We start from the raw sequence: 55,449 nt of genomic DNA, 5'->3' as shown, positions 1-55,449 counted from the left end.
AGGCGATCTTCAAGGGTGTTAATGAGGCGATTTAGGCGTTTGGCCCAAGTTTCTGGCGAGGAAGGGTGGCGTGTTTTGGGCATCCACGCTCGCCCCAACTTCGCCACATAGTCTCCAAGATTGTTCCCATGAGCCGGAACGATATGTATGGAACCGGCCGTGGGCAGGTCGCTTGTGGCATACGCGTCGTCAATCAAAGAATCTCCGTTGTCGACGAGGTCTTCAACCAGCCAATCGGTGATGCCATACTTTGGTTGCCTAGTTGGGGAAAGAAGCGCGCTGGATAACCCAGGTGATTCAAGATCCAAGTCCAAGACCAAGACCTTTTTACCTTGCCGTGCCAGTGTCCAAGCGCTAGCGGCCAAAGCTGTTGAACGCCCAACGCCTCCTTTGATCGAAAAGTACACTATACGAGGTGAGTTAGGGGATACCTCCGCGATTGTCTCCCATCGGCTTTCGGTGGCAAGCCGATCTACGACCCAAATATTGGGGAAATTTCCGAGCAAAAAAGAAGACGCGCCTTGGCAAGCGGTCTCTTTATCTTCTTCATAAAGTATTCCTCTTTCTAACGGATATGCATGGGACATTAACCGGTCAGCTAGAGATTGGTAAAGCTCTTCAATTGCCTTCCGGCCTTCCTCGTTTGACAAAACGCTCTCTGGAGCGATCAGCCGCACCCGCCCATTGAGATCCCGGTTTAAAATTATCCATTCAAGTTTTTTTATATATTCCGTGGGGTTGCCAAATATATCTTTCGCAAGAGGTAGAATCTCATCAAATGTTGTCATATCAAGCCCTCCCTTTGTGCCTTTTTTATTAAGTCGCAAACTGCTTTGGCACCTGCTTGGTGGGACTGTGCTCTTGCTTGGTCGAAATTAGATTGATTTGCATAACGTTGTGAAACGTCCCAGTCTATAAATGGGTCCGAAAGAGACAAAACATACCCAGTTCCATGGAGATGGCCGCTGCGATAGCTTTCAAAGCGAAGCCAAAGGCCGTTCGCGTGCTTACGGTCTTCCTTTTTTGTGGGACTGCCATCGGAGCCGAGGGCCATCCCGAATGCATGCATCAGTCGCTTCAAACCACACTCTGTAGTCACGCCATATAAATGGTCGGCATTCGCCCATCGGCCCATTTGAAAAAGCTGTTCTGCATCGCTCCAATGGCGCTGGTGAGAATCGAGAAAATCGGCTTGCATGCTTAAACGCTTATGCTCCCATACCGCGCTAGCGAGGTGTGTTAGTTTGATTTTCATGTCGCACGTTTCGGTCTGAAAGACAGCGGCTATGAACCAGTTTACGTGCCATAAACTCTTATTCTGGTGTTATAATCCTCGTCTGAGGTGCTTGGTCAAGGGTAGCTTCATGGTTTGGGCGAAATAGGATTTCGCGCTGTCAAAAGCGGCCTCAAAAATCGCTCCATAGTCCAGAACATGTCGGTGCCTCCGTGCCTACCATGCCTCACGAACGCCCATACCCCAGTTTTTCGCGGTGGCGCAGCTACGCGGACGCGCGACTACCCCGCATCAGCCCCTCCCCCTCCCTGGGCGACACCGACTCGGTGTACCACATGCGTCGTCACTGCCGGCACGGCGTCACCTCCGTGACGGCAGTGACGCTGGTGACGGCAGGTTAGCTTTCGCCGCAGCGGCGCTAGTAGGAGGGGTAGGGGTATGAAACATGCAGATAGGCCCGCTCATCTAAAAGCAATTTCTGCCGAAGGGTATTGGACAAGGATCGAGATGGTATTCGGTTCTCTCGCCATCCTTTTGGACATCAAATTCGAGACAGTGGATGAGGCTGTTGGCAAAGAAGTCCCCGGCAAGACTGGTAAGAACCAATGGGTTCCGACCACGCCTCGATGGGGCGGGGAACGCGCTTGGCTGATCTTGCCATACATTGATGCGTTGGATCAGAAGCGGCTACAGGAGCAGTTTGAGATAGCTATGGAATTGGCTCCGCTCATACGCGAACATATCGCGAGGCGCGATCTCTCTCCTGATTTTCTGGACCGTTGGGGCCGTTTCCGCGCCGCTTGCGGCCTGCTTGAGTTTCTTTATCACTCTGAGACCTCCGTTGGTCATCGGCGCTCGGCCCGTGCTGGCGGACAGGCGAAGACGCAAATAAGCGAAGAGCATCAGCGCTGGTTTGCGCACTATTTTCTGAGAAATTACCGACGAGGTAAACGTCCAGAAGCCGAGCAGGTCGTGACGAAGCTTATCAACGGGATTGTCGACGGAAACCTCGATGTGGGCCCACATCACGATGTGAAATGGTTTGAACATTTTCTCAACATAGATGATGCCCAGGCGGACAATTATCTGACTCTCAGAGAAGCCTACAAGGAAGACGGTTTGCCTGTAAAACGCATGAAAGAACTCGTCGCTCAGGGCGCGGACGGGCTTCCGTCAGTAACTTTGGAATTTCCGGACCCTTAGGTCCGGGGGAAGATTTTCATATCGCTGCCAGCCAGTATTCCCTGGTCGGTGGCCACCGATGTTTCACCCCAAAATCCCACTCAATCTAGGGAAAACATCGTTATGAAAACGAACCTCAACAATCTGAGCGATCAGGTCGATATCGAACCCATGCTTACCATCCAGAAGGCTGCCGAAATCCTCGGTGTCCATGTGTGGGCTCTGCGCCGTGCCATCAAAGCCGGCACTATCCCCGCCTATGCGCCCTTTAATCGGCGTAAGCTTGTTCGCCTCTCCGAAGTTGCTGCTGCAATCGATGCAGCGAAGATTGGGGGTTGAACATGGCTGAAGACATCTTTGGAATTGAAGCTCCCAAATTGTGGGAGCGCAATCTTCCTTTGGTCCCCGTTGATGGCAAAGCGCCCATTCCGACCGGATGGACGGGTTTGCTCGGCGGCACGCCCAGCGAGTTGAAACGTGTCGAATGGATCGAGAAGTACCGGATCAAGAACATCGGTCTGTTGCTCGGCATGGGATTGACCGCCAGCGAGGTCCTCGATGCTCTCGATATTGATGACGATCGCCTAGAGAGGTTGGTACTTCATCTCCTCGGTTTGAACCGTGCAGACCGTCGTGCTTTGCTTTCCGGTAAACGTGGAAAGAAGGGCGCAACGATCTTTGTGCGTGCTCCAAAGGCGCTGAAATCTACGGTAATCAGAGGGAGTGGCGGTCTCGGCAACATCGACTTCCTCGCGGCTGGAAAGATGACGGTCATGCCGCCGTCGATCCACCCGGAGACTGGGAGGCCGTATGAGGTTGTTGGTAAGCCGCTTCTTGAGGTGGATTTCAAACAGCTGCCGGAGATTTCCGAGCATCAAATCACGCTGCTGAAGGTCACGCTCGGTTCCGAACATGCCATCACCCTAATTCTGGGGGAGAGCACCCATGATGCTGGTGTTGCCCTCGTAGCGGTACTGGTTCGCGCTGGAGCAACTGACGAGGAGATCATCGATATCTTTGTTGGCCTTCTGCCGGAAGGCTACAAGGGCAACTCGCTCGACGAGCTTCCGGGTTGGATCGCATCCGCACGAGCAAAAGGCTTCGGCGACGCAAGCGATGAGGATTCGCCTTCGCTCGCCCACGCGCTCGTGTCGCTGGCGCTTAATGCGGGCATCGAGCTGTTCAACGACGGCGATGGGACCGCGTTCGCGACGTTGCCCCACACCGGTTCGGCAATCGTGTATCGCGTTAAATCGGACACGTTCAAGTATTGGCTGCGCTACCGAGCTTATGCCGTGATGGGAAAGGTTGCCACTTCAAACCCACTCATGGAAGCTGTCGCGACTCTTGAGACGAAAGCACTCTTTGATGGCGTAGAGTATCCGGTGTTCGCCAGAGTGGCTGGTGATGGCAAGAATGTCATCATCGACATTGGCGCAGCGGACGGTCGTATTGTCAAAGTAGACAATGCGGATTGGTCTGTCGAAGCGGGTAGCGGCCTAAAGTTCGTGCGTGGTGCGGGCTTTGACGCCTTGCCCATTCCGGAGAAAGGCGGCAGCCTCGCCAAACTGAAGGATTTCCTCGGCTTGGACGAGCACAACTTCCGCCTCTTGGTCGCTTTCCTGATCAACGCGCTGAAGCCGGACGGCCCCTATTTCATCCTTCTGGTGGAAGGCGAACAGGGCTCTGGCAAAAGCGTGTTCTGCGAGATCGTGAAGCGCATCATTGATCCCAATAAGGCGATGCGTCTTCGTTTGCCCGACAAGCCGCAGGACCTTATGATCCAGGCGAAGGAATATCGATTGCCGTCCTTCGACAACGCCTCCGGCATGAAGGCAGAGATGTCGGATGTTCTCTGCACACTGGCAACGGGTGGTGGTATCGCGGTTCGTAAGCTCTACAGCGATGGGGAGCTTCATGTGATGAGCTACACGCGCCCGTTCATCATCAACGGCATCTCTGGTTACGCCAATCGCCCGGACCTCATGGAACGGGCGATTCCGATCCGCCTCACGCCGATGCCCGAAGGTGGCAGGAAGACGGAAGCGGAACTGCTTACCGAGTTTGAGGGGCTGCTTCCTGGCATCCTTGGTGCCCTCTATGACTCGGTAGCCATGGCCTTGGCGAATTTCGATACGGTGGAGCCGCCGCGCCACCTTCGAATGGCTGACGCCGCAAAATGGATCAAGGCGGCCGAACCGGCGCTCAAACTGGAGGGTGATAGCCTCATCGACGCGATCGGAAAGGCGCAGGACGACTTCGTGATTGAGAAGGTCAACGAAGATCCGCTGGTGACGATGCTTCGCCTCGTCTGCCGCACTGGTCCGTTCGAGGGCTACGTCATGCAGCTTTTCTCCGCGTTCAAAGAGCATCGGGAGGCGGTTCCCGAACATGCTCTTCCAAAGACGCCGCCGCATCTGTCCAATCAGCTCAAGCGAATGCGGCCGGCTATGGCGAAGGCTGGCGTCTACGTTGAATTTCTCGGCAAGGATAACAAGGGCAGAAAGGTCAAGGTATCGCTCGATGGCGGCTACCTGCCGGCTTTCTAAGTGATGCCGTGACGGCGGTGACGATCGCTTGATTGCCTCGTTGGCCGGACACTGAGTGGGGAAGGGGACTCCTTCTCTCTCCTGCCCCGGCGGCCTAGGCCGCCGGGGCGCCGTCACCAGCGCCACACCGTCACTGTTTGAATGCGATTTCAACCCGGATGACCGTGGAATCCGCACCATTCTGAAGCCCCGTCTCGTCGGGGCTTCGCCTCCCCAACGCATGGCAAGGTTACGGCTCCGGTAACACGTTCGGGCCGCAGGCGGGCTTCTCGGCACAATTGACGATTCATTGTGCGGGTTACAGCCGCCGTGTTTTCCTCGCCATTTTTTCATTTAGCAGCGAGAACACCATGAAGGACAGTTTCAACGTCTCCATCACCTCCACCACCCGTCGCCGCAAGCTGAGCAACGGCACGGTGGCCTCCTATCCGCAGTACTACTGCGAGTATCGCGACCCCAAGTCCGGCAAACGACGCCGCCGCGCCTTCAACAAGAAGAAGGACGCCGAGGCTTTCCGGAACGCCTTGCTCGTGCAGGTCGCCGAGGGCAGTTACGTGGACGAGCTGACGGCCCCGACCGTTGGGAAGGCCACCGACCATTGGCTCGCCAACAAGGAAGGGCAGGTCAAGGTTTCCACGTTGAAGGGCTACAAGGTCGTGGCGAACGGCGCGATCCGTGGGCCGCTGCTGATCGGCACGCGGCAGGAACGTGCCGACTACACCGAGAGCGGCGTTGCGCCGAAGGGCGCAAGCTTCCTCAAGCTCCTGGGCGACATCAAGCTCACCGACCTCACCACGGCGGGCATTCGCGTCTGGCACCGAACCATCGTCGAGCAATGCGGCAACTACACCGCCAACCGGGCAAAGTCGCACCTCAAGTCCATCCTGGCTCTCGCCGAAGAGGACTTCGGCATCCGCGCGCCGTCGATGCCGACCGGCCTCACGCGGGCTCGTCACAAGCCGAAGAAAGCCATCCTTACCCCGGAGGATATCGCCAAGCTCATTACCGCCGCTAAGATGGACGCCGAACACGGCATCTACTACGCCTTCCCCTTCCTCGCGGGCACGCGCCCGTCAGAACAGCTTGGCCTGCTTTGGAGCGAGGTGGACTTCGACCAGAACATCATCCGTATCCACCGCATCCAGGAGCGGGACGGCTCGCTCACAGAAATGACCAAAACCGAGGCCGGCACGCGCGATATCCCCATGGGCACGACGCTGCGCGAGATGCTGCTGGAATGGCGTCTTCGCTGCCCGCGAAAGGGTAAGGAGCTTCACCGTGTCTTCCCCGGCCCCGGTCGCCTTCAGGAATGGCCGAAGCTTCGGATCGGCGGCGGCGGGCCGCTGCTCTACCAGAACTACCGCAAGCGTTATTGGGCACCGGCGTTCAAAGAGCTCCGCCTTCCCTATTGCACCCCCCATTCCGCCCGGCATTCATTTATCTCGACGCTCCAGGCCCAGGGCATCGAGGTCGGCTTGGTCGCGCAGATCGCCGGCCATGCCAATCCGACGGTAACGCTCGGGCACTACACGCAGGCCGTACGCGGCGGCGCTGCTGCCGTGGCCGCCCTGGAGCGGGCCTACGTGCCGCAGGGGGCCGTACGCTAGCGGCGTAGCGCCGCCTGCCCACCTACCGCCTAGCTGGCACCACTACGCCCCCGGTGGCACCGCCCCCGGGGGCGCTTCGTATCTTACTGAAATTAATACGATAAATTGTGCCGAGAATTTCGGCATGTTTCAATTTTTCGAAAGCGGGAGACTGTGCATGGACTACCTTCTGGTTATCGACAACGCGACAGGTGAAAGCCGCATTATGACGTTGGCTGAAGCGGCGGCGTTGACGCACGTCGAGCCGGAAGACATCGCACGCTCGATCCAGGCTTTCGGTGCCTGCCAATCCATGGACTTCACCATCGTGGACACCGAAGCGGCGGACGACGTTCTCGCCGCTTGACCCTTATATATTGGGCGAGCTTGGGGTGTGGGTTTTTCCGGGGCTTTGTTCAAACCCCTCCCCCTATCGATCTTCCTGGGCCGCGCTCGGGGGCCCCATTTGACATCGCTAAGTTCTGACGTCCTGTACGCGTATACGCGGCGATTACCAGATCAGGAAAACCGCCGCGCATCAAGGGCGACTATTCCACCACGTATTTGAGGGCATTCGCCGAGACGCTGACGACACGCAGCGTCCTGCCCTGGATCGTGACGCTCTGACCGCTTCCGAGCGTGATCGCGATAGGCCGTTGCGCCGTTGCATATTGCGACGAGCCGCGCGGCGGGATGTATTGGTAGGAGGTCGAGCGCGCCGTTCCATAGACATCGGATCGGCCGATTGTGCCCTGCACAGTGGTCGTCGTTGACTGCGGAATGATCATCGGGCTTTCGCTCATCGTCGTTGCGTTGCTCTCAATGGTCACGTCGGTCCTTTCGAACACGGCGCGAGAGCCATTCGTGCCGACGAAACGAACCGTCGTGCCGCCCGCGTTCGTAGTGCGGCCAAAGATATCGGCACCACCGACGACATTGGGCAATGCCTTGCGGGACTGGAACGACATGACGACGTCGCCCGGACCGGCCGAACGGATTTGATTCCCGGCCGGCGTCACCAAGCTGGTCTTGGTTTCTACCGGAGCGCAGGCGGTAACGAGCGGCAGGGCGAGCAATGCGGCGGCGAGGGTAGTCTTCTTCATCGTGGCTATCCTATTGAAATGGAAAACTTTCCAAAAAACACAGGGCAAAATCGCCGTCAATTATGGGGCCGCAGGTTCGATCCCTAGGAAGCGTCCGGATATGAACTCCGGCGTCCAGCGAGAGCACGCAGCATCTGCGGCGGAATGCAGGCGGGCAGGGCTGGCGGGGTGTAGCAGCAGTAGGAAGACCACATGCGCCGTGGTGAATCCCCACAACGAAGCGCCGGGCGCGGCGACAAGCAGCCGCTCGGAGCAACGGGCAAGGAACGCCGTCCGCTCGATCCTAGGAAAGTGCTGATAGATAAGCAGGGACTTTCCCGAAGCGTAGAAGGCCGTAACCTCGTCTAGATAGAGATATTTGGAAGAGTCCTTCCGACCCTTCGGCTTCGCCACCTCAAGACCGTTATCTGGATCGAAGAAGATCAGGTCAACGTTGCGGAAGGCGTAGGCGCAACGGCCCATGAAAGCGTGGCGGGCGGCAAGCTCATCGGGCAGCAGGTCGTTGTGGTAGAGCGCGCCCGGAATGGCACCGCTATTCTCTATGGTCGCCAAGCGGCGGCGTTCCGGTGCGGACGCGGCATGCGCAAGAATGTCGAACAACTCGGGGTCGACGTGTCGATGACGATCAGGATGCTGAAGATAGGCCAGTTTGCCGCCGTCCATTCCTCCATCTGACGGCGTGAGCATCCAGCTGACGCCAATGCGGTTCGCGCCGCCCGACGATAGCGCCCGCAGCAGCGCATATTTTCGATAATCGTTGATGTCGCCGACGTACTGGTCCTTCACGCGCCCCTCCGAATCGTGTCGCGCGTGCAGTATCTCCGAATACCCTAATTTGGGGTACTCCAAATTCGGGTCTTATTGAAGAGCTGGTCCTCGAACTGGCGCTTCCTTTGTCTTCGATTCGCTCTGATCTCTATCGCCGCATGATCGAGTTGCTGATTGCCGCTCGAAAAGACGCCGGGCTTACCCAAGCGGAAGTGGGTGAGCGGCTGAAGCAGCGCCAGACATTTGTCTCAAAGTACGAGCTTCAAGAGCGCAGGCTCGATGCGGCAGAGTTCGTCGCCGTGTGCCGTGCGATCGGTGTTGATGCGTCCGGCGTGATAGTGCAGGCGGAGGATAGCGTCTAAGGCCGTTTTCGCCCTTCAAAGCGATCATTGCTGCGTCGATCTGGACATGTCGGAGAAGGGTGGATCCTGACCGACCGCTTCTGGGCAGCGGATCTGCGAAAGCTGCTACTTAGGTGGCTGCAACACTACGACCGCAACGTGCCTCAATTGCGGCCGTTCAGGGATAGGATGGGCGTTCCCGAAACAAGATATTTGCCCATTCGACACCATTGATCCGGTCTCCGACTCTTAACGCCGAGCAGATTTTTAGAAACGATTCGATCGACGCGATCAATGCGAATGGCCGCCGACGTGCTGCCGACGACCATTCGTACGATTATCAGGCCGCTGCCTTCTTCGCCCGATGCTTGAGCAACGCCTTCTCGAACTCGCCCACGGCGAACTCGTGGCTGGCCTGGTTCTTGGCGAGCTTCTGCGGGTCGAAGCGCGCCATGTCCAGAACCAAGCGATAAGCGCCAGCGATATCGCCGAGATACTTCTTGAGGAAGGTCTTCGGCTCCGTGGCCCACACCACGCGGTCGTCCTCGATCTCCATCAAGCCTTTCAGACCGTAAACAAGCGGCATGATCAGACCGTCGGGATATCGGTAGTACACCGGGCGGTTGAGGTAGTGGGTCATCGGTTGGGTGGCCACATATGCCGCCTTGTCCTTGGCGGTCTCGCGTTTGACCGGGTCATACATCTTCACGATCGTGCTCGAACCAAAACGATAGTTGTTCGAGTTATAGGCGTCCGGGAAATCCTCATAGATCTGGTCATACAGCGCCGGCAGATCCGCGAGGATATCGAAGCAGCTTTTCACCGTGTCGTTGTGCAGATCGTGCGTAGGCCCTTCCCCCGCAATCGGCGCGGACACTCCGGGGTGGCGCATGAGCTTATCGAATTGCTTCGAACACTCCCCCTTGTTGCGATAGATATTCTGCGGGGTGACGCTGATGTTCAGCGGCAGCAGATCCGCTTCATTTGCCTTGTTCAGTGGGATCCACGACAGGGCAAGGAGGTCGCGAACCTTGATCGGGCGCGCTTCGCTGCTCTCCCATTCGTTGCTCTTCCACTCAACGCGGGCTGCAATCTCGGGATCTAGGCGGTCTCTGATCTCGGTGTAGAAGCCAAGCTTGTTTGATTTAGTTTCTTGCGTCAACTGGGCGTTGTTATTGCGAGCAGCGCAGATCTCCAGCACTGACATCTCAAACTGCTGGACGGCACGCACATCTTCAATGTCGGAAGGCACAAGAAGCTCAACCGGCACCAAGAAGTCGAAGCTGTCCTTTTCCTTCTCAAGTTCCTTGCGGTACTCGGTCCAGAGTTGCTTCATTTCCTCCCACAGAGCGATGCGGGCAATTTCCTTCTCTTCGGCGACTGCGGAGAGCATATGTAGGCCAATGGCCAGCATGTTATGGCCACCATCAAGGATGCCCTCGGAAGCGGGGTCCTCGAATGCGAGTTCAAAGCGGTTGCGCTGCAATGCCTCGTAGGTGGACGTGCCGATCAAGATCCCCTTGGACTTGAACGGGAACAGTTCGGGCGTCGTCTCTAGCGATTCCATAATGGCGGTGGTCACGCTCCCGACCTTGGCCGCACGGGGGTTTGCTTCGAGAGAGACGTGATCAAACAGGCCAAAGAGGTCGCGTCCCCGGACGAAACCTGTGTAGCGCTTGATGCCTGCAATCGAATTCTCGCTAGAGACGGAACTCAACCGTTCTTCGTCACGCGAGTTAGGTTGCTCCGCGACCAGCGCGAAACGAATGATCAATTTGGGAGTTTCAGTCATTTCCAGTCCTTCATAATAGAAGAGACTGGTTTCGGACCATCGGGCGCACATGCATGCGTCAATGTAATCGGCGCCGCCGATTGATTAGCTGCTTTTCAACAGCACGATTGCCGAAACCATCTCAGGCTTCTTTTCAGCCTCTATCCAGAGGCGTAATAATCATGATGCAGGCTGCGGTTTTTGTCAATCAGTCGGCGTCTGATACTTGCCTCGTGTGGCGGTTGCTTTACCTCGCCGCAAGCAGGATCCAAAGAAAGCGAAAGTGTAAACGGCGGGTCTCTGCGATGGTCGCTCAAAATCCGCTGGTCTGCAATTTGCCGCAGCCAAGACGAAAGCCAAGCGCCTTTCGACTGGGTGGTTTCGGGGCGCGGCAAGTTAGGTAGACAAGTCGCAATTAGGGCGGGAGCGGACCGTGAACGTATAGAAGGATGCCGCTGTTGGCATGAAGCGGAATTGCTCGCTCCCTGTTGGCCTCCAGGTCACGCGCTTCCGAAGCAATGATCACATATCGCGCGTTATCGTATGGTAACCCTGCGGTAACCGCGCCCTCCCTAGCCTTTTCCCCGTAGTGCGATTTCAACCGCGCCAAAAACACAAAAGCCCCGGCGAACCGAGGCTTGCGACGTCTTGGAAGAATGGAGCGGGTGAGGCGATTCGAACGCCCGACCCCAACCTTGGCAAGGTTGTGCTCTACCCCTGAGCTACACCCGCTCATTGTCGACGGCCTGGGGTAGTTGGTGGCCGAAGGTCGCTGCGTTGCGGCGACGGCCGGTATATGGCCCAAGGGATTTTCAAATGCAACAGGGAAATGTCAGATTTTGCAGAAAAAAATGCTGAGGCTTTCAAAGTCCCGGATTTTCAGGCGGTTGCGCTTGTGCGGTCGAAGCCCTATCAGCGGATGGACATCAATTGAGCCGGGGCAGGCAGGAAAATGACCGAAGCGCAGCCGAAGACCGACAGGGATCTCTTCCAGTTTCTCGACGATCTGGGCATTGCCCACAGCACGAAGGAGCACGCGCCGGTCTTCACCGTCGCCGAATCGGTGGCGCTGCGTGATGAAATTCCCGGCGGTCATACGAAAAACCTCTTCGTGAAGGACAAGAAGGACAATTATTTCCTGATGACCGTCGAGGAGCATGCGACGGTGGACCTGAAGACCGTGCATTCGGTCATCGACGCCGCGAGCCGCGTCTCCTTCGGCAAGCCGGAGAAGCTGATGGAGTATCTCGGGGTCATTCCCGGCGCCGTCACTGCCTTCGGGGTGATCAACGACACGGCCGGCAAGGTGAAGATCATCATCGATGCGGACCTGATGGCTTTCGACACGATCAACGGCCACCCGCTGCGCAACGATGCGACGACCTCGATCGGCTCGAAGGATCTCCTGCGCTTCATCGAGGCGACCGGCCACGAGCCGCTTGTCTTGAAAGTCACGGCCTGACATACGATCTGGGGCACAGACACGACATCGAGGCGCTTGGCGCCACAGGAGAGACCCATGAGTGCAGGCGACAACCCCTACGCATCGTCCTATGGCGGCCAGATGAACGTCTCGGCGAGCTTTGGCGGCGCGGCACCGGCGGATGATCTCATCAAGGACACGACGACGGCGAATTTTTCGCGCGACGTGCTGGAGGCCTCGCGCCAGCAGCCCGTTCTCGTCGATTTCTGGGCGCCCTGGTGCGGTCCGTGCAAGCAGCTCCAGCCGATCATCGAGAAGGTTGTGCGGGAAAGCGCTGGCCGCGTGAAGCTCGTCAAGCTCAACATCGACGACCATCCCTCCATTCCCGGCCAGCTCGGTATCCAGTCGATCCCGGCGGTCGTCGCCTTCGTTGGCGGGCGCCCGGTCGATGGCTTCATGGGTGCTGTGCCGGAAAGCCAGATCCGTGACTTTATCGACAAGGTCGCAGGTCCCGCCGGCGCCGACGAGAAGGCCGAGATCGAGGCGCTGCTCGCCGAGGCGAAGACCCTGTTCGATGCAGGCGATCTTGCCGGCGCGGCCGATCTCTACGGCGCGCTCCTGCAGGCCGATCCGGAGAATCCGGCTGCCCTTGCCGGCATCGCGGAATGCATGATCGCTGCCGGCCAGCCGGAAAATGCCCGGCAGATCCTCGGCAACCTGCCGGAGGCCGTCGCGGCCGATCCGGCGGTTGCGGCCGTGCTGAAGAAGCTCGACCAGATCGAGGAGGCGCGCAAGCTCGGCGATCCGGCCGCGCTCGAGCAGGCGTTGGCGCTTGATCCGGATGACCATGCGGCACGGCTGAAGCTCGCCAAGATCCGCAATGTCGAGGGTGACCGGCAGGCGGCGGCCGATCATCTGCTTCTCGTCATGAAGCGCGATCGCACCTTCGACGATGATGGCGCGCGCCGCGAGCTTCTGCAGTTCTTCGATGTCTGGGGTCCGAAGGATCCGGCGACGATCGCTGCCCGGCGCAAGCTGTCGTCGATCCTGTTTTCCTGAGGCATTTTCCGGGAGAACGGCGTGGCATCCCTTGAGAAATGCCACGCCTACCCCACATTCGGGAAGAAGCGCGTTGACGGGCGGCGAAGACGGATCGTCACGTCGCGCGCAATGGGAAGGCACTGCCATGCATGTGGGAAATGCACGTTATCTGAAGCCGGAGGACCTGCCTGAGGCCATCCCCGTCTTTCCGTTGACGGGTGCTCTTCTTTTGCCCGGCGGGCAGTTGCCGCTCAACATCTTCGAGCCGCGCTACCTCTCCATGTTCGACGACGTGCTCGCCACGCACCGGTTGATCGGCATGGTGCAGCCCGTCTTCGGTGCTGATCGCACGGATGATGCCGCAACCGACACGCCGGACCTTTGCCAGGTCGGCTGCATCGGCCGCATCACGTCCTTTGCCGAGACGGGAGACGGGCGTTACATCGTCTCGCTCACCGGCGTCTGCCGCTATCGCCTGCTGGAGGAACTGCGCGGCGACAAGTCCTATCGCAGCTTCCATATCGCTCCCTTCATCGCGGACCTTTCGGGACGCGACGACGAGCAGAGCGTCGATCGCGAAGCCCTGCTCGCTGCCTTCAAGGCCTATCTCGACGCCAACAAGCTGGAGGCCGACTGGGAGAGCGTGGAGCGGGCGAGCAATGCGACGCTGGTCAATTCCATGGCGATGATGTCGCCCTATGGACCTGCTGAAAAGCAGGCACTGCTGGAGGCACCGGATTTGAAGACGCGGGCGGAAACGCTGATCGCCATTACCGAAATCGTGCTGGCGCGCAGCTACGGCGACGTCGATACGATGCTGCAATAGGCCTGTGCGATGAACGTCAGCACCAGTCGTGTCGATCCCAAATTGCTCGAGCTTCTCGTTTGCCCGCTGACCAAGGGCCGGTTGACCTATGATGCGGCTGCGGGCGAGCTCGTTTCCGAAAAGGCCAAGCTCGCCTATCCGATCCGCGACGGTATTCCGATCATGCTGATTTCTGAGGCGCGGGAAATCAAGGATTAGGCCGCAGACAGAGCCCGATCATATCTTCTTCGTCACGATCGGATTTGAAGGGCCAGGACGAGCGCAGCGTTGTTGCGCCCTGCCAGTCAGATCCGTTGCCCGACCAGCATGCGCGGGTGCCCGTTCCCGGTGGTGCCTTCCGCCTGGCGGATGAAGAAGGATTTCAGTCCCGGCAGCCGATCGACGACGCCGAGGCCGACATCGCGCAGCACGCGCAGCGGCGTCACATCGTTGGAGAAGAGGCGGTTCAGCACGTCCGTGGTCACGCCCATGCGCACCGTGTCGAAGCGACGCCAGCCTTCATAGCGTTCCAGCACGGAGATCGCGCCGATATCGAGGCCGAGGCGATCGGCCTCGACGACGGTTTCGGCAAGCGCCGCCACGTCCTTGAAGCCGAGATTGAGGCCCTGGCCGGAAATCGGGTGGATACCGTGCGCGGCATCGCCCGCAAGCGCGAAGCGCGGCGCGACGAAGGCGCGGGCGAGCGTCAGGCCGAGCGGGAAGGCACGGCGGCCGCCGACGACCTTCAGTGCGCCGAGCTTGTGGCCGAAGCGGCGCTCCAGTTCCTCTTCGAAGACGAGATCGTCGCTCTCGATAAGCCGGCGGGCATCCTCCGTGCGCTCGGTCCAGACGAGCGAGGACCGGTTGCCAGCCAGCGGCAGGGTGGCGAAGGGGCCGGCGGGCAGGAAATGCTCCTCCGCCGTGCCCTCGTGCGGGCGCTCGTGCTCGACTGTCGTAACGATGCCGGATTGGCCGTAGTCGAAGCGCACGGTCTTGATGCCTGCCATGTCGCGCAGCTTGGAGCGCACACCGTCGCAGGCGACGAGCAGGCGGGTCTGGCATTCGGTTCCGTCGGACAGGCGGACCGTTGTCGCATGTTGCTCGGTTGCAAAACCCTCCGCTGACGTTGCCCAACGCATGGGGATGCCGAGCACTTCGGCCTGGCGAAGCAGGCTGCGTGTCACCGCGCGGTTGGGCACCATATGGGCGAAGGGCTGGCCGTCGTCTCCGGAGCCGGCCCCCTCGAAGGTAAGGAAGACGGGACGCACGGGATCGGCCGTGCGCGAATCGGTGATCACCATGCGGCGGATCGGTTCCGCCTCCGGTGCGATCTCGCCCCATACACCAATGACGTCGAGCAGGTTGCGGGCGGCAGCGACGATCGCGAAGGCGCGCTCGTCCTTCTGCCAGGCGTGTTCCGGCGCACCGTCGACCACGGTGACGGCAAGATGCGGGGCGGCCTTCTTGATGGCGACGGCCAGCGACAGGCCGACATAACCACCGCCGGCGACAAGAACGTCGAGCATGGTCGCTTCGGGCATGGTGTACTCCTGGCCGCTTGAGGTCTTCCGTCCCTCTATATAGAGGAGGAGAAACCGTATTCCTACCTGCGGAGTCACGTCCAAATGTCGCGTCAGCCTGCGAAGAACCCCGCCATGGATGTCCTTTTGGAGACGCTGGATCTCGAGCGCCTGGAAAGCCGGCTGTTTCGCGGCAAGAGCCCGCAGGTCGGCTGGCAGCGGGTGTTCGGCGGGCAGGTGATCGGCCAGGCACTGGTTGCGGCGACCCGGACGGTGGAGGCGGGGCGCTTCGTGCATTCGCTGCATGCCTATTTCGTGCGGCCGGGCGATCCCGCCGTGCCGATCATCTACGACGTGGAAAACATCCGTGACGGCGGTTCCTTTGCCACTCGCCGCGTCATCGCCATCCAGCACGGCAAGCCGATCTACTTCATGACGGCATCCTTCCAGGACGACGAGGACGGGCTGGAGCACCAGGCGCCGATGCCCGACGTGCCGCAACCGGAAGACCTGCTCGGCGAGGCGGACCTGAAGCAGCGGTTCATGACCGAGGCGCCGGAGCATATCCGCGCCTACTGGCAGCGACCGCGGCCGATCGAGTTGCGACCGGTTTCGCTGGACCACTACTTTTCGCGGGAGAAACTGGAGCCACGGCAGAACATCTGGGTGCGCACCACCGGCCCGGTACCGGCCGAACGCCATCTGCAGGCTGCCGTGCTCGCCTATCTCTCGGATATGACGCTGCTCGACACCTCGCTCTTTGCGCATGGCACCTCGGTGCTCGACCGCTCGCTGCAGGTCGCCAGCCTCGACCACGCCATGTGGTTCCATCGCCCGCCGAATGTCGACGACTGGCTGCTCTACAGCCAGGACAGCCCCTCCGCCTCAGGTGGGCGCGGGATGACCCGTGGCGCGATTTTCACCCGTAGCGGGACCCTCATTGCCTCCGTGGCCCAGGAAGGGCTGATTCGGAAAAAGGCAACTGACTAATTTTTATCCATTGTTCTATTTACGCCTATTTTTTGATCATGTGTGATGGTGATTTTTTGCACTGCACCATGCCTTCTATTTTTTTCGGTTTCATTTCAAAAGCTTAGCTGGCCCGTTCGAATCTGGCACGCCCCTTGAATGTGTAGTTCCCAGTCGTGGCTGACGTGACGTCGCCAACGATGAGGAGAGATGGCCCCGGCTGGGGACAAGCACGAAGGATGGGAAACCAGATGAAAATTGTGATGGCCATTATCAAGCCGTTCAAACTCGATGAGGTGCGCGAAGCCCTCACCGCGGTCGGCATCCAGGGCCTGACCGTGACCGAGGTGAAGGGCTACGGGCGCCAGAAGGGACATACGGAAATCTATCGCGGCACCGAATATGCCGTCAGCTTCCTGCCGAAGCTGAAGATCGAGATCGCCGTGCCTGGCGATGTCGTCGACAAGGCCGTCGAAGCGATCGCTTCCGCCGCCAAGACCGGCCAGATCGGCGACGGCAAAATCTTTGTCTACGCGATCGACCATGCCGTGCGCATCCGCACCGGCGAAACCGATTCCGAAGCGCTCTAAGCAAACGGCCTATCAGGGAGCCTTTTCAACATGTCTTCATTTACGCTTTCGCAGACCTTCTCCCGCGTGGCTGCCGCCACGACGGCCGCGCTTCTGCCGGTCGCCGCCTTCGCGCAGGAAGCCGCACCCGCCGCCACCGAGGCCGCCGCTGCCGCGCCCGTGCCGGACAAGGCCGACACTGTCTTCATGTTCCTCGCCACGCTTCTCGTGTTCTTCATGCTGATTCCGGGCCTTGCGCTGTTCTACGGCGGCCTGGTGCGCACCAAGAACATGCTCTCGGTCCTCATGCAGTGCACCGTGATCGGTGCCATGATGATGATCGTCTGGGTGACTTACGGCTATTCCTTCGCCTTCGGCGGATCCACCAGCCCCTATTTCGGCGGCTTTGCGAAGATGTTCCTGTCGGGTGTGACGGTCGACAGCACGGCGGCCACCTTCTCTGATGGTGTCGTCATCCCGGAATACATCTTCATGCTGTTCCAGATGACCTTTGCGGCGCTGACGCCGGCGCTCATCATCGGTGCCTTCGCCGAGCGCATCAAGTTCTCCGCGGTGCTCCTCTTCACCGTTCTCTGGGCCACCTTCGTCTATTTCCCGATCGCTCACATGGTCTGGGACGGCAACGGCCTGATCTTCAACATGGGCGCGCTTGATTTCGCCGGCGGCACCGTCGTGCACATCAATGCCGGCGTCGCAGGCCTCATTGGCGCAATCATGGTCGGCAAGCGTACCGGCTTCGGCAAGGACATGATGGCTCCTCACTCCATGACGCTCACCCTCGTCGGTGCCGCCATGCTGTGGTTCGGCTGGTTCGGCTTCAACGCCGGCTCCAACCTCGAGGCCTCGGGCGGCGCGGTTCTCGCTACCGTCAACACCTTCGTTGCCACCGCTGCCGCGATCCTCGCCTGGTCGGTCGTCGAAACCTTCACCCGCGGCAAGGCTTCGCTGCTCGGTGCCGCCTCGGGCATGATCGCCGGCCTCGTCGCCGTCACCCCGGCCGCCGGCTCCGTCGGCCCGTTCGGCGCAATCGTGCTTGGTCTCATCGTCTCGCCGATCTGCTACTTCTTCGTCGCGGTCGTGAAGAACAAGTTCGGCTATGACGACACGGCCGATGTCTTCGGCGTCCATGGCGTCGGCGGCTTCATCGGCGCGCTCGGCACGGGCATCTTCACCGCCCCGTCGCTCGGCGGTACGGGTGGTGCGGATTTCTCCATCGCGTCGCAGTTCATGACCCAGCTTACTGCCGTCGTCATCACCATCGTCTGGTGCGCCGTCGTCTCGGCAATCCTCTACAAGGTGGTCGACATGATCGTCGGGCTACGCGTCTCGGTCGAAGCCGAGCGCGAAGGGCTCGACCTCTCCTCCCACGGCGAAGCGGCTTACCACTCCTGAGATGCCTGCGGCGGCTCCCAGCGGCCGCCGCCAAACATCCCGTCGCGGCCATAGGATAATCTATGCCGCCCTTGGCCCGGACCCTGTGTCCGGGCTTTTTTCGTTTACCGGGGAGAAACCATGCTGCGGGATCGCATGGTTAACATGCCATTAAGGCTTCCTTCGTAGGGTTCACAGTCAGGCACAGTCCGCGAATCACGCGGGCACCGTGCGATTTCCTTGCGTGGACCATAGGCTGTAACCATGAGCAGAAGCATTTCGGCAGGACTGGACAACCGTCACGACCGCTTCGTTCTGTCGGCATTCGTCTGGCGACAGGTGCAGATCCTTCTCGGGATCATCGTCTTCCTCGGCCTCGCCTTCGCCATTGCCGCGCTGTCCACCTGGAACGTCTCCGACCCCAGCCTCTCTTATGCCTCCAGCGGCGAGCCGGCCAACATCCTCGGCTATTCGGGCGCCGTCTTTGCCGATATCTTCATGCAGTTCTTCGGGCTCGCCAGCGTCATCGCGCTCCTGCCGGTCGTCGCCTGGGGTCTGGCGCTGATCAGCGGCCGGCGCTTCAACCGGGTGCCGCAGCGCGCCGGCGCCTGGCTCGGGGGGGCGATTCTCGCCTCTGCGGCGCTCGCCTGCGTGCCCGGACCCGTCACCTGGCCGCTGCCGACCGGTCTTGGCGGCGTCTTCGGCGACATGATCCTGCGTTTTCCCGCGCTCTTCACCGGTGCCTATCCGACGGGGCTTTTCGCCTCCATTCTCGGTGGTATCATTGCCGTTCCCGCCGCCTGGCTCATGGTCTTTGCAGCCGGCCTGATCGGCTCCGTGGCGATCGACGACGAGGAGGATTTTGCTCCCGTTCCGACGCCGAGCCGGGCGCGCACCGTCGCCGAAGACGACGATGATGACGAGCGGGAAGGCCCACTGACCGTCCTTGCCGGCGCCATGACACATGCCTGGTACACCGGCCAGGCGCGGTTCCGCCGCATCTTCGGCCTTGCCAACCAGCGCCGCAAGGCGCGGGGTATCGAGCAGCCCTACGATTTCAACGAGGACGAGTTCGGTACGCTGAACGAGCCGTCCCGCGCCCGCACGCCGTCCCGTTCGGCCGACCGCGTCGAGCCCTCCCTCGATGGACGGCGTGTCGTCGCGGCCCCGCCGATGGCTGGCGATGACGACGACCTGCCCTTCGACATGGATGAGCCGATGGCCCGTCCAAACGGCATCCTGCCGGACGACGATATGGACGATATCGCCGCCGACTGGGCACCGCGCCGCGCGCCGGCCCGCCAACCCATGCCGGCGACGACCGCTCGGGTCGTTCCGGCTGCTTCCCGGCCGAAGCCCGGCCAACGCATCGAGCGAGAGGCGCAGACCTCCTTCGTCGGTCCCGATGGCTTTGCCCTGCCGCCGATCCACCTGCTCGCCGAGCCGAAGGGCCAGGTGCGCGACATGACCCTTTCGGCCGATGCGTTGGAGCAGAACGCCCGCATGCTGGAAGGCGTGCTGGAAGATTTCGGCGTCAAGGGCGAGATCATCCATGTCAGGCCCGGCCCGGTCGTCACGCTCTACGAACTGGAGCCGGCCCCCGGCATCAAGTCATCGCGTGTCATCGGTCTTGCCGATGACATCGCCCGCTCGATGAGCGCGATCGCCGCCCGCGTCGCCGTCGTGCCGGGCCGCAACGCCATCGGCATCGAACTGCCGAACCAGAGCCGCGAGACGGTCTACCTGCGCGAACTCATCGCCAGCCGCGATTTCGAGACCTCGAAGGCCAAGCTCGCCATGGCGCTCGGCAAGACGATCGGCGGCGAGCCGGTGATTTCCGACATCGCCAAGATGCCGCACCTGCTCGTTGCCGGTACAACCGGCTCGGGCAAGTCCGTCGCCATCAACACCATGATCCTCTCGCTGCTGTACCGCCTGAAGCCGGAGCAGTGCCGCCTGATCATGATCGATCCGAAGATGCTGGAACTCTCCGTCTATGACGGCATCCCGCATCTGCTCTCCCCCGTCGTCACCGATCCGAAGAAGGCCGTCGTCGCCCTCAAGTGGACGGTCCGCGAGATGGAGGAGCGCTACAAGAAGATGTCGAAGATCGGCGTGCGCAACATCGACGGCTTCAACAGTCGCGTCGAGCAGGCGCTGGCCAAGGGCGAGCAGATCAGCCGCACCGTGCAGACCGGCTTCGACCGCCAGACCGGCGAGGCGATGTACGAGACGGAGGAGTTCGACCTCCAGCCCATGCCCTATATCGTCGTCATCATCGACGAGATGGCCGACCTGATGATGGTTGCCGGCAAGGACATCGAAGGTGCCGTTCAGCGGCTTGCGCAGATGGCGCGCGCGGCCGGCATCCACGTCATCATGGCGACGCAGCGCCCCTCGGTCGACGTCATCACCGGCACGATCAAGGCCAACTTCCCGACGCGCATCTCCTTCCAGGTGACGTCGAAGATCGACAGTCGCACCATCCTGGGCGAACAGGGTGCCGAACAACTGCTCGGCATGGGCGACATGCTCTACATGGCCGGCGGCGGGCGCATCCAGCGTGTGCACGGTCCCTTCGTCTCCGATGGCGAGGTGGAGGCGGTGGTCGCGCATCTGAAGACGCAGGGCGCGCCGCAATATCTCGATGCGATCACCGAGGACGACGATGACGACGGCGAGGGCGGGAGTGGCCCGGCCGGCACCGCCAATCTCGACGATTCGGACGATCCCTATGACCAGGCGGTGGCTGTCGTGCTGCGCGACGGCAAGGCATCGACCTCCTATATCCAGCGCCGTCTCGGCATCGGCTACAACCGTGCCGCCTCGCTGATCGAGCGCATGGAGAAGGAAGGACTGATCGGCCCGGCGAACCATGCCGGCAAGCGCGAGATTCTCGTGCCGACCGAGGATGAAATTTCGGGACGCTGACCGGGAACGGGCGCGCCTTCCGCGGCGTTTTCACCGGCAAGTCTCGCGTCAGGGCGAAACGCCATTATGGCGCCGCGTTTGGCCCGCATGAGAAACGCATGAAGGAGACCAACATGATCCGAACCGAGAACGGCCGCGCGACCGGAACGCTGACGCGCCGCGGCTTCACCTGCCTGATGGCCTTCACGCTTGCAGCCAGCCTTTCGGCGTTTGCGCCCACCGACGCCTCCGCGCAGGCGAGTGGTGCCGCCCAGAAGATCGCCGATCACTTCGCCTCGGTGAAAACGATGATGGGTGAATTCGTGCAGTTCGGCCCGCGTGGCGAGCAGACCGGCGGCAAGTTCTACATCTACCGCCCCGGCAAGATCCGTTTCAACTACGAGGAACCCTCGCCGATGCGCGTCATCGCCGACGGCAAGGCCGTCGTGATCGGCAATCGCAAGCTGAAGACCTGGGACCTCTATCCGCTCTCAAAGACACCGCTCAACCTGCTGCTCGGCGAAAAGATCGACCTTTCCACCAAGATGGTGCGCAGCGTGAAGGAAGAGGCGGACCTGACGACGATCGTGCTCGGTGACCGGAACATGTTCGGCGATTCGACCATCACCATGATGTTCGACCCGAAGACCTACGACCTGCGCCAGTGGACCATTACCGATGCACAGGGCAAGGACACCTCGGTGATGATCTTCAACGTCAAGACTGGCATGAAGCTCGACGACAAGGTTTTCTCCATTCCTTACGACGAAGTGCGCAACAAGGGCGGCTAATTCGAGCCGCAGCCGTTTCCGTTTCGCCCTTCATGCGCTAAGACGCCCCGACCGGCCCGTGAGAACGGGCCGGATGTTTTTGAGGGCGACGGCATGGCACTTTCGATTGCGACCTGGAACATCAACTCGGTGCGGCTGCGCATGCCGCTCGTCGAACATTTCCTGAAGACCTTTTCGCCGGACATCCTGTGCCTGCAGGAAACCAAGTGCCCGAACGACCAGTTCCCTTCAAAGCCGCTGAAGGCGCTTGGCTACGAGCATATCGTCATGCATGGCCAGAAGGGCTATCACGGCGTCGCCACCGTCTCCCGCCTGCCGCTGACCGAACTTGTCGAGCGGCGGGATTACTGCGGCGTCGGCGATGCGCGCCATGTCTCGGTGCTCTTCCACCACAAGGGAAAGTCGATCCGCCTGCACAATTTCTATGTGCCGGCCGGCGGCGACGAGCCGGATCGCACGATCAATCCGAAATTTGGCCACAAGCTCGATTTCATCGAGGAGATGAAGCTGCTGCACGCCGAAGCCGAGGCTGGCATTTCCTCGGTCCTCGTCGGCGACCTCAACATCGCCCCGCTGGAACATGACGTCTGGTCGCACAAGCAGCTCCTCAAGATCGTCAGCCACACGCCGATCGAAACGGAGGGCCTGGTCGACGTCATGACGAAGGGGGCCTGGGTCGACCTCATGCGCAGCAAGATACCGGCCCATGAGAAGCTCTATACGTGGTGGAGCTACCGCTCGGCCGACTGGGTCGCCGCCAACAAGGGCCGCCGCCTCGACCACATCTGGTCTTCCGCCGACCTCGAGCCGCACCTCAGCAACATCGCGGTGGTTCGCGAGGCCCGCGGCTGGGAGCGGCCGTCCGACCATGTGCCTGTCATTGCCGAATTTGATTTCTGAGGGGACGTGCCCCGCGCGTGGAGTTGGTTGGGGAAACCGGTGCGGCAATTCCCTTCGCCCCGCTTGCGGGGAGAAGGTGGTCGGCAGGCCGGATGAGGGGCCTTGCCTCACGCAAACCGCCCGGCAAGCCCCCGCATCGAGCTGATCATTGCCGCGAGGTTTTCGCGGATGCGGGCGTCGACGAGCACGGCGACGTCGGGATACTCTTCCAGCATGCGCCGGAAGAGCGGGCGGTTGATGCGGATGACCTCGCTGTCCTCCGTCGCCACGGCCGTGTATTTACGCTCGACGGCGGAAATCATCGCAAGTTCGGAAAGCAGGGTGCCGGCACCGGCCGTGCCTTCGTCCCGCGTTGCCCCGTCGCGTAGCGTCGAGGTCAGCCGGAACGCGCCATAGGCGACGACGAAGCCGCAATCCGCCGATGTGCCCTCGCGAAACAGCGTCTGCCCCTCCACCAGCCGCCGGCGCTCGGCGCCGAAGGCCATCAGCCGGAGCTTGTCGTCGGCAAGGCCGGCGAAGAGCGGCACGCGGGAAAGAAGGGCGATGTCGTCGCTGAGACCCACGGCGGGCGCTCCTCAAAAGCGATTCCAGGAAAGGTGCGAAGCGGTTTTCCGCCCGGAACTGCGTGAAATTCTAAGGTACGTTCTTGTAACCGCCGTTCTCTGTCACGAGAATCTCCGCATTGGAAGGGTCTCGTTCGATCTTCTGGCGCAGGCGATAGACATGGGTCTCCAGCGTGTGGGTCGTGACGCCGGAATTATAGCCCCAGACCTCTTCGAGCAGCACGTCGCGCGTCACCACCTTCTGGTCGGCACGGTACAGGTAGCGGATGATCGCCGCCTCTTTCTCGGTCAGGCGGATCTTCTGGCCGTTTTCCAGCGTCAGCAGCTTCTGGCCGGGCTTGAACGTGTAGGGGCCGACCGTGAAGGTGGCGTCTTCGCTGCTCTCGTGCTGGCGCAGCTGGGCGCGGATGCGCGCGAGAAGAACGGCGAAGCGGAAGGGTTTCGTCACATAGTCGTTCGCGCCGGCTTCAAGGCCGAGAATCGTGTCCGAATCGGTGTCATGGCCGGTCAGCATGATGATCGGCGACTTGAAGCCGCCCTTGCGCAGCAGTTTCACGGCTTCGCGGCCGTCCATATCAGGCAGGCCGACGTCCATGATCAGGAGATCGATCTGGTTGGCGCGGGCAGTCTGGATGCCCTTGCCGGCGGTGGTTTCCTCGAGCGTCGAGAATTCCTCGTAGAGCGAAAGCTGCTCGACGAGCGTCTCGCGCAGGTCGTTGTCGTCATCGACAAGTAGGATTGTGCGGGATGTCATGCTTTACCTCTCGGCATTCCTCTGGAAAGTAAGGGAATTGGGACTTTTGGCAAGCCCGCCCATGGCTTAGCCAGTCAGGTTACCACAAGGCGCGAATATGGCGGAGTGACATGAGCCGGATCACATTTCCTGAACATTGCGTGAAGACGATCCTGGTGCGCCCGGCACCGGGCAGGAAAACACGCGCCATCGTCCAGGTCGGCCCCCTGCGCCTGCCCGCCGCCATCGGCCGTTCCGGCGTTACCGCCCGCAAGCGGGAGGGGGACGGTGCGACGCCGATCGCCGCCATGCCGCTTCTCTCCGGCTTTGTGCGCGGCGACCGCCTGTCCCGGCCGCAAAGCCGGCTGGCGCTCCGGCGTATCCGGCCCGATATGCTCTGGTGCGACGCGCCGGAGCATCCGTCCTACAACCGCCTGGTGCGCGGACCCTTCAAGCCGAGTCACGAGGAGATGCAGCGCAAGGACGAGCTCTACGACATCTGCCTGGTGCTCGACTGGAACGTGACTGCGCGCCGACGAAATGCCGGCTCGGCGATCTTCTTCCATCTCATCCGTCCCGGTTATGAACCGACGGCCGGCTGCATTGCCCTTGCGCAGCGGGACATGCTGCGCATCATGCCCTATCTGCGGCGTGGCACGGTCGTGCGCGTGCTTTGAGGATTTTGCCGGCGACGGGCTGAAATGCTGCGATGCGGAGCCTATATCAGCCTCGACCGTCGCCGGGCTTCAAGGCGCCACGGGAAACCCGCCCGGGTTCAAGCACGCCATTTTTTCACGGAGAGATTCTGATGAGCGATCAACCGACAATCCTGTTTCACGACGGCAACAGCATTCCCCAGGTCGGCCTTGGCGTCTGGCAGACCCCGAACGACACGGCCGGAACCGCGGTCAAGGCCGCGCTCGATGCCGGCTATCGGCATATCGATACGGCCGCCATCTATGAAAACGAGGAGGGTGTCGGCGAAGGCCTCCGTACCTCCGGGGTCGCTCGTTCGGAGATATTCCTGACGACGAAACTCTGGAACTCCGAGCAGGGTTACGATGCGACGCTAAAGGCCTTCGACGCGAGCCTGAAGCGGCTCGGCACCGATTATGTCGACCTCTATCTCATCCACTGGCCGGCGCCGAAGCGCGACCAGTATGTCGATAGCTGGAAAGCCTTCATCCAGCTCCAGAAGGAAGGTCGCGCCCGCTCGATCGGCGTGTCCAATTTCTATCCGGAGCACCTGCAGCGGCTGATCGACGAGACCGGTATCACCCCGGTCATCAACCAGATCGAGCTGCATCCGGATTTCCCCCAGAAGGACGCGCGGGCCTATCATGAGAAGCACCGGATCGTCACCCAGTCCTGGAGCCCGCTCGGTCAGGGCACGCTCCTGGAAAACCCTGTCGTAGCCAGGGTTGCGGCAAAACATGGTCGCACGCCGGCACAGGTCATCATCCGCTGGCATATCGACAACGGGCTGGTGGTGATCCCGAAATCCGTGACGCCCTCGCGCATCGTGGAGAACTTCAAGGTGTTCGATTTCAGGCTCGACGACGAGGACGTGGCGATCTTGGCGAGCCTTGAAAAGGATGGCAAGCGCATTGGGCCTGATCCGATGACGGCAACGTTCTGATGGAGCTCGGGTGACGCTTGCCATCAATCAGGGAATGACACGGCGGCAGGCGAAACCGTTCAATGGCGCGCCCAACTCTCCCCCGTCACCTCGGACTAGATCCAGAGGTCAGCCGTCGCGCGTCTGCGCGGCGAGCGGATACACCGCTCCGGCGAAAGTGTTTTCCCGCATAAGGACTTGCGCGCTGGATGCCGGCTCAAGGCTGGCATGACGGAGGAGAGGTTGGGATAGGGCGAGAAGCCGCCCCGTGGGCCAGCGTTGGAGGATGTTGCAGGCTTCAGGCTTTCCTTACGGCAAGGTCTTCGGTGTCACGAAGGCGTCAAGCCTTCCCCTTCCAGGCGCAGCATCCGCCCACGCCTCGATATCGAAGGCGATCACGGCAAGGCCTGCCGTTGGATACTTCGTGCCTAGCCGGGCTAGCGCACCCGCCTCACCCTCAGGTGCCAGCAAAGCCACCAGATCCTCGAAACCTGGATTGTGGCCGATGACCAGCAGCGTCCTGCTTTCTGCCGGCGCTTCATGGATGGCCTTGAGGATGGCCGCAGGATCAGCTTCGTAGATCGCCGTCACCGTGCGGGACGGGCAGGGCTTTGCGAGGGCAGGGGCGACGAGAGCCCAGGTTTCCTGCGTGCGGCGGGCGGAAGAGACCAGCGCGAAATCCGGGTTGAGGCCCGCTGCAGAAATGTGCGCACCCATGCGTGGGGCATCGCGGCGGCCACGGTCGGCGAGGGGGCGGTCGTGGTCCTCGACGCCATCCGGCCAGGCGGATTTGGCGTGGCGCAGGAGGAGAAGGTGTTTCATGGGAATTTCTCCTTCAAACGAAAAGGCCGGGAGCATGCTCCCGGCCTTTATCATATCGGCAATGACGCCGGATCACGTCCAGTCGCGGATATCGACGAAATGGCCGGCGATCGCGGCAGCAGCGGCCATGGCCGGGGAAACGAGGTGCGTGCGGCCCTTGAAGCCCTGGCGGCCCTCGAAGTTACGGTTCGAGGTCGATGCGCAGCGCTCGCCCGGCTTCAGGCGGTCGTCGTTCATGGCAAGGCACATGGAGCAGCCCGGCTCGCGCCAGTCGAAGCCTGCTTCCTTGAAGATCTTGTCGAGGCCTTCGGCCTCCGCCTGCTCCTTCACGAGGCCGGAGCCCGGAACGATCATGGCGTTGACGGTGGAGGCCACCGTCTTGCCTTCGACAACGGCGGCGACGGCGCGCAGGTCCTCGATGCGGCCATTGGTGCACGAGCCGATGAAGACCCGGTCGATCGCAATGTCGGTGATCTTGGTATCCGGCTTCAGGCCCATATAGTCGAGTGCGCGCCACTTGGAGGCGCGCTTCGTTTCATCTTCGATGGCGTCCGGGTTCGGCACGACGCCCTCGATGGAGACGACGTCTTCCGGCGAGGAACCCCAGGAGACGATCGGCGGCAGGTTGGCGGCATCGAGCACGACCACGCGGTCGAAATGCGCGCCGTCTTCCGTGTAGAGCGTCTTCCAATAGTCGATCGCCATGTCCAGCGCCTGGCCCTTCGGCGCGCGCGGCTTGCCCTTGATATATTCGAAGGTCTTTTCGTCCGGTGCGATGAGGCCGGCGCGGGCGCCGCCTTCGATCGTCATGTTGCAGATCGTCATGCGGCCTTCCATCGACAGCGAGCGGATTGCCTCGCCGGCAAACTCGATGACGTGGCCGGTACCGCCGGCCGTGCCGATCTCCCCGATGATGGCGAGGATGATGTCCTTGGCAGTGACGCCCGGCGGCAGCTGGCCGTCAACGCGCACCAGCATGTTCTTCGCCTTCTTCTGGATCAGCGTCTGCGTGGCGAGCACGTGCTCGACTTCCGACGTGCCGATGCCGTGCGCCAGCGCGCCGAAAGCGCCGTGCGTGGAGGTGTGGCTGTCACCGCAGACGATGGTCATACCCGGCAGGGTAAAGCCCTGCTCGGGGCCGACGATGTGCACGATGCCCTGGCGCACGTCCTTTTCCGAATAATATTCGACGCCGAATTCCGCGGCATTGTTGGCGAGCGCCTCGACCTGGATGCGGCTCTCCTCGTTCTTGATGCCCTGGTGGCGATCCGGCGAGGTGGGGACGTTGTGATCGACGACGGCGAGCGTCTTCTCCGGCGCACGCACCTTGCGGCCGGCCATGCGCAGGCCTTCGAAGGCCTGCGGCGACGTCACTTCGTGAACGAGGTGACGGTCGATGTAGAGAAGACAGGTTCCGTCTTCCTGGCGGCTGACGATGTGGTCGTCGAAAATCTTGTCATAGAGGGTACGGGGTGCGCTCATGGCTCTTCATCCGTCTTGGCAGTTTCTGGGCATGTTGAAGGGTGTAGGACGTTGGCGAGCACGCGGCTCGCTGGACCGCAAGCGGTCAGGATAGGCGGCTGATGAGCGCCCCGAAGACACGCGCAAAGAAGCGTGCCGGCAGGCGCTTGTGATCCTGCAGCACGACGACATGCTTTTCCGTGCATCCGAACTTGGATTCCATACCTCCGCATATAGCGATTTTTCGAAGGCTCGGCAAGTTGACGCGCGGCGGCGGCCATTTACGCTTCTTCCGAAAATTTCCGGCTGCCCTTCTTGCCGCGATCACGAATTTTTGAGACTCGATAGACGTATCCCGGCGGAGAGCCGGCATGAGGGGACATAGATGAAGATGATTACCTGGCGGGATCGCCTGCGCTACCAGTTCGACAAGAGCATGGCAGCAGGGCCGATCGCGCTTATCGGCTGGCTTGCGGTCATTTCGCTGATCGTCATCGTCATCGCCGGCCTGTTTCTCGCCTTGACCGGAATCACTCCGGAAGGGGGTGAGCCCGTCTCCTTCATCGAGGGTGCCTGGGAATCCCTGATGCGCACCATGGACGCCGGCACGATGGGCGGCGATGCCGGCTGGAGCTTCCGCGGCGTGTCGCTCGTCGTCACGGTAGCCGGCATCTTCGTCTTCTCCGCGCTTATCGGTGTTCTCAGCTCGGGTCTTGACGAGAAGCTGGACGAGTTGCGCAAGGGTCGCTCGCACGTGCTCGAAAAGGAGCACACGATCATCTTCAACTGGTCGTCCTCGATCTTCGACGTGATTTCCGAGCTTGTCATTGCCAACCAGAGCCGCCGCAACCCGCGTATCGTCATCATGGCGAGCAAGGACAAGGTGGAGATGGAGGACGAGATCGCCGACAAGATCGCCGATCTCGGCAACACCCGCATCATCTGCCGCAGCGGCGATCCGACGGACCTCTATGACGTCAACATCGTCAACCCGCAGGCCTCGCGTTCGATCATCGTGCTGTCGCCGGAAAGCGACTATGCGGATTCGGAGGTCATCAAGACGGTGCTGGCGCTGGTCAACGATCCGGACCGGCGCAAGGAGCCCTACCAGATCGCTGCGGAAATCCGCGACGCCAAGAATGCGGAAGTTGCGCGCATCGTCGGCGGTTCGGAACTGCAGCTCGTGCTGGCCGACGAGCTGATCTCGCGTATCGTCGTCAGCTCCAGCCGGCAAGCGGGCCTTTCCGCCGTCTATACGGAACTGCTCGACTTCGACGGGTCTGAGATCTATGCGGTCGAGCAACCGGCGATCGTCGGCAAGTCCTTCGGCAATGCGGTCATGTCCTACGATACCTCGACGCTGATCGGCATCTGCGACACAGACGGCGTGGTGCATCTCAACCCGCCGACAAGCCGACCGATCGCCGCCGGCGAGCGGGCGATCCTCATTGCCGAGGACGATGCGACGATCAAGCTGCGCAGCGGGGATTTCGAGGTCGACCGGGAGATCGTACGCCCGCCCGTCCATCACCAGCCCACCTCGGAACGCACGCTGCTGCTCGGCTGGAACCGGCGAGGGCCGATCATCACGCAGGAGCTGTCGCGGTATGTCGCGCCGGGATCTGAGCTGATGATCGCGGCCAATACACCGGGCCTGGAGAGCGTGGTCGCGGGGCTGTCCTATCTGACGGAGAACCTTGCGGTCCGCTGCGCGGTCATCGATACGACCAACCGTGCGGCACTCGATGCGCTCGACGTGCCCTCTTATGATCATGTGCTGGTGCTCGGCTACAGCGACGACATGGCAGCCCAACCGGCCGATACCACGACGCTCGTCACCCTGCTGCAGCTTCGCAAGATCGCCGATGCGGCCAACCAGCATATCGGCATCGTCAGCGAGATGATCGATGTGCGCAACCGCAACCTCGCGGCGGTGACGCGCGCCGACGACTTCGTCGTCAGCAACAAGCTGGTCAGCCTCATGCTGGCGCAGGCTTCGGAGAACGAGCTGATGGCGCAGATCTTCGACGAGCTGCTCGACGAGGACGGGTCCGAAATCTACATGCGCCCCGTGACCGATTACATCGCCATCGATCGGCCGGTGAATTTCTACACCGTGACGCTGGCTGCGCTTATCCGCGGCGAAGTCGCCCTCGGTTACAGCCGCGCGGGCGTGTCCGGCCACGACCCGCGCAACATGGGCGGGGTCGTGGTCAATCCGGCGAAATCGGACAAGGTGACGTTCGGTGCCAATGACCGCCTGATCATCCTTGCCCGCTGACGCGTTCTAGGTCCGCCGCAAGCGCCTTTCCAGCGCCCTCAGGGCCAGGGAAAGGCCGATGGTCAGGATAAGATAGACATAGGCGACGATGGAGTAGGTCTCGAAGAAGCGGAAGGAGCCTGACGCGTAGACCTTGCCCATCTGGGTGATGTCGGCGACGCCGAGTACGGAGACGAGCGACGAATCCTTCACCATCGCCACGAAGTCATTGCCGAGCGGTGGCAGGATGACGCGCACGGCCTGCGGAAAGACGACCAGCCGGAAGCGCTGGAAGCGCGACAGGCCAAGTGCCTTCGCCGCCTCGATCTGCCCCTTGTCGACCGACTGGATGCCTGCGCGAAAAACCTCGGCGATGAAGGCCGAATAGCCGATCATCAGCGCGATGATCGCCCGCCACATCAGCGAAAGGTCACGCACCTGCATCGGCTCCATGGTGCCGGCGGCAATAAGCGGCCCGATCGCGAAGTTGATCACCGCCACCAGTGCCGGCGCGCCGACAAAGGCGATGTAGAAGAGCAGGACGAGCACCGGAACGCCACGGATCACCTCCGTGTAGAAGCGGGCGATCTGGCGCAGCGCCTTGCTTTCGGAGAGCGCCATGAGGGCGATGCCGAGGCCGAGCATCGTGGCGAGCAGGAAGGCGACGAGGGTCACGAAGATCGTCACCCACAGCCCTTTCAGCACGACACCGAAGACCTGCGCGTAGAGATCGTTTGCGATGATGATGCCGGCAAGAGCAAGCGCGATGACGCCGAGGGCGACCAGCCACCAGGGATAGTCGCCCTTCGCCGTGTCAGAGGAAACGGGAGCCATGGCAGCCCGCTACTGACCCATCTTGTAGTCGAGGAACCACTTCTTGTTGAGATTGTCGAGCGTGCCGTCCGCCTTCAGCGCCGCGATCGCCGCGTTGACCGGGGCGACGAGGTCGGATCCCTTCGGGAAGATGAAGCCGAAATCCTCGGTGCCGAGCGGCCCGCCGACCACTTTCAGCTTGCCGCCCGAGGCATCGACATAGCCCTTGGCAGCCACGCTGTCGGTGAGCACGAGATCGACGTCGCCGGCCTGCAGCGCCTGCACGGTTGCGCCGAAGGTCTCGAACAGCTTGATGCGCGGGTTCTGCTCGTTGCCGTCGAGGATTTCATAGACGGCGGTGTAGAAGGGCGAGGTGCCGGGCTGAGCGGCGATCAGACCGTCGGTCAGCGCCGCGAAGGATTTTGCATCGTTGAAGCGTTCTTCGTCGCCACGTACCAGCATGAACTGCTGCGAGCGCATATAGGGGTCGGAGAAATCGACCTTCTCCTTGCGGTCTTCCTTGATGGTGATGCCGGTCATGCCGATGTTGTACTGGTTGTCGGAGACCGCCTGGATCATCGTGTCCCAGCTGGCGTTCTGGTATTCGACCTTGAAGTTCAGCCGCTTTGCGATCTCGTCCATCGCGTCATATTCCCAGCCGATCTGCTTTCCGGTCTTGGGATCGATGAACTGTATCGGCGGATAGGCGTTTTCCGTGACGACGACGACGGTCTTGCCGGCGAGGTCGGGCAGGTCCGCGGCGAAGGTGACGGCGGGCATGAGGGCGGCGGCGGCAAGGCCTGCGAGAACGGCGCGGCGGGAAAACATCAAAACATGCTCCTGAAATTGTGGCGGCGGAACACTCTCACAGGTTCAGGCTGGGAGGCAAGCACGGCGCTTGCGTGCAAAGGCTTTTCCTTGAAACAAAAAAGCCGCCGGCCAGGCCGACGGCTCTTTCGAATGGACGCGCTGCCGGATTATTCGGCGGCGGCTTCCGCAGCCTTTGCGGCTTCGGCAGCTTCTGCTGCGGCCTTTTCAGCGGCGAGCGCCTGGGCGGCCGCTACCTTCTCGGCTTCGAGACGGGCCTTTTCCTCGGCAACAGCCTGGCGCTCGGCGTCGTTCAGCTTGCGGGCGCGCGTACCGGTGTTCTCGACGATACGAGCCGACTTGCCGCGACGATCGCGCAGGTAGTAGAGCTTGGCGCGGCGGACCTTACCGCGGCGGACGATTTCGACGCTTTCGACGAGCGGCGAGTAAACCGGGAATACGCGCTCGACGCCTTCGCCGTAGGAAATCTTGCGGACGGTGAAGCTCTCGTTGATGCCGCCGCCGGAACGGGCGATGCAGACGCCTTCATAGGCCTGCACGCGGGTGCGCGTGCCTTCCGTGACGCGGACGTTGACGCGCACGGTGTCGCCCGGGGAGAATTCCGGGAGGGTGCGCTTGGCTTCGATCTTCGCGGCCTGTTCGGCTTCGAGCTGCTGGATGATGTTCATCGGTCTAACCTTCGTGGTTCTTCTGAAACAGCCAGAGCGCTCGACGGTCACCTTGAGAGGTCATGCCTCGTTCGGTTAGTCCGTTGCCGGACGGAGCGGATTCGCCATTCTTTGATTGCAGGTCGGCGGGAGGTAATCCCAAATCCGTGCGGGCCAATACACCAATCGAACCGGCTTGTCATCCCCGATGCGAAAGAATCCGCACGGGAAAGGCGGTTTTTCGGGCCTTGCCGGGCCAACGGCACCACGTTATCACGCTTTGCGGAGGAGGCCGCGCTTCTTTGCGGCTGCGGGTGGAAAGATCATGACGCTTGCCGATGCCGTTTTGCTGTTCGTTGCCGGATTCCTGTCCGGCGTGGTCAATGCGATTGCCGGTGGCGGCACCTTCCTCACCTTTGGTGCGATGACACTGGCCGGCCTGCCGCCGATCGTTGCCAATGCCACGTCCTCGATCACCCAGTTCCCCGGCTACGTCACCTCCTCGCTTGCCTATGCCAAGGAGATCAGGGCCGACTGGCGCGAGGCTGCGCTGCTCGGGGCGCTCTCGCTTGTCGGCGGGCTTGCCGGGGCGCTGTTGCTGTTGTCGCTCTCCAACCCGTCCTTCCGGGCGCTGGTGCCATGGCTGTTGTTGGCGGCGACCGCCATCTTCGCCGCCGGACCCTATCTGAAGCCCAAGACGCTGAGCCCGGAAAAGCCGATCACGCCGTTCGGCCTTGTCGGCCAGTTCGTCACCTCTATCTATGGCGGCTTCTTCGGCGCCGGCATGGGCATCATGACGCTCGCCGTTCTCGGTCTCACCAAGGGCGGTGACTACCATCGCCTGAATGCGCTGAAGAACTTCCTTGCCGTGGTGATTGCCGGCATGGCGATCGTCGTTTTTGCCAGCGGCAATGTGGTCGGCTGGCCGCAAGCGGCGGTCATGGTGCCGGCGGCGGCGCTCGGCGGCTGGTCCGGAGTCTGGGCGGCACGGCGCGTGCCGCAGCCGGTCATCCGCGGCCTGGTCGTCGCGGTCGGTATCGCGTTGACGATCTATTACTTCGTGACGGGCTGAGTGGCGAGAAGATCCGGCCGTCGCTCGCGCGTCAGCGTCTCTGCCTCCTTGCGTCGCCACTTTTCGATCGCCGCATGGTGACCGGAGGTGAGGACACCGGGAATCTCCATGCCTTCCCAGACCTGCGGGCGGGTATAGTGCGGGTGCTCCAGCAACCCGCCTTCGAAGCTCTCATGCTCGCCCGAGAGCGCATTGCCCATGACGCCCGGCAGGATGCGGACGATGGCGTCGAGCAGGATCATCGCCGCCGGCTCGCCGCCGGAGAGGATGTAGTCACCGATCGAGACCTCTTCGAGCTGGCGGCCATCGATGACGCGCTGGTCGACCCCCTCGAAGCGACCGCAGACGATGATTGCGCCGTCGCCCGCCGCCAGTTCCCGCACGCGCGCCTGCGTCAGGGGACGGCCGCGAGGGCTCATCAAGAGGCGCGGACGGCTGTCTCCGTCGGAGGCATGGTCGATGGCACGGGCGAGAACGTCGGGCTTCAGCACCATGCCGGCGCCGCCGCCGGCCGGTGTGTCGTCGACGGTGCGGTGGCGGTCGGTGGTGAAATCGCGGATCTGCACGCAGTCGAGCGCCCAGTCGCCGCGGACGAGCGCCTTGCCGGAAAGCGATTGGCCGAGAAAACCCGGGAACATCTCCGGATAGAGCGTCAGGATGGTGGCGCGGAAAGCCACGTCATTCCCCGCCGTCTTCTTGCGGCGGACGGCGGCGCCTGCTGCCTGGACCTTCGTTCTCTTCCTCTTCCAGGCCTGCGGCGACGGCATCGATCAGAAGGCGCCCGCCTTCGACGTCGATCTCCAGCACGGCCGCTTCGGAGAAGGGAATGAGCACGGGCCGTTTGCCCGGCCCCTTGAGCTCGAGAAGATCGCCGGCGCCGAAATCGAAGATGCCGGTCACCTTGCCGTGGCTGCGGCCGGCGGTATCGACGGCTTCCAGCCCTTCAAGGTCGGCGTAGAAGAACTCGTCCTCGTCCAGCTCCTCGTCCGGCAGGTTGTCGCGCTCGATGTAGAGGTCGGTACCGTTCAGTGCCTCGGCGGCGTTGCGGTCGTTGATGCCGCGAAAACGCACCACGACGACGTTCTTCGCCTCGCGCACTTCAAGCACCTCGAAAGACCGGCCGTCCTCGGTATGCAGATGGCCGTAGTCGCCGATCGCCGTCGGGTCGATCGTGTAGGATTTCACACGGACTTCGCCACGCAGGCCCTGCGCCGCGCCGACGGTGCCCATGAGGACGGGATTTTCCAGTTTCGCCATGGTTTGGTTCCGTGTGGTTTGTGGAGCCTCTTACGATGTTCGTGGCAAGGCTCCAAATGAAAACGGGCGGCGTGAAGCGCCGCCCGTCAGCTTGGTAAAGAACCTCGCCCATCCGCTGACGTCATCCACGCCTCATGTGCGGCGGGTGGATGCCCGGGTCAAGCCCGAGCATGACGGAGGGGAGGCTCGTCGCGAGGGATTATTCGCCAGCGGCGGCAGCAGCGGCGTCTTCTTCCTTCTGCTTCTTTTCGGCAGCGCGCTCGAGCGCCTTCTTGCCCGGCTTTGCCTTTTCCGGGTTGTTGCGGGTGTCGCGCTTCACGACGCCGGCTTCATCGAGGAAGCGGGCAACGCGGTCGGTCGGCTGGGCGCCCTTGGCAAGCCATTCCTTGGCGCGGTCGGCATCGATCTGGACGCGGTTGGCGTCGTCCTTGCCGAGCATCGGGTTCCAGGAACCGAGCTTTTCCAGGAAGCGGCCGTCGCGCGGCGAGCGGGCGTCGGCAACGACGATCTGGTAGTACGGGCGCTTCTTGGAGCCACCGCGGGCGAGACGGATTTTCAGGGACATGTCATTACTCCTTGGATGTGACGTGGCCGCTTTTTTCAAGCGGTGTTCTGGTTGACGCCGCTGTGTTCAGCGGCAATGGCTTCATGGTGCCGGATCACCTCGCGGATGATGAAGTTCAGGAACTTCTCCGCGAAATCCGGATCCAGATTGGCATCCTTCGCCAGGCGGCGGAGGCGTTCGATCTGGTATTCCTCGCGCGCCGGATCGGCCGGCGGCAGTTCATGCGTCGCCTTCAGGACGCCCACCGCCTGGGTGCAGCGGAAGCGTTCGGCGAGCATATGCACAAGGGCCGCGTCGATATTGTCGATCGACTGCCGGTATTCCCCCAATTGCTTCTTGACCTCTTGGTCGATCGTCATCGGCAATTCCCTCACTTCTTCTTGGGCAGGCCGGGAAGACCCGGCAGGCCGCCGAGACCGGGCAGGCGCCCGCCACCGAGGCCCGGAAGGCCACCGCCGCCGCCAAGGCCCGGCAGGCCGCCCGGCTTGATGCCGGCGGCTTCCGCCTGCTTGGCGAGCGCTTCGAGCTGCTTCGGGTCCATGCTGGAGAGATCGGGCATGCCGCCCATGCCGCCAAGGCCCATCTTGCTGGCAAGACCGCCCATCATCTGCTTCATCATGCCGCCCTTCTTGCCGCCCATCATCTTCATCATGTCCGCCATCTGGCGGTGCATCTTCAGAAGCTTGTTGATGTCGGCCGCATCCGTGCCGGAGCCGGCGGCGATGCGTTTCTTGCGGGAATGCTTCAGCATGTCGGGGTTGGCGCGCTCGGCCTTGGTCATCGAATTGATGATGGCGATCTGGCGGCCGAACAGCTTGTCGTCGAGGCCGGCGGCGGACATCTTGTCCTTCATGCCGGCCATGCCGGGCATCAGGCCCATGATGCCGCCCATGCCGCCCATCTTCTGCATCTGGCGCAGCTGGTCGGCGAGGTCGTTCAGGTCGAACTTGCCCTTGGCCATCTTGGCGGCCATGGCGGCCGCCTTCTCGGCGTCGATATTTTCCGCCGCCTTCTCGACGAGCGAGACGATGTCACCCATGCCGAGGATGCGGTCGGCAACGCGGCGGGGATGGAATTCTTCCAGCTCGCCCATCTTCTCGCCGACGCCGATCAGCTTGATCGGCTTGCCGGTGACGGCGCGCATGGAAAGGGCCGCGCCGCCGCGGCCGTCGCCGTCCATGCGGGTCAGAACGAGGCCGGTGATGCCGACGCGGTCGTCGAAGTTGCGGGCGAGGTTGACGGCGTCCTGGCCGGTCAGCGCGTCGGCGACGAGCAGGATCTCGTGCGGATTGGACTTCCGCTTGATCTCCGCCATCTCGATCATCAGCGGCTCGTCGATATGGGTGCGGCCGGCGGTATCGAGGATGACGACGTCATGGCCGCCGAGCTTTGCGGCCTGCACGGCGCGCGCGGCGATATCGGTCGGCGACTGGCCTTGAATGATCGGCAGCGTATCGATGCCGGTCTGGACGCCGAGCTGGCGAAGCTGCTCCTGCGCGGCCGGACGGCGCGTGTCGAGCGAGGCCATCAGGACCTTCTTCTTGTCGCGCGTCTTCAGCCGGTTGGCGATCTTGCCAGAGGTGGTCGTTTTACCGGAGCCCTGCAGGCCGACCATCATGATGACGACCGGAGCGGCGGCATTGAGGTCGATCGACACGCCCTCGGAGCCGAGCATCGAGATCAGCTCGTCATGCACGAGCTTGACGACCATCTGGCCGGGCTTGATCGACTTCAGGATTTCCGCGCCGACGGCCTTTTCGCGCACTGCATCGGTGAAGGAACGCACCACTTCCAGCGCCACGTCCGCTTCGAGCAGCGCACGGCGGACCTCGCGCAGCGCCGCCGAGACATCCGCCTCGGAAAGCGCGCCACGGCCTGTCAATCCATTCAGAATGGAGCCAAGGCGGTCCTGGAGTGTTTCAAACATCACGTCTTCCTTGTTGTTTCCGCGTCAGGCGGAAACGTCGGTGCAATCGGCGACAAAAACAAGACGCAAAGCCAAAAAGCACCCGAGGGCGCATCGCGCTGTCGGGTGTTGACCTCCGGGATCTGTTTATACCGCAATGGGTCCCGGTCGGCGGCTTCAAGCATTGTCACTTGTCGCTGATGGCGCGGCTTAAACAGCAAAGAGGCTGGAAAGTCAAGGACGGCGGGTAAATCCGGCGGTTCGTAACATTTTCGCGAAGCCATGCCGTCGCGTTGCAGCATGGCCTGGCGCACCTTATCTTTTGTCAATGAACCGTCGTACGTTTCTCAAATGGTCGAGCCTTGGCGCGCTGGCGACGCTGGCGGGCGGTGCCTTTGCGAGCCGCACCTTTGCGGCCAATCGTTATTACGAGGGGCCGGCCAGCGATCATTTCAACGGTGCGCATTTCTTCAATCCGGATGGCGAGGAGCCGAACAACTTCTTCGAGCTGATGCGCTGGCAGTTCGGGGGCGGGCGAGCGGCCTGGCCGGCCAATTGGCCGAGCCCCTTTCCAGCCGCCGTGCCGGAGGCGCGCGTTGCCGGTGATCGCCTCGTCGTGACGCTGGTTGGCCATGCGGCGGTGCTCATCCAGACGGCGGGCCTCAACATCCTCACCGATCCCGTCTGGAGCGACCGCGCCAGCCCCTTCACCTTCGCCGGTCCCAAACGAGTCAATCCGCCAGGTATCCGCCTTGCCGATCTGCCGAAGATCGACCTCGTGCTTGTCACGCACAATCACTACGACCATCTCGACCTTGCGACATTGAAAGTGCTCGCGGAGCGGGACCAGTGCCGTATCGTCACGCCGCTCGGCAATGACCGGATCATCGCGCCGTCGGTCGACAAGGCGCTGATCACGACGATGGATTGGGGTGGCGTGTTGGCAGTGGCCGAGGGCGTGACGCTTCACTGCGAGCCCTGCCATCACTGGTCGGCGCGCGGGCTCGGCGACCGGCGTATGGCGCTCTGGTCCGCCTTCCTCGTGGAGACGCCGGGCGGCAAAATCTACCACATCGGCGATACGGGCTTTCACAAGGGCATCAACTATCGGAAGATCCGCGAGAAACACGGTGCAATCCGGCTCGCCAACCTGCCGTTCGGCGCTTATGAGCCGCGCTGGTTCATGCGTCCGCAGCATCAGAACCCGGACGAGGCGGTTCAGGGCATGGCCGCCTCCGGTGCGGCCTATGTCGCGGGCCATCATTGGGGTACCTTCCGGCTGACGAACGAGGCGATCGACGAGCCGCTTGCCGCGCTGGCGGCGGCACTCGATGCGGCCGGCATTGCCCGCGAACGGTTTCGTGCGCTCCGGCCGGGTGAGGTGTTCGAGGTTCCCGCGGCCGCGGTCTGAGCGAGGCACTGGAAATCCGCGGGCTTTTCGGCCATATACGCGCGCAATGGGCGTGTTCGGCCCAAACGGGCAGAGTGTGATGACAAAGACGGTCGATTTCGCGAAGATGAACGGGCTGGGAAACCTGATCCTGGTCGTGGACATGCGCGGCCGCGGCGATGTCGTGACGCCGCAGGCGGCGATCGCCCTCAATGCTGATCCCGCCACCCGCTTCGACCAGATCATGGCGATCCACGACCCGAAGGTCGACGGCACCGATGCCTTCATCGACATCATCAATTGCGACGGCTCCAAGGCGCAGGCCTGTGGCAACGGCACGCGCTGCGTCGTGCAGGCACTGGCCGCCGAGATGGGCAAGAAGGTTTTCACCTTCCAGACCGTCGCCGGCATTCTTAACGCTGTCGAACATGAAGACGGCACGATCTCGGTCGACATGGGCAAGCCGGTCTTCGAATGGGACCGCATCCCGCTTGCCGAAGAATTCTTCGATACAAGCCGCATCGAATTGCAGATCGGGCCGATCGACGCGCCGGTGCTGCACTCGCCCGCGGCGATGTCGATGGGCAATCCCCATGCCGTCTTCTGGGTCGATCGCGATCCGATGAGTTTCGATCTCGACCGTTTCGGCCCGCTGCTCGAAAACCATCCGATGTTCCCCGAAAAGGCGAATATCACGCTGGCGCAGGTCACATCGCCCGAGGCGATGACGACGCGCACCTGGGAACGCGGTGCGGGGCTGACGCTCGCCTGTGGCTCGGCCGCCTGTGCGGCCGGCGTTTCCGGCGCACGCACGGGCCGAACGGGCCGCAAGGTGGCAATCACCGTCGCGAGCAGCCCGAACCGCGGCGTGCTGACCATCGAATGGCGCGACGACGATCACGTCCTCATGACCGGGCCGGCTGAATGGGAATGGTCGGGCACGCTTGATCCCTCGACCGGCGCCTTCCGCCGGGATGACGCCGAGGCGGCCGCCCCTTGAGCGGCGTTACGGTCATAACCTTCGGCTGTCGGCTCAACACCTACGAATCGGAAGTGATGCGTGCCGAGGCCGAGAAGGCGGGGCTGAACAACGCCGTGCTGGTGAACACCTGCGCCGTGACGGGCGAGGCCGTGCGCCAGGCTCGCCAGGCGATCCGCCGCGCGCGGCGCGACAATCCGCATGCCCGCATCATCGTCACCGGCTGCGCCGCGCAGACGGAAAGTGCGACATTCGCGGAAATGCCGGAAGTCGATGCCGTGCTCGGCAACGAGGAGAAGCTGAAAAGCACAGCCTACCGCGCGCTGCCGGATTTCGGCGTCTCGGCGGAAGAGAAGCTGCGCGTCAACGACATCATGAGCGTGCGAGAGACCGCGCCGCAGATGGTGAAGCTGATCGACGGTCATGTGCGCGCCTTCGTGCAGGTACAGAACGGCTGCGACCATCGCTGCACCTTCTGCATCATCCCCTATGGCCGCGGCAATTCCCGCTCGGTGCCGATGGGCGCCGTCGTCGATCAGGCGCGAAAACTCACCGAAAGCGGTTATTGCGAGATCGTGCTGACGGGCGTCGACGCCACCAGCTACGGTGCGGACCTGCCGGGCGGGCCGAGCCTCGGCTACCTTGCGAAAACGCTGCTGAAGCAGGTGCCGGACATCCGCCGTCTGCGCCTGTCCTCCATCGACAGCATAGAGGCGGACGATCATCTCTGGGACCTGATCGCGGACGAGCCGCGCTTCATGCCGCACCTGCATCTGTCGCTCCAGCATGGCGACGACATGATCCTGAAACGCATGAAGCGCCGCCATTCCAGCGCCGATGCGCGCGCCTTCTGCGGGCGCGTGCGGGAGCTTCGCCCGGAGGCCAGCTTCGGCGCTGACATGATCGCCGGCTTTCCGACCGAAACCGAGGACATGTTCGCCAATGCGGCGCGGCTTGCGGAAGATTGCGGCATCGCGCATCTGCACGTCTTTCCCTACAGTCCGCGTCCCGGCACGCCGGCCGCGCGCATGCCGCAGCTTGACCGTGCGCTCGTCAAAGAGCGTGCCAGCCGCCTGCGCGAGACTGGAAAACGGCTCCACGAGGCCCATCTCGCGTCCATGATCGGGAAGCGGGAAATGATCCTTGTCGAGAACAACGGCCTTGCCCATACGGAAAACTTCACGCTCGTCGATGCTGCAGGCCTTGAGGCCCGCGATCTTGTGCCGGTCACGATCACCGGCCACAATGGAAAACACCTGACGATGCGGCCCGAAACCGCCCTCTCGCATAACTAGCGGACATCCTTCATGGCCCTCGGCTTCATCAAGAAGATATTCACGTTCGGAAAAGACACCGCCCCTGAGCAGAAGCCGGAGGTGGAGGCGCCTGCTGTCGCCAAGGTCGAGGACGCCGCGCCGGAGCCGGTTGCAGAAATCCTGGAACCTGTGGCGGTTGAAGAACGGGATGCGCTGCTCGATGAGGCGGAGGCAGCCAATCCTGAAGCGGCGCACCATGTGCCCGACGAAACCGAACCCGATATCTATCCGCTGCCGCACGCCCCGGAATTGCCCATTGCGGAGGATCCGGTCGCGCCGGCCGAAATCGAGACTGCCGGTGGCCCGGCGGATGACGTGCCTGCTGCCGAGATAGTGGAGGAGGTCGTCGAGGAAGAGCCTGTTGCTTCTGCTGAGGAGATTGTCGAGGCCGAGCCTGTAGCGACGGAAGAGGTGACCGAGCCGGAGAACGAGATCGTTCCGGTGGAAGAAGCGACGCCTGTCGAGGTGGAGGATCCCGTTCTCGAGGAGGCGATCCTCAGCGAGCCGAGAGCCGAGGCGCCCGTCCTGCCGAAGGGTTTTGCGACGGCGGCGCGCGAGCTGGCGGTGGAGGCTCCGGTGCCGCAAGTCAAGCGCACCTGGTTCCAGCGCCTGCGAGACGGGCTTGCTCGCACCTCCTCGCAGCTCACCGGGCAGATCACCAGCCTCTTCACCAAGCGCAAGCTCGACGACGACACGCTGCAGGATCTCGAAGACCTGCTGATCCAGGCCGATCTCGGCGTGGAGACCGCGCTGCGCATCACCGATACGCTCGCCTCCGAACGCTATGGCAAGGATGTCACCGGTTCGGATGTTTCGCGCATCATGGCGAGTGAGATCACCAAGGTTCTGGGACCCGTCGCAAAACCGCTGGCGCTCGATCTCAACCACAAGCCGCATGTCATCCTCGTCGTCGGCGTCAACGGCACCGGCAAGACGACGACGATCGGCAAGCTGGCGGCCAAGCTTTCGGGCGCAGGCCTGAAGGTGATGATGGCGGCGGGCGACACATTCCGCGCGGCTGCCATCGAGCAGTTGAAGATCTGGGCGGAGCGCACCGGGTCCGACATCGTCTCCTCGAAACTCGGTGCGGATGCTGCGGGGCTCGCCTATGAGGCCTATGAGCAGGCGAAGCTGAAGAAGAGTGACGTCCTGATCATCGACACGGCTGGCCGCTTGCAGAACAAGACGGAACTGATGGCGGAGCTGGAAAAGATCGTGCGCGTGCTCGGCAAGCTCGATCCGGACGCGCCACACACCGTTCTCCAGACACTCGACGCAACCACCGGGCAGAACGCCATGAACCAGGTGGAGATTTTCCGCAACGTTGCGGGCGTCACGGGCCTGATCATGACAAAATTGGACGGTACGGCCCGCGGCGGCATTCTTGTGGCCATTGCCGCCAAGCACAAGCTGCCGGTCTATTTCATCGGCGTCGGGGAGGGGATCGACGATCTCGAACCCTTCGAGGCCAAGGATTTCGCGGAAGCGATCGCAGGAGTTGAGGCATGAGCAAGGCAACGCTGGACGCCCCCGCCAAGGCGGAGGAGAAGATCAGCCCGCTTCTCAAGATGGTGCTGGAGCTTGGGCCACTTGCCGTGTTCTTCTTCGCCAATTCGCGCGGCGAATGGCTTGCGGAAAAATTCCCGGTGCTGGCCGAAATGGGCGGGCCGATCTTCATCGCCACGGGCCTCTTCATGGCCGCGACGGCGATCGCCCTCGTCGTCTCCTGGATCCTGACGCACACCCTGCCGATGATGCCGCTGATCTCGGGCGTCGTCGTCTTCGTTTTCGGCGCGTTGACGCTGTGGCTGCAGAACGACACCTTCATCAAGATGAAGCCCACGATCGTCAATTCGCTGTTCGGCGCGATCCTGCTCGGCGGCCTTCTCTTCGGCAAGTCGCTGCTCGGTTACGTCTTCCACGCCGCCTTCAAGCTCACCGACGAGGGCTGGCGCAAGCTGACGCTGCGCTGGGGCCTGTTCTTCGTCTTTCTCGCGGTGCTCAATGAAGTGGTCTGGCGCTCCTTCTCGACGGATTTCTGGGTCGCCTTCAAGGTCTGGGGTACCATGCCCATCACCATTCTCTTCACGCTCTCGCAGATGCCGCTGATCATGCGCCACTCGATCGAACAGCCGGAAGAAGGCAAGGCGCCGTAAAAAGCGTCATTGTCCCGTTACCGAAACTTTGGTGAAACGTCATCGTCCCGTTACCGGACTGACACGCTCAGGACACATGGTCTGCCCGTCGATTCGCGGGCTTGGCCGGAGGTGGCATGGCGATTGTTCCCGAGACGCTGACGCGGCGCTCGTTTCTTCTCACCGCAGGGGCCGGGGCGCTTGCAACCTCCTCGGCGCTCGCCGTTCCCTACTACAAGCGACGCCACGGCAGTCCGGTCTTTTCCCATGGCGTGCAGTCGGGCGATGTCGATTGTTCCTCCGGCATGGTCTGGGCGCGGGTCGATCGTCCTGCGGAACTGACGCTGGAATGTTCGACCACCGAAAGCTTCCTCGATGCAACGCGCCTGCCGGTCCAGAAGGCACTCGGCGCTTCGGATCATACGGTCAAGGCGATGCTGCAGGGCCTCCTGCCGGACCAGGATATTTTCTATCGCTTCACCGCCAGCGATCCCTATTCCAGCCACCTTGTCTCAGAGCCGATCGTCGGCCGCTTCCGCACGGCGCCGATGCGCAAGCGCTCGGTGCGCTTCGTCTGGTCGGGCGACACCGCCGGGCAGGGCTGGGGCATCGACGATGTCGGCATGAAGACCTATTCGACCATGCTGCGCCACGAGCCGGACTTCTTCATCCATTCCGGTGACACCGTCTATGCGGATGGCCCGATTCCGGATGAAATCCCGCTGCGGGATGGCGGCGTCTGGAAGAACCGCATCGTCACGGATGAAAAGCGCAACGTGGCGCGCACGCTGGAAGAGTTTCGCGGGCAGTGGAAATACAATCTGCTCGACGAGCACCTCCTGTCCTTCAACACGCAATGCCCGACCTTCTTCCAGTGGGACGACCACGAGGTCTTGAACAACTGGTCGGAATCGAGCGACCTCACGGGTGACCGGCGCTATCCGGAAAAGGAGATCGGCGTCTACGAACAGCGCGCCCGGCGCGCCTTCCACGAGATGACGCCGATCCGGTATTTCCCGACCGAGCCCGGCCGCATCTTCCGCAAAGTCGCCTACGGGCCGCTGCTCGACGTCTTCTTCGTCGATCTCCGGTCCTATCGCAGCCCGAACCGGGGCGGCACCGAGAACGGCCTTTTCGGCTGGCGGCAGGCGGATTGGCTGCGGCGGGAGCTCGCGGCCTCTGAGGCCGTCTGGAAGGTGATCGCCTGCGATATGCCGCTTGGCCTCGTCATCTGGGACGATTTTTCGAACAGTCTCGGCTATGAAGGTGTGGCGGACGGGCTCAATGGCCCGCCTGCGGCGCGCGAACGGGAGATCGCGGATCTGCTCTCCTTCATGCGCGACAACGCCATCCACAACGTTGTCTGGCTGACCGCGGACGTGCATTACACGGCTGCACACCACTACGATCCGTCGCGGGCAAAGTTTCAAGAATTCAATCCGTTCTGGGAATTCGTCTCCGGGCCGCTGCATTCCGGCACCTACGGACCGAAACCGCTCGACATGACCTTCGGACCGGAGGTGCGGTTCATCAAGTCTTCCAAGGGCGGCATCGACAGCAACCTGCCGCCCTCGGCCGGCCTGCAGTTCTTCGGCCTGGTTGACATAAACGGGGCGAGCGAGGAGATGACGGTGCGCCTGATGGACCGGGAAGATCGCGAGCTTTGGAACATTACCCTGCCGCCGGTGCGCCCGTCGTGAGGCCGAGCTCCGCGCGGCGCGGGCAACAGAGTTGCAGCCCGCCCCTTTCGCATTTGCGGAAAAACATGTAAGAGCCCGGCCATTGAAGACGGCGCCCCCCATACCGCGCGCCCCGAACCTCAGAGATTAAACCATGTCCATCCGCAATATCGCGATCATCGCGCACGTCGACCATGGCAAGACCACACTCGTCGACGAGCTCCTGAAACAGTCCGGTTCGTTCCGTGAAAACCAGCGCGTCGCCGAGCGCGTGATGGACTCCAACGACATCGAAAAAGAACGCGGCATCACCATCCTCGCCAAGGCAACTTCGGTGGAATGGAAGGGAACGCGTATCAACATCGTCGACACGCCCGGCCACGCCGATTTCGGCGGCGAAGTGGAGCGCATCCTCTCGATGGTGGATGGCGCGATCGTTCTCGTCGATTCGTCGGAAGGCCCGATGCCGCAGACCAAGTTCGTGGTCGGCAAGGCGCTGAAGGTCGGTCTGAAGCCGATCGTCGCGATCAACAAGATCGACCGTCCGGACGGCCGCCACGAGGAAGTGCTGAACGAGGTGTTCGACCTGTTCGCCAACCTCGACGCCACCGACGAGCAGCTCGACTTCCCGATCCTCTACGGTTCGGGCCGCAACGGCTGGATGAACGTCAATCCGGAAGGCCCGCAGGACGAAGGCATGGCGCCGCTGCTCGACCTCGTGCTCAAGCACGTTCCCGAGCCCACCGTTGCCGAAGGCCCGTTCCGCATGATCGGCACGATCCTCGAAGCCAATCCCTTCCTCGGCCGTATCATCACCGGCCGCATCCATTCCGGCTCGATCAAGCCGAACCAGGCCGTCAAGGTTCTGGGCCAGGACGGCAAGCTCATCGAAAACGGCCGTATCTCGAAGATCCTCGCCTTCCGCGGCATCGAGCGTACGGCTATCGACGAAGCCCATGCGGGTGACATCGTCGCCATTGCCGGCCTCACCAAGGGCACGGTCGCCGACACGTTCTGCGACCCCTCGGTTTCCGAGGCGATGAAGGCCCAGCCGATCGACCCGCCGACCGTCACCATGTCCTTCATCGTCAACGATTCGCCGCTCGCCGGCACCGAAGGCGACAAGGTCACGAGCCGCGTCATCCGTGACCGCCTCTTCAAGGAAGCCGAAGGCAACGTCGCACTGAAGATCGAAGAGTCGGGCGACAAGGATTCGTTCTTCGTTTCCGGCCGCGGCGAATTGCAGCTTGCCGTTCTCATCGAAACCATGCGCCGCGAAGGGTTCGAGCTTGCCGTCTCGCGTCCGCGCGTCGTCATGCACAAGGACGAGACGACCGGCCAGATGCTGGAGCCGATCGAGGAAGTCGTTATCGACGTCGATGAGGAGCATTCCGGCGTCGTCGTGCAGAAGATGTCGGAGCGCAAGGCCGAGATGGTCGAGCTGCGCCCCTCCGGCGGCAACCGCGTGCGTCTCGTGTTCTTCGCCCCGACCCGCGGTCTCATCGGCTACCAGTCGGAGCTTCTGACGGACACGCGCGGCACGGCGATCATGAACCGCCTGTTCCATGACTACCAGCCTTACAAGGGCGAGATCGGTGGCCGCGTCAACGGCGTGCTGCTCTCCAACGAAGCCGGTGAAGCCGTCGCCTACGCGCTGTTCAACCTGGAAGACCGCGGCCCGATGGTCATCGACGCGGGCGAGAAGGTCTATATGGGCATGATCGTCGGCATCCACACGCGTGACAACGATCTCGAAGTGAACGTGCTGAAGGGCAAGAAGCTCACCAACATCCGCGCCGCCGGCAAGGATGAGGCCGTGCGCCTGACGCCGCCGATCAAGATGACGCTGGAGCGCGCGCTTTCCTGGATCCAGGACGACGAACTCGTGGAAGTGACGCCGAAGTCGATCCGCCTGCGCAAGCTCCACCTCGACGCGAACGACCGCAAGCGATTCGAAAAGCAGCGTTCGGCCGGCGCGGCCTGACCGGCTTTTTCCGAAACGGCACAGCTTTGAACCCCGGCGCCCATGACAGATGGGCGCCGGGGTTTTTCATGTGTGTGTCATCGTTTTACGACTTGTGACGCCTGTTAAAAAAGCGTTAACTTTTCTATGTGCCGCCCGGAACTCGCCTGTGGGCAATGGAAGCCTCCGCGCCCTGCGGGATTCCGGTGGAATCGGTGCCGGAATATGAGTCGTGTTATGAAGACACTGTCGATCGATGTGCGGCGCGCCGAGCCGCAGGACGCGCGCGCGATATCCGAGACGCATCGGGTATCGTGGCTGCAGGCCTATGGCGGCCTCATTCCGCACAAGCCGCTTATCCAGATGGTTGATCGCCGGGGTGAGACCTGGTGGCGCAAGGCGACACGCGGTCCTGCGACCTTGTTGGTGCTCGATGTTGCCGGCACGGTGGCGGGCTACGCTACGCTGGGCCTCAACCGTGCCCGCGCGCTGCCGCAGGAAGGCGAGGTCTACGAACTCTACCTGCGGCCGGAATATCAGGGTATCGGCCTCGGCCGCCTCCTCTTCGGCGAGGCGCGGCGGCTTCTGAAGTCGCTCGGCTGCCAGGGTATGATCGTCTGGTGCCTGGAAGACAGCGAGCATGCAGAGCGCTTCTTCCGTTCCGCCGGTGGGCGCGATATCGCCGAGGGCATGGAGAATTTCGGCGACAAGGAATTGAAGAAGCTCGGCTTCATCTGGCCCTGACGGATTCAGCGCCCCTATTCTGCGGTGCCGGGCAGGTGGCGCATCGGCTCGCCGGCCAGCTTCCCTCTTGATCCATGCCATTGCGGCTCGCTTACGCCGCAGGCGAAATCATGTGCTTCCTCGTCCGCCACCGTGCGGGCGAGCGCGTTGGCGTCCTTGTTCTCCAGCGCGTCGATATAGCCGACGACGCAGCTTTCCGGGTTTTCCGCCGTCGCGATTGTCGAGACGACGAGGACCTGACCGTAGCGCGTGTCCGTATCGCTGGTCGTTTCCGGGTCGGAGACGAACCAGCGTACGATGGTCGCCACCGGCTTGCCTGCCGCAATCCGCCATTCGATCTTGGCATTGGTGTGGTTGAACGGGCCGAAGCTCTCGAAGGCCTCATCGAGATAGGCCTTGCTGATCGGGCCATAGGCCTGGCTCTGGCGCAGGTCGCCTTCCTTGAAATAGACGGGAAAACCCTTGTAGCCGGCGCATTCGAGGGTGATGCTCGGGCCTTCATCCTCCTGCGAAAGCGTCTTGCAGGCATCGAGGTTGCGGTCGGAATAGGCGCTTTCGTTGGCCTTGGCGGCCGAAGCGGCGAGGGTAGCCACAAAGAGAAGGGATATCAGGCGCATGGATCATCCTCCGGTCTTCAAGGAGACGGAGAAGGCGCGCCGTCTATTCGCCTGCGGCGAAAGTCATGTTGCGCTGCAATGGGATTCGCATTAGGAAGCCCGCGAACAGAACCATTCCACCTGAGGGAGCCCCCCATGCGTATCGATGCGATTTCCGTTGGCAAGAACCCGCCGGATGACGTGAACGTCATTGTCGAGGTGCCGGTCGGCGGCCATCCGATCAAGTACGAGATGGACAAGGAAGCCGGCGCGCTCGTCGTCGACCGTTTCCTCTACACGCCGATGACCTATCCGGGCAATTACGGCTTCGTGCCGCATACGCTTTCGGAAGACGGCGACCCGATCGACGTCCTGATCGCCAACACCCGCCCGCTCGTTCCGGGCTGCGTGATCAACGTGCGCCCGATCGGCGTCTTGGTCATGGAAGACGATGGCGGCAAGGACGAGAAGATCATCGCTGTGCCGGTGCCGAAGCTGACGCGCCGCTACGACAAGGTCGAAAACTACACCGACCTGCCGGAAATCACCCTGAAGCAGATCGAGCACTTCTTCTCGCACTACAAGGATCTGGAACCCGGCAAGTGGGTGAAGATCGCAGGCTGGGAAGACGTCAAGGTCGCCAAGAAGATGATCCTCGAAGCGGTCGATCGCTACAACGCGCAGAAGTAAGCGGTCTTACTGCGCTGCCGCGCTCTCGAGCCTGAACATGATGTCCTCCGGGTCGCCCTCGATCCGGAGGATTTTCTTTCTCTGGGTATCGCCGCTCAGGAGGCTGACTGCCGATTTCGGCACGCCGGCTGCCTTGGCGATCAGGGCAAGCAGTGCCTTGTTGGCTTTGCCCTTGTCTGGAGGGTCGCTGACACGCACCTTCAGGTAACAGGCGCCGTCACCGCCTGTATCCCAGCCGTCGATCGCGTCGCGCCCACCATTCGGCGTGAGCCGCACGGTCAGGCGCACATGGTAGGCGTCTTGGCGCCGCAAGGCGGCGCCGGGTGCCTGCGTCACAGGACGGCGGGCGCCAGAACGCTGTGGATCACCTGTTCCAGGAAGTACAGGATGACGAGCACGACGAGTGGCGAAAGGTCGACGCCGCCGAAGTTCGGCAGAACGCGGCGGATCGGGCGGTAGATCGGCTCCGTCAGCTGGTACAGCGAGCGGCCGATGGTGGCGATCACCTGATTGTTCGCGTTGATGACGTTGAAGGCATAGAGCCAGGAGAAGATCGCCGAGGCGATCACCAGGAACCACGCTATGCTGATGATGAACAATAGGGTGTTGATGACCGCTATCATTGATGTCTCCAATTGGTTTCGTCTCGACATGTAGCCATTGCGCGCCCTGCCAGCAAGGCCGGGCGCCGGGCGGTGCGGCAACATGTTTAATGGTGCGGGCCCGGCACGGATGTGAAACGGTCGTCCAGATTTGCCGGACGTAGGCTCAGGCCTCGTGGAAGATGCGCTCGAGGAAGGAGGTCATCCAGAGGCGGAGCGCCGCATCGTGCAGGAGGCGTCCGTCGAGATGGGCGCGACCGACCTGCGCGCCCGGTAGCTCGAAGCGATGCGCGCCGTGCACCACCCAGCGATGCATCATGGCGAGCGTCAGCTCGCCGTGGAACTGGATGCCCCAGGCATTGTCGCCGTAGCGGAAGGCCTGGTTCTCGTAGTGATGGCCGGTGGCGAGCAGCGTTGTGTCCCGCGGCAGGTCGAAGCCCTCGCGATGGAACTGGTAGACCATGTCCGGCCAGGGCATCAGCGCCGTGCCCGCCTCGGTCGCCGCCAGCGGATACCAGCCGATCTCCGTCCAGCCTTCCGCATGGCCGAAAACCGTGCCGCCGAGATTCTTCACCAGCATCTGTGCGCCGAGGCAGATGCCAAGGAAGGGGCGGTTCTCGGCAAGGGGGACGGAGAGCCAGTCGATCTCCGCGCGCACATAGGCCTCGTCGTCATTGGCGCTCATCGGCCCGCCAAAGACGACGGCGCCCGCATGCTGCGACAATGTGGCGGGCAGTGGATCGCCGAGCACGGGGCGGCGGATGTCCAGCGCATGGCCCATCGTCTGGAGGATCTGCCCGACGCGGCCGGGGCTGGAGGTCTCCTGGTGCAGAACGATCAGGACGGGGCGCCTGCGGCGCGGCGTGCGGGGAAAATCGAGCATGCTCAGCCTTCGTCCGGTTCCTCCGGGCCTGTCGCCGCGCCGACCCGTTCGGCCACTTCCTGCCGCTTCATGATGCGCTCCCGGCCGGAGACGCCGAGCAGGTCCGCGATGCGCCAGATGGCGTGGTCCTCCATCTCGCTGCGCTCGCCGTCGGCATAGACGATCTCCCAGAGCAGGCCGATCAGATCGACGCGCTGCTCCTCCGAAAGCTGGCGTTTTAGTTCCGAGGTGAAGCGGAAGAAGTCGATCGCCTCGCTCTCCGCATCGGTACCGGCAGCGACCAGTGCATCGAGCTCGCTCTCGTCGAGGCCGTAGAACTCCTTGAAGCGGGCGCGCAACGCCCTTTTCTCGACATCGAGAATCTTGCCGTCTGCTTCCATCACCTGGATGCAGAGCGCCATGACGGCGACCCGGGGGTCGTCGGCGGCAAAGGCCGGTCTGTCACCGCCGGAAAGGCTCGCCAGAAACTGCTGCAAGCGTTCGAACATTCAGTGTCGCCCCGTTCCTCAAGCCCTATGAGATTTCCGCCTCCTTCCGATAGGCGGAATCCTTATCTTCATGCGCAATTGTTCTAGAACAAGCGGAAGCCGCTTGTTCCGTCCCGTTTGACCGCACCTTCCTTGACGCCCGGATCATCCGGCAGACCGAAGAACGGGCGCTCGTCCTCCTCGATGGCCACCGTCTCCCTGACCTTTTCCGGTGTCGCAGCCTTCACCGGTGCAGCCTCCACCACCGTGGCGATGACGACGGGTTTCTGGACGACTTCCACGGTCTCGACCCTGGCTGCCTCTTCGGCCCGCCTGACGGGCCTGCTCTCGATAGCGAGCGGCGGCAGGGTACGGATAGCCTCGTCGGCGGCGGCGGTCGAGCCTTCCTCGATCGGTCCATCGAGCGGGCTGACCGGCGTCTTCCATTCGAAGGCGTCGAGATGGCCCGTGACCGGCGAGACGGCCCGCCACTCCGGTGCGGTGATGCCGTCGGCGGTCCAGGCCGGATCGCGCGGCGCCTTCAACGCCTGGTTCATCCAGTGGCGGATGCGGCCCTGGTCGCCCGTCTCGGCATCCTCGATATCGGCAAGCAGCAGGAAGGCGCTTTCGCGGGGCGCCAAGCGGGCAGCCGCTTCGGCCTTGCCGCGGGCAAGCGCGAAGTCGCGGGTTTCCAGCGCGGTTTCAGCGACGGCATAGAGTGCTTCGGCATTGTTCGGGCGTATCGCTTCAAGCTTTTCCGCCCGTTTCAGGCGGTCTGTCGCCGAATCGCCGCTGCGGGCACGGACATAGAGTTTCGCGACATCGCCGTGTGCGGTCGCCTTCCAGAGTTTTTCGAGGATGGCGGCGGCCTTGCGCAGGTTGTCCTCGCGCAGATAGGCCTTGGCCGCGATGAGGCCGGCGGGCACGAAATTCTCGTCGAGCTTCAGCGCCTGCTGGGCATCCTCGCGCGCGCCCTTGGGGTCGGCATCGAGCCTGGCGGCGGCGCGGGCGGTGAGCAGCACGACCTTGCGGCGGGAATAGGTCTTCTTTTCCTCGGCCGAGCCGGAACGGCCGTCGCCGAGAAGCTTCAGAGCCTCATTCCAGTCTCCTGCCTCGGAGCGGTATTCCAGCGCGGCTTCCGCCGCCCAGGGAAGCTGCGGCGCCTTTTCCGCGGCGCGCTCGGCATATTGCCGTGCAGCTTCGTTCGCGCCGAGCCGGCGGGCTTCGAGATAGAGGCCGCGCAAGCCGAGTTCACGTGTTTCGGGGTCGTCCGCCATCAGTTCGAATTTCCGACGGGCGTCGTCGTAGCGACCCTCGATCATCGCCGCCTGCGCTTCGAGCAGATGGATGAGCGGCTCCTGGTCGGCACTCAGGAGGCCCTTGGTGCGACCCAGCATCTTTCGCGCCCCGGCGGCATCGCCGGCACCGGCGGCGATCAGGCCGGTGGAAAGCGCCTGGTAGCCACGGTCGCGCTTGCGGGCGCGGAAATAGCGCTGGATGGAGTGCGGCGAGGTCCAGACGACGCGCACGATCCACCAGGAGAACATCACGGCGGCGACCAGCGAGACGACGAGGGTGGCGGCGACCATCAGGCTCATGTCGGCGCGCTGGCCCTGCCAGATGATGGAGAGTTCGCCAGGGCGATCGGCAAGCCAGGCGAAGCCGGCGGCAAGCGCGAGGACGAAGAGGGCGAAGACCAGAATGCGAATCATGAAGCCTGTCTCCTCAGCCCTGGTTGCCGGTGGCGCCCGTGGTCGTGCCATTCAGGGCGCCGGAAACAACGGCGCCGATCAGGCCTTCCACGCTGACACGTTCATCGAGCTTGCGCTTGTAGTCGGTCGCTGCGGCCTGACCCTTTTCCGGCAGGGTCTGCCATTCGATCTGCGCACCCTTGAAGTCGCCGTTCTGCAGCTTGTTCTCGATGCGGGCGACCACCGCTTCCGGCGTGTCGCCCTCGATGCTGCCGACGGGACGTACGCGGATCGCCGAGGCGGCGCTCGACATCAGGCGGTTGAAGATGCCCTCGTCGCCGTCCGGCTGGTGTACGGCGTCGAGAATGGCATCGGCCGTCGGCTGGAAATCACGCACAAGATCCGAGCGCGCCGAAACACCGATGGCGGCATGTTCGCGCAGGCCCGCAAGGGAGGGATCGTCCGGCGCAATGCTTGCGAAGGCCTCCAGTTCGGCGAGATACGGACCGCCGCGGTCGATCGCGGTCTTCAGGGCGCTCGCGGCAACGGCCCGCGCCATTTCGATGTCGCTGCGCGGCTCATCAAGCTTCTGCTCGGCGGCGGCGATGCGTTCGGTGAGCTGGCTTTCCGTTGCACTGACCGCTTCTGCGGTGCGCGCCATAGCTTCGCGCAGCGTCGCAAGCTCTGTCGTCAGGCGGGTCACGTCGCCTTCGAGTTTGCTGACGGCTTCAGGGTTTGCACCTTGCGCGCTCGTGCCATCACCGGCCGATTTTTCCAGTGCGGCGATCCGCGTTTCGATCGGCTGGAGGTCGACCGGGCTTGTGGCCGGGGCCTCGGAGAACCGCGTCTTCAGCGCCTCGACTTCGTTGGCAAGGGTGGATACGGCGTCGGATTGGCCGGAACGGTCGGGCCCGAGTGCCGGCAAGTAGCCGCCATATTGCAGGCTGCCGGCGCCGAGAAGTGCGATCAGGCCGCCCAGGATGCCGGCGGCCAGCGTACCGGCATTGCTGCGCTGCGGTGAAGGTTGCGTTTCGGCGCGCGCCGGTTCCTCATAGGTCGTGCGGGCAGGTTCGATCGGCTCTTCTTTTTCTTCGACGGGGTTGGCGGCGGTTTCCGTCGTCGCGGTATCAGCCGCTTCCGCTGCCTGGTTTTCCGGCGTTTCGGCCTTTGCCGCTTCCTCGGCTGCCAGCGTTTCGTTGCTGACGGAGGCGGGAACCGCTTCGAGATCGATCGTCACGGGCTCGTCGCCTGCCTTCTTGCGACGGGACGGGGTTTCCGGTTCCATGGCGACCTCCTCGCGTTCATGTGCATTGCATTAAACGTAGACAGGGAAGGCAGCGAGGGAAAGACCCTTGCGGCAAATTCGTCCGCCGCCGCCCGCCTTCGCCCCTTGCTCTTACAGCAAATCCAGCAGGCTTTCCTCGTTGGGCAAGGACGCGACGACAGTCGATGCGGCAAAGCGCTGCGGCACGGCTTTGGCGACATTCGCGCTCATGCAGAGCATCAGCGTGGACAGGAAGCGCTCGGGAATTTCCACGAGTGGGGAGAGTTTGAAGAAGGCCCGCGCGCTTTCGCCGGAATAGAACAGCACGGCATCCGGTACCGGCTTGAGAAGGGCCGCCTCCGCATCCGTGCGCCGGGGAACGACTGATACCATGCGGTAGGCTTCCACGGTGCGGAACGGGATGCCGGCTTCGGCAAGGCGCGTCTCGAAGCCCTGTGCGCGCGGCAGGCCGGCGAGATAGAGGATCGGTTCGGCCGGCATGCCGAAATCCCGGCAATGTGCGATGATCATTTCGGCAAGGTCCCTGCCGTCCCCGCCGGGGGTGAGCACGGTGCGGAAACCGGCTGCGCTTGCGGCATCCGCAGAAGCACGCCCGACCGAAAAGACCGTGGTCAGGAGGTGGCGGTCGAGCGTTTCACCGAGATGACCGAAGAGGCGCGCGACCTCGGCGCTGGTGATGGCGATGGCCGAATGCCGCTCTGCGAGCGCTGCTTTCACCGCATCGAGGTCGTGTTCGGGCTTCGACAGCGGCAGGCAGGCGGTCTCGTGGCCCAGCGCCGCGAGCTTGCGGGCGGTCCGGGCCGCCGCCTGTTGCGGGCGAAGGACGAGAACGCGCACGGATCAGCCCCAGCTTTCGAAGAAATCCGCTCCCGCCTTGTCGCGGATCGCCTGTCCCGCCGCTTCGCCAAGCCGGCCGGCTTCGTTTGCCGAGCCGCTCGTCTCGATCTCGTGGAACCGGCTGCCGTCAGGCGTCAGGATCATGCCGCGGAACTGGAGATGTTCGCCCTCGACCGTCGCATAGCCGGCAATCGGCGTGCGACAGGAGCCGTCGAGCGTGGCAAGGAAACCGCGTTCGCAGGAGACGGCCGCGCGCGTCGCACGGTCGTCGATGGCTGCAAGCAGGCTTTCTGTCTGCGCATCGCCGATGCGGCTTTCGATACAGATCGCGCCCTGTGCCGGAGCGGGGGGGAAGGAGACGGGATCGAGGATTTCCGTCGGCACGTCCAGCTTGCCGAGGCGCTTCAGCCCGGCATAGGCGAGCAGCGTTGCGTCCGCCTGGCCTTCGGCGAGCTTGCCGAGGCGGGTATCGACCTGGCCGCGGAAGACGATGACATTGATGTCGGGCCGAAGACGGCGGATGAGCGCCTGGCGGCGAAGCGAGGCGGAACCGACGATCGCGCCCTGCGGCAGGTCGAGGAGGCGGGCGGCGCTGCGGCCGATGAACGCATCGCGCACGTCCTCGCGCGGCAGGAAGGCCGAGAGATGCAAACCCTCCGGCAGCTTCGTCGGCATGTCCTTGGAGGAGTGTACGGCGAAATCGAGCTCGCCGGAGGAAAGCTGCGCCTCGATCTCCTCTGTGAACAGGCCCTTGCCGCCGATCAGCGCCAGCGAACGGTCGGTGATACGGTCG

General features: G+C 62.6%; 57 protein-coding genes and 1 tRNA gene (2 of these 58 only partly in view). 29 read left to right on the top strand and 29 right to left on the bottom strand.

From position 1 onward, the window contains the following. Window positions 1-788, bottom strand: partial view of a ParA family protein gene (locus tag AKG11_RS23105; protein WP_050745578.1) — the 5' portion only. The gene continues 508 nt to the left of window position 1, outside the view; only the first 788 of its 1,296 coding nucleotides appear in the window; its start codon is at window positions 786-788; the stop codon falls past the left edge of the window. Further along, window positions 785-1,255, bottom strand: a complete 471-nt coding sequence (locus tag AKG11_RS23100) for a hypothetical protein (RefSeq protein ID WP_197284005.1) — start codon at window positions 1,253-1,255, stop codon at window positions 785-787. The genes AKG11_RS23105 and AKG11_RS23100 overlap by 4 nt, the downstream gene beginning before the upstream one ends. Before the next feature lie 417 nt (window positions 1,256-1,672). On the opposite strand from AKG11_RS23100, the gene AKG11_RS23095 reads away from it, so the two are divergent. The 5 genes from AKG11_RS23095 to AKG11_RS23075 all read left to right on the top strand — a co-directional run bounded on the left by AKG11_RS23095 (window position 1,673) and on the right by AKG11_RS23075 (window position 6,918). Further along, the gene (locus tag AKG11_RS23095; protein ID WP_156334117.1) at window positions 1,673-2,437 is read left to right on the top strand and encodes a hypothetical protein; all 765 of its coding nucleotides are present in this window, start codon (window positions 1,673-1,675) and stop codon (window positions 2,435-2,437) included. 102 nt (window positions 2,438-2,539) lie between these two features. Next, entirely contained in the window at window positions 2,540-2,755 is a 216-nt protein-coding gene (locus tag AKG11_RS23090) for a helix-turn-helix domain-containing protein (protein ID WP_050745576.1), read from the top strand. Window positions 2,756-2,757: 2 nt separating this feature from the next. Beyond that, the gene (locus tag AKG11_RS23085) at window positions 2,758-4,965 is read left to right on the top strand and encodes a bifunctional DNA primase/polymerase (protein ID WP_050745575.1); all 2,208 of its coding nucleotides are present in this window, start codon (window positions 2,758-2,760) and stop codon (window positions 4,963-4,965) included. Window positions 4,966-5,315: 350 nt separating this feature from the next. Further along, complete coding sequence (locus tag AKG11_RS23080) at window positions 5,316-6,572, top strand: tyrosine-type recombinase/integrase (protein ID WP_050745574.1); 1,257 nt, start codon at window positions 5,316-5,318, stop codon at window positions 6,570-6,572. Between the two features lie 157 nt (window positions 6,573-6,729). After that, window positions 6,730-6,918, top strand: a complete 189-nt coding sequence (locus AKG11_RS23075; RefSeq protein ID WP_156334116.1) for a hypothetical protein — start codon at window positions 6,730-6,732, stop codon at window positions 6,916-6,918. Window positions 6,919-7,099: 181 nt separating this feature from the next. Here the strand turns inward: AKG11_RS23075 and AKG11_RS23070 are convergent, their stop codons facing one another. Both AKG11_RS23070 and AKG11_RS23065 read right to left on the bottom strand, forming a co-directional pair. Further along, window positions 7,100-7,654 (bottom strand): hypothetical protein, encoded by a 555-nt coding sequence (locus AKG11_RS23070; RefSeq protein ID WP_050745572.1) that lies wholly within the window; start codon window positions 7,652-7,654, stop codon window positions 7,100-7,102. Window positions 7,655-7,714: 60 nt separating this feature from the next. Then, complete coding sequence (locus tag AKG11_RS23065; protein WP_050745571.1) at window positions 7,715-8,440, bottom strand: hypothetical protein; 726 nt, start codon at window positions 8,438-8,440, stop codon at window positions 7,715-7,717. A 140-nt stretch (window positions 8,441-8,580) separates the two neighbouring features. Here AKG11_RS23065 and AKG11_RS23060 point away from each other — a divergent pair, with 140 nt between their 5' ends. Beyond that, the gene (locus AKG11_RS23060; protein WP_050745601.1) at window positions 8,581-8,784 is read left to right on the top strand and encodes a helix-turn-helix domain-containing protein; all 204 of its coding nucleotides are present in this window, start codon (window positions 8,581-8,583) and stop codon (window positions 8,782-8,784) included. A gap of 319 nt (window positions 8,785-9,103) precedes the next feature. Here AKG11_RS23060 and AKG11_RS23055 read toward each other — a convergent pair whose 3' ends face one another. Both AKG11_RS23055 and AKG11_RS23050 read right to left on the bottom strand, forming a co-directional pair. Next, the gene (locus AKG11_RS23055) at window positions 9,104-10,555 is read right to left on the bottom strand and encodes a hypothetical protein (protein ID WP_050745570.1); all 1,452 of its coding nucleotides are present in this window, start codon (window positions 10,553-10,555) and stop codon (window positions 9,104-9,106) included. 636 nt (window positions 10,556-11,191) lie between these two features. Further along, window positions 11,192-11,266 (bottom strand) — tRNA-Gly (locus AKG11_RS23050). 220 nt (window positions 11,267-11,486) lie between these two features. Here AKG11_RS23050 and AKG11_RS23045 point away from each other — a divergent pair. The 4 genes from AKG11_RS23045 (at window position 11,487) to AKG11_RS23030 (ending at window position 14,022) form a co-directional block, all read left to right on the top strand. Then, the gene (locus tag AKG11_RS23045) at window positions 11,487-11,996 is read left to right on the top strand and encodes a prolyl-tRNA synthetase associated domain-containing protein (RefSeq protein ID WP_050745569.1); all 510 of its coding nucleotides are present in this window, start codon (window positions 11,487-11,489) and stop codon (window positions 11,994-11,996) included. A gap of 57 nt (window positions 11,997-12,053) precedes the next feature. Continuing rightward, window positions 12,054-13,016, top strand: a complete 963-nt coding sequence (gene trxA / locus AKG11_RS23040) for a thioredoxin (RefSeq protein WP_050745568.1) — start codon at window positions 12,054-12,056, stop codon at window positions 13,014-13,016. A 127-nt stretch (window positions 13,017-13,143) separates the two neighbouring features. Next, window positions 13,144-13,824, top strand: coding sequence for an LON peptidase substrate-binding domain-containing protein (locus tag AKG11_RS23035; protein WP_024271119.1), 681 nt, complete (start codon window positions 13,144-13,146; stop codon window positions 13,822-13,824). Window positions 13,825-13,833: 9 nt separating this feature from the next. Continuing rightward, window positions 13,834-14,022 (top strand): Trm112 family protein, encoded by a 189-nt coding sequence (locus tag AKG11_RS23030; protein WP_023515566.1) that lies wholly within the window; start codon window positions 13,834-13,836, stop codon window positions 14,020-14,022. Between the two features lie 86 nt (window positions 14,023-14,108). Here AKG11_RS23030 and AKG11_RS23025 read toward each other — a convergent pair whose 3' ends face one another. After that, window positions 14,109-15,329 carry a ubiquinone biosynthesis hydroxylase gene (locus tag AKG11_RS23025; protein WP_050745600.1) on the bottom strand — a complete coding sequence of 407 codons (1,221 nt, stop codon included), beginning with the start codon at window positions 15,327-15,329 and terminating at the stop codon, window positions 14,109-14,111. A 99-nt stretch (window positions 15,330-15,428) separates the two neighbouring features. Here AKG11_RS23025 and tesB point away from each other — a divergent pair, with 99 nt between their 5' ends. The 6 genes from tesB to AKG11_RS22995 all read left to right on the top strand — a co-directional run bounded on the left by tesB (window position 15,429) and on the right by AKG11_RS22995 (window position 22,854). After that, window positions 15,429-16,313 carry an acyl-CoA thioesterase II gene (tesB, locus tag AKG11_RS23020; RefSeq protein ID WP_023515564.1) on the top strand — a complete coding sequence of 295 codons (885 nt, stop codon included), beginning with the start codon at window positions 15,429-15,431 and terminating at the stop codon, window positions 16,311-16,313. A 218-nt stretch (window positions 16,314-16,531) separates the two neighbouring features. After that, the gene (locus AKG11_RS23015; RefSeq protein WP_037408526.1) at window positions 16,532-16,882 is read left to right on the top strand and encodes a P-II family nitrogen regulator; all 351 of its coding nucleotides are present in this window, start codon (window positions 16,532-16,534) and stop codon (window positions 16,880-16,882) included. A 30-nt stretch (window positions 16,883-16,912) separates the two neighbouring features. Then, window positions 16,913-18,274, top strand: a complete 1,362-nt coding sequence (locus AKG11_RS23010; protein WP_050745567.1) for an ammonium transporter — start codon at window positions 16,913-16,915, stop codon at window positions 18,272-18,274. A gap of 243 nt (window positions 18,275-18,517) precedes the next feature. After that, on the top strand, window positions 18,518-21,184 hold the full coding sequence (locus AKG11_RS23005; protein WP_023516742.1) for a DNA translocase FtsK: 2,667 nt from the start codon (window positions 18,518-18,520) through the stop codon (window positions 21,182-21,184). Window positions 21,185-21,297: 113 nt separating this feature from the next. Continuing rightward, window positions 21,298-21,954 (top strand): outer membrane lipoprotein carrier protein LolA, encoded by a 657-nt coding sequence (locus AKG11_RS23000; RefSeq protein ID WP_082342601.1) that lies wholly within the window; start codon window positions 21,298-21,300, stop codon window positions 21,952-21,954. 93 nt (window positions 21,955-22,047) lie between these two features. Beyond that, window positions 22,048-22,854 (top strand): exodeoxyribonuclease III, encoded by an 807-nt coding sequence (locus AKG11_RS22995; RefSeq protein ID WP_023516947.1) that lies wholly within the window; start codon window positions 22,048-22,050, stop codon window positions 22,852-22,854. Window positions 22,855-22,961: 107 nt separating this feature from the next. On the opposite strand, the gene AKG11_RS22990 is transcribed toward AKG11_RS22995, so the two are convergent. Both AKG11_RS22990 and AKG11_RS22985 read right to left on the bottom strand, forming a co-directional pair. Further along, window positions 22,962-23,417 carry a cyclic nucleotide-binding domain-containing protein gene (locus AKG11_RS22990; RefSeq protein ID WP_023516946.1) on the bottom strand — a complete coding sequence of 152 codons (456 nt, stop codon included), beginning with the start codon at window positions 23,415-23,417 and terminating at the stop codon, window positions 22,962-22,964. Between the two features lie 70 nt (window positions 23,418-23,487). Continuing rightward, complete coding sequence (locus AKG11_RS22985) at window positions 23,488-24,171, bottom strand: response regulator transcription factor (RefSeq protein WP_050745565.1); 684 nt, start codon at window positions 24,169-24,171, stop codon at window positions 23,488-23,490. Window positions 24,172-24,281: 110 nt separating this feature from the next. Here AKG11_RS22985 and AKG11_RS22980 point away from each other — a divergent pair, with 110 nt between their 5' ends. Then, window positions 24,282-24,827, top strand: a complete 546-nt coding sequence (locus AKG11_RS22980; RefSeq protein ID WP_023514082.1) for a L,D-transpeptidase family protein — start codon at window positions 24,282-24,284, stop codon at window positions 24,825-24,827. 131 nt (window positions 24,828-24,958) lie between these two features. Next, a complete protein-coding gene (locus AKG11_RS22975; RefSeq protein ID WP_050745564.1) occupies window positions 24,959-25,789 on the top strand; it encodes an aldo/keto reductase in 831 nt (276 codons plus the stop codon). 288 nt (window positions 25,790-26,077) lie between these two features. On the opposite strand, the gene AKG11_RS22970 is transcribed toward AKG11_RS22975, so the two are convergent. Beyond that, window positions 26,078-26,590 (bottom strand): SixA phosphatase family protein, encoded by a 513-nt coding sequence (locus AKG11_RS22970; protein ID WP_050745563.1) that lies wholly within the window; start codon window positions 26,588-26,590, stop codon window positions 26,078-26,080. Window positions 26,591-26,662: 72 nt separating this feature from the next. After that, a complete protein-coding gene (gene leuC / locus AKG11_RS22965) occupies window positions 26,663-28,072 on the bottom strand; it encodes a 3-isopropylmalate dehydratase large subunit (RefSeq protein ID WP_023512169.1) in 1,410 nt (469 codons plus the stop codon). A gap of 364 nt (window positions 28,073-28,436) precedes the next feature. Here leuC and AKG11_RS22960 point away from each other — a divergent pair, with 364 nt between their 5' ends. Further along, window positions 28,437-30,332 carry a CASTOR/POLLUX-related putative ion channel gene (locus tag AKG11_RS22960; RefSeq protein ID WP_050745562.1) on the top strand — a complete coding sequence of 632 codons (1,896 nt, stop codon included), beginning with the start codon at window positions 28,437-28,439 and terminating at the stop codon, window positions 30,330-30,332. A 6-nt stretch (window positions 30,333-30,338) separates the two neighbouring features. Here AKG11_RS22960 and AKG11_RS22955 read toward each other — a convergent pair whose 3' ends face one another. From AKG11_RS22955 to rplS, 3 genes are all read right to left on the bottom strand, one after another. Beyond that, on the bottom strand, window positions 30,339-31,145 hold the full coding sequence (locus AKG11_RS22955; RefSeq protein WP_050745561.1) for an amino acid ABC transporter permease: 807 nt from the start codon (window positions 31,143-31,145) through the stop codon (window positions 30,339-30,341). Window positions 31,146-31,154: 9 nt separating this feature from the next. Further along, the gene (locus tag AKG11_RS22950) at window positions 31,155-31,952 is read right to left on the bottom strand and encodes a transporter substrate-binding domain-containing protein (protein WP_050745560.1); all 798 of its coding nucleotides are present in this window, start codon (window positions 31,950-31,952) and stop codon (window positions 31,155-31,157) included. Between the two features lie 149 nt (window positions 31,953-32,101). Further along, window positions 32,102-32,620, bottom strand: a complete 519-nt coding sequence (rplS, locus tag AKG11_RS22945; protein ID WP_023512165.1) for a 50S ribosomal protein L19 — start codon at window positions 32,618-32,620, stop codon at window positions 32,102-32,104. A 304-nt stretch (window positions 32,621-32,924) separates the two neighbouring features. Between rplS and AKG11_RS22940 the strand changes: the two genes are divergently transcribed. After that, window positions 32,925-33,671 (top strand): sulfite exporter TauE/SafE family protein, encoded by a 747-nt coding sequence (locus AKG11_RS22940; protein WP_023512164.1) that lies wholly within the window; start codon window positions 32,925-32,927, stop codon window positions 33,669-33,671. Here AKG11_RS22940 and trmD read toward each other — a convergent pair. The 6 genes from trmD to AKG11_RS34635 all read right to left on the bottom strand — a co-directional run bounded on the left by trmD (window position 33,653) and on the right by AKG11_RS34635 (window position 37,728). After that, on the bottom strand, window positions 33,653-34,348 hold the full coding sequence (gene trmD, locus AKG11_RS22935) for a tRNA (guanosine(37)-N1)-methyltransferase TrmD (RefSeq protein WP_050745559.1): 696 nt from the start codon (window positions 34,346-34,348) through the stop codon (window positions 33,653-33,655). The genes AKG11_RS22940 and trmD overlap by 19 nt on opposite strands. A 1-nt stretch (window position 34,349) precedes the next feature. Beyond that, entirely contained in the window at window positions 34,350-34,928 is a 579-nt protein-coding gene (gene rimM, locus AKG11_RS22930) for a ribosome maturation factor RimM (RefSeq protein ID WP_050745558.1), read from the bottom strand. A 199-nt stretch (window positions 34,929-35,127) separates the two neighbouring features. Then, entirely contained in the window at window positions 35,128-35,493 is a 366-nt protein-coding gene (gene rpsP, locus AKG11_RS22925; RefSeq protein WP_023512161.1) for a 30S ribosomal protein S16, read from the bottom strand. Between the two features lie 35 nt (window positions 35,494-35,528). After that, on the bottom strand, window positions 35,529-35,852 hold the full coding sequence (locus AKG11_RS22920) for a chorismate mutase (RefSeq protein ID WP_023512160.1): 324 nt from the start codon (window positions 35,850-35,852) through the stop codon (window positions 35,529-35,531). Between the two features lie 11 nt (window positions 35,853-35,863). Beyond that, complete coding sequence (gene ffh / locus AKG11_RS22915) at window positions 35,864-37,420, bottom strand: signal recognition particle protein (protein ID WP_023512159.1); 1,557 nt, start codon at window positions 37,418-37,420, stop codon at window positions 35,864-35,866. Continuing rightward, a complete protein-coding gene (locus tag AKG11_RS34635; RefSeq protein ID WP_051758751.1) occupies window positions 37,420-37,728 on the bottom strand; it encodes a hypothetical protein in 309 nt (102 codons plus the stop codon). The genes ffh and AKG11_RS34635 overlap by 1 nt, the downstream gene beginning before the upstream one ends. Between AKG11_RS34635 and AKG11_RS22910 the strand changes: the two genes are divergently transcribed. The 8 genes from AKG11_RS22910 (at window position 37,728) to AKG11_RS22875 (ending at window position 47,605) form a co-directional block, all read left to right on the top strand. Then, complete coding sequence (locus AKG11_RS22910) at window positions 37,728-38,810, top strand: MBL fold metallo-hydrolase (protein WP_050745557.1); 1,083 nt, start codon at window positions 37,728-37,730, stop codon at window positions 38,808-38,810. The two genes, AKG11_RS34635 and AKG11_RS22910, sit on opposite strands and share 1 nt — an antisense overlap. A gap of 79 nt (window positions 38,811-38,889) precedes the next feature. Beyond that, window positions 38,890-39,789 (top strand): diaminopimelate epimerase, encoded by a 900-nt coding sequence (gene dapF, locus AKG11_RS22905; protein WP_050745599.1) that lies wholly within the window; start codon window positions 38,890-38,892, stop codon window positions 39,787-39,789. Then, entirely contained in the window at window positions 39,786-41,063 is a 1,278-nt protein-coding gene (gene mtaB / locus AKG11_RS22900) for a tRNA (N(6)-L-threonylcarbamoyladenosine(37)-C(2))-methylthiotransferase MtaB (protein ID WP_050745556.1), read from the top strand. The genes dapF and mtaB overlap by 4 nt, the downstream gene beginning before the upstream one ends. Window positions 41,064-41,075: 12 nt before the next feature. Next, complete coding sequence (gene ftsY / locus AKG11_RS22895) at window positions 41,076-42,593, top strand: signal recognition particle-docking protein FtsY (RefSeq protein ID WP_050745555.1); 1,518 nt, start codon at window positions 41,076-41,078, stop codon at window positions 42,591-42,593. Continuing rightward, window positions 42,590-43,240 (top strand): septation protein A, encoded by a 651-nt coding sequence (locus tag AKG11_RS22890; protein ID WP_050745554.1) that lies wholly within the window; start codon window positions 42,590-42,592, stop codon window positions 43,238-43,240. Before ftsY ends, AKG11_RS22890 begins: the two co-directional genes overlap by 4 nt. A gap of 116 nt (window positions 43,241-43,356) precedes the next feature. Next, a complete protein-coding gene (locus tag AKG11_RS22885; RefSeq protein ID WP_050745553.1) occupies window positions 43,357-44,919 on the top strand; it encodes an alkaline phosphatase D family protein in 1,563 nt (520 codons plus the stop codon). Window positions 44,920-45,052: 133 nt separating this feature from the next. Further along, window positions 45,053-46,882: a translational GTPase TypA gene (typA, locus tag AKG11_RS22880; RefSeq protein WP_023512152.1), complete on the top strand. Its 1,830-nt coding sequence runs from the start codon at window positions 45,053-45,055 to the stop codon at window positions 46,880-46,882. Between the two features lie 216 nt (window positions 46,883-47,098). Beyond that, window positions 47,099-47,605: a GNAT family N-acetyltransferase gene (locus AKG11_RS22875; protein WP_023512151.1), complete on the top strand. Its 507-nt coding sequence runs from the start codon at window positions 47,099-47,101 to the stop codon at window positions 47,603-47,605. A gap of 14 nt (window positions 47,606-47,619) precedes the next feature. On the opposite strand, the gene AKG11_RS22870 is transcribed toward AKG11_RS22875, so the two are convergent. After that, window positions 47,620-48,222, bottom strand: a complete 603-nt coding sequence (locus AKG11_RS22870; RefSeq protein ID WP_024271122.1) for a hypothetical protein — start codon at window positions 48,220-48,222, stop codon at window positions 47,620-47,622. A gap of 135 nt (window positions 48,223-48,357) precedes the next feature. On the opposite strand from AKG11_RS22870, the gene ppa reads away from it, so the two are divergent. Continuing rightward, entirely contained in the window at window positions 48,358-48,891 is a 534-nt protein-coding gene (ppa, locus tag AKG11_RS22865; RefSeq protein ID WP_024271123.1) for an inorganic diphosphatase, read from the top strand. 6 nt (window positions 48,892-48,897) lie between these two features. On the opposite strand, the gene AKG11_RS22860 is transcribed toward ppa, so the two are convergent. The 8 genes from AKG11_RS22860 to hemC all read right to left on the bottom strand — a co-directional run. Beyond that, a complete protein-coding gene (locus tag AKG11_RS22860; protein ID WP_050745598.1) occupies window positions 48,898-49,203 on the bottom strand; it encodes a DUF167 family protein in 306 nt (101 codons plus the stop codon). A 20-nt stretch (window positions 49,204-49,223) separates the two neighbouring features. After that, a complete protein-coding gene (locus AKG11_RS22855; RefSeq protein ID WP_088016505.1) occupies window positions 49,224-49,514 on the bottom strand; it encodes a YggT family protein in 291 nt (96 codons plus the stop codon). Window positions 49,515-49,659: 145 nt separating this feature from the next. Next, on the bottom strand, window positions 49,660-50,376 hold the full coding sequence (locus AKG11_RS22850; protein ID WP_050745552.1) for a glutamine amidotransferase: 717 nt from the start codon (window positions 50,374-50,376) through the stop codon (window positions 49,660-49,662). 2 nt (window positions 50,377-50,378) lie between these two features. Beyond that, on the bottom strand, window positions 50,379-50,864 hold the full coding sequence (locus AKG11_RS22845; RefSeq protein ID WP_023515703.1) for a tellurite resistance TerB family protein: 486 nt from the start codon (window positions 50,862-50,864) through the stop codon (window positions 50,379-50,381). A gap of 83 nt (window positions 50,865-50,947) precedes the next feature. Next, the gene (locus tag AKG11_RS22840) at window positions 50,948-52,555 is read right to left on the bottom strand and encodes a heme biosynthesis protein HemY (protein ID WP_050745551.1); all 1,608 of its coding nucleotides are present in this window, start codon (window positions 52,553-52,555) and stop codon (window positions 50,948-50,950) included. Between the two features lie 13 nt (window positions 52,556-52,568). Further along, entirely contained in the window at window positions 52,569-53,819 is a 1,251-nt protein-coding gene (locus tag AKG11_RS22835; protein ID WP_050745550.1) for a COG4223 family protein, read from the bottom strand. 111 nt (window positions 53,820-53,930) lie between these two features. Further along, entirely contained in the window at window positions 53,931-54,656 is a 726-nt protein-coding gene (locus AKG11_RS22830; protein WP_050745549.1) for a uroporphyrinogen-III synthase, read from the bottom strand. Between the two features lie 3 nt (window positions 54,657-54,659). Further along, window positions 54,660-55,449, bottom strand: partial view of a hydroxymethylbilane synthase gene (gene hemC, locus AKG11_RS22825; protein WP_050745548.1) — the 3' portion only. Its footprint extends 140 nt past the window's final position; 790 of the gene's 930 nt are visible here — the last part of the coding sequence; its start codon lies off the right edge, out of view; it ends in the stop codon at window positions 54,660-54,662.

It is taken from the genome of Shinella sp. SUS2 (assembly GCF_001262505.1).
Lineage (GTDB): Bacteria > Pseudomonadota > Alphaproteobacteria > Rhizobiales > Rhizobiaceae > Shinella.
Note: the sequence above shows the minus strand (reverse complement) of the source record. Positions and strands in the feature narration are given on the sequence as shown.

What these genes read in the sequence shown, in the direction of transcription:
- AKG11_RS23100 (WP_197284005.1), bottom strand. Translation starts at nt 1,255, where the DNA reads ATGAAAATCAAACTAACACACCTCGCTAGCGCGGTATGGGAGCATAAG.
- AKG11_RS23095 (WP_156334117.1), top strand. Translation starts at nt 1,673, where the DNA reads ATGAAACATGCAGATAGGCCCGCTCATCTAAAAGCAATTTCTGCCGAA.
- AKG11_RS23090 (WP_050745576.1), top strand. Translation starts at nt 2,540, where the DNA reads ATGAAAACGAACCTCAACAATCTGAGCGATCAGGTCGATATCGAACCC.
- AKG11_RS23085 (WP_050745575.1), top strand. Translation starts at nt 2,758, where the DNA reads ATGGCTGAAGACATCTTTGGAATTGAAGCTCCCAAATTGTGGGAGCGC.
- AKG11_RS23080 (WP_050745574.1), top strand. Translation starts at nt 5,316, where the DNA reads ATGAAGGACAGTTTCAACGTCTCCATCACCTCCACCACCCGTCGCCGC.
- AKG11_RS23075 (WP_156334116.1), top strand. Translation starts at nt 6,730, where the DNA reads ATGGACTACCTTCTGGTTATCGACAACGCGACAGGTGAAAGCCGCATT.
- AKG11_RS23070 (WP_050745572.1), bottom strand. Translation starts at nt 7,654, where the DNA reads ATGAAGAAGACTACCCTCGCCGCCGCATTGCTCGCCCTGCCGCTCGTT.
- AKG11_RS23060 (WP_050745601.1), top strand. Translation starts at nt 8,581, where the DNA reads ATGATCGAGTTGCTGATTGCCGCTCGAAAAGACGCCGGGCTTACCCAA.
- AKG11_RS23055 (WP_050745570.1), bottom strand. Translation starts at nt 10,555, where the DNA reads ATGACTGAAACTCCCAAATTGATCATTCGTTTCGCGCTGGTCGCGGAG.
- AKG11_RS23045 (WP_050745569.1), top strand. Translation starts at nt 11,487, where the DNA reads ATGACCGAAGCGCAGCCGAAGACCGACAGGGATCTCTTCCAGTTTCTC.
- trxA (WP_050745568.1), top strand. Translation starts at nt 12,054, where the DNA reads ATGAGTGCAGGCGACAACCCCTACGCATCGTCCTATGGCGGCCAGATG.
- AKG11_RS23035 (WP_024271119.1), top strand. Translation starts at nt 13,144, where the DNA reads ATGCATGTGGGAAATGCACGTTATCTGAAGCCGGAGGACCTGCCTGAG.
- AKG11_RS23030 (WP_023515566.1), top strand. Translation starts at nt 13,834, where the DNA reads ATGAACGTCAGCACCAGTCGTGTCGATCCCAAATTGCTCGAGCTTCTC.
- AKG11_RS23025 (WP_050745600.1), bottom strand. Translation starts at nt 15,329, where the DNA reads ATGCTCGACGTTCTTGTCGCCGGCGGTGGTTATGTCGGCCTGTCGCTG.
- tesB (WP_023515564.1), top strand. Translation starts at nt 15,429, where the DNA reads ATGTCGCGTCAGCCTGCGAAGAACCCCGCCATGGATGTCCTTTTGGAG.
- AKG11_RS23015 (WP_037408526.1), top strand. Translation starts at nt 16,532, where the DNA reads ATGGGAAACCAGATGAAAATTGTGATGGCCATTATCAAGCCGTTCAAA.
- AKG11_RS23010 (WP_050745567.1), top strand. Translation starts at nt 16,913, where the DNA reads ATGTCTTCATTTACGCTTTCGCAGACCTTCTCCCGCGTGGCTGCCGCC.
- AKG11_RS23005 (WP_023516742.1), top strand. Translation starts at nt 18,518, where the DNA reads ATGAGCAGAAGCATTTCGGCAGGACTGGACAACCGTCACGACCGCTTC.
- AKG11_RS23000 (WP_082342601.1), top strand. Translation starts at nt 21,298, where the DNA reads ATGATCCGAACCGAGAACGGCCGCGCGACCGGAACGCTGACGCGCCGC.
- AKG11_RS22995 (WP_023516947.1), top strand. Translation starts at nt 22,048, where the DNA reads ATGGCACTTTCGATTGCGACCTGGAACATCAACTCGGTGCGGCTGCGC.
- AKG11_RS22985 (WP_050745565.1), bottom strand. Translation starts at nt 24,171, where the DNA reads ATGACATCCCGCACAATCCTACTTGTCGATGACGACAACGACCTGCGC.
- AKG11_RS22980 (WP_023514082.1), top strand. Translation starts at nt 24,282, where the DNA reads ATGAGCCGGATCACATTTCCTGAACATTGCGTGAAGACGATCCTGGTG.
- AKG11_RS22975 (WP_050745564.1), top strand. Translation starts at nt 24,959, where the DNA reads ATGAGCGATCAACCGACAATCCTGTTTCACGACGGCAACAGCATTCCC.
- AKG11_RS22970 (WP_050745563.1), bottom strand. Translation starts at nt 26,590, where the DNA reads ATGAAACACCTTCTCCTCCTGCGCCACGCCAAATCCGCCTGGCCGGAT.
- leuC (WP_023512169.1), bottom strand. Translation starts at nt 28,072, where the DNA reads ATGAGCGCACCCCGTACCCTCTATGACAAGATTTTCGACGACCACATC.
- AKG11_RS22960 (WP_050745562.1), top strand. Translation starts at nt 28,437, where the DNA reads ATGAAGATGATTACCTGGCGGGATCGCCTGCGCTACCAGTTCGACAAG.
- AKG11_RS22955 (WP_050745561.1), bottom strand. Translation starts at nt 31,145, where the DNA reads ATGGCTCCCGTTTCCTCTGACACGGCGAAGGGCGACTATCCCTGGTGG.
- AKG11_RS22950 (WP_050745560.1), bottom strand. Translation starts at nt 31,952, where the DNA reads ATGTTTTCCCGCCGCGCCGTTCTCGCAGGCCTTGCCGCCGCCGCCCTC.
- rplS (WP_023512165.1), bottom strand. Translation starts at nt 32,620, where the DNA reads ATGAACATCATCCAGCAGCTCGAAGCCGAACAGGCCGCGAAGATCGAA.
- AKG11_RS22940 (WP_023512164.1), top strand. Translation starts at nt 32,925, where the DNA reads ATGACGCTTGCCGATGCCGTTTTGCTGTTCGTTGCCGGATTCCTGTCC.
- rimM (WP_050745558.1), bottom strand. Translation starts at nt 34,928, where the DNA reads ATGGCGAAACTGGAAAATCCCGTCCTCATGGGCACCGTCGGCGCGGCG.
- rpsP (WP_023512161.1), bottom strand. Translation starts at nt 35,493, where the DNA reads ATGTCCCTGAAAATCCGTCTCGCCCGCGGTGGCTCCAAGAAGCGCCCG.
- AKG11_RS22920 (WP_023512160.1), bottom strand. Translation starts at nt 35,852, where the DNA reads ATGACGATCGACCAAGAGGTCAAGAAGCAATTGGGGGAATACCGGCAG.
- ffh (WP_023512159.1), bottom strand. Translation starts at nt 37,420, where the DNA reads ATGTTTGAAACACTCCAGGACCGCCTTGGCTCCATTCTGAATGGATTG.
- AKG11_RS22910 (WP_050745557.1), top strand. Translation starts at nt 37,728, where the DNA reads ATGAACCGTCGTACGTTTCTCAAATGGTCGAGCCTTGGCGCGCTGGCG.
- dapF (WP_050745599.1), top strand. Translation starts at nt 38,890, where the DNA reads ATGACAAAGACGGTCGATTTCGCGAAGATGAACGGGCTGGGAAACCTG.
- ftsY (WP_050745555.1), top strand. Translation starts at nt 41,076, where the DNA reads ATGGCCCTCGGCTTCATCAAGAAGATATTCACGTTCGGAAAAGACACC.
- AKG11_RS22890 (WP_050745554.1), top strand. Translation starts at nt 42,590, where the DNA reads ATGAGCAAGGCAACGCTGGACGCCCCCGCCAAGGCGGAGGAGAAGATC.
- AKG11_RS22885 (WP_050745553.1), top strand. Translation starts at nt 43,357, where the DNA reads ATGGCGATTGTTCCCGAGACGCTGACGCGGCGCTCGTTTCTTCTCACC.
- typA (WP_023512152.1), top strand. Translation starts at nt 45,053, where the DNA reads ATGTCCATCCGCAATATCGCGATCATCGCGCACGTCGACCATGGCAAG.
- AKG11_RS22875 (WP_023512151.1), top strand. Translation starts at nt 47,099, where the DNA reads ATGAAGACACTGTCGATCGATGTGCGGCGCGCCGAGCCGCAGGACGCG.
- AKG11_RS22870 (WP_024271122.1), bottom strand. Translation starts at nt 48,222, where the DNA reads ATGCGCCTGATATCCCTTCTCTTTGTGGCTACCCTCGCCGCTTCGGCC.
- ppa (WP_024271123.1), top strand. Translation starts at nt 48,358, where the DNA reads ATGCGTATCGATGCGATTTCCGTTGGCAAGAACCCGCCGGATGACGTG.
- AKG11_RS22855 (WP_088016505.1), bottom strand. Translation starts at nt 49,514, where the DNA reads ATGATAGCGGTCATCAACACCCTATTGTTCATCATCAGCATAGCGTGG.
- AKG11_RS22850 (WP_050745552.1), bottom strand. Translation starts at nt 50,376, where the DNA reads ATGCTCGATTTTCCCCGCACGCCGCGCCGCAGGCGCCCCGTCCTGATC.
- AKG11_RS22845 (WP_023515703.1), bottom strand. Translation starts at nt 50,864, where the DNA reads ATGTTCGAACGCTTGCAGCAGTTTCTGGCGAGCCTTTCCGGCGGTGAC.
- AKG11_RS22840 (WP_050745551.1), bottom strand. Translation starts at nt 52,555, where the DNA reads ATGATTCGCATTCTGGTCTTCGCCCTCTTCGTCCTCGCGCTTGCCGCC.
- AKG11_RS22835 (WP_050745550.1), bottom strand. Translation starts at nt 53,819, where the DNA reads ATGGAACCGGAAACCCCGTCCCGTCGCAAGAAGGCAGGCGACGAGCCC.